This is a genomic window from Fictibacillus nanhaiensis (genome assembly GCF_019801215.1).
In the GTDB taxonomy this organism is placed as follows: Bacteria; Bacillota; Bacilli; order Bacillales; family Fictibacillaceae; genus Fictibacillus; species Fictibacillus nanhaiensis_C.
Genome location: NZ_JAHVJO010000001.1, coordinates 1,440,137 through 1,496,647, shown reverse-complemented (window position 1 = coordinate 1,496,647; position 56,511 = coordinate 1,440,137). Strand labels below are relative to the sequence as shown.

At 40.3% G+C, this 56,511-nt stretch carries 61 protein-coding genes, 1 pseudogene, 1 riboswitch and 1 other annotated feature (1 of these 64 running past the window's edge); of the genes and pseudogenes, 37 read left to right on the top strand and 25 right to left on the bottom strand.

What is annotated here, in order from left to right; genetic code table 11:
* Positions 1-297, bottom strand: the 5' portion of a protein-coding gene (locus KUV80_RS07740; protein ID WP_222462068.1) for an HAD-IIIA family hydrolase. The gene continues 228 nt to the left of window position 1, outside the view; 297 of the gene's 525 nt are visible here — the first part of the coding sequence; the start codon lies at positions 295-297; its stop codon lies beyond the left edge, outside the window.
* Positions 298-455: 158 nt separating this feature from the next.
* On the opposite strand from KUV80_RS07740, the gene KUV80_RS07735 reads away from it, so the two are divergent.
* On the top strand, positions 456-2,135 hold the full coding sequence (locus KUV80_RS07735) for a hypothetical protein (RefSeq protein ID WP_246625047.1): 1,680 nt from the start codon (positions 456-458) through the stop codon (positions 2,133-2,135).
* Positions 2,136-2,186: 51 nt separating this feature from the next.
* Here the strand turns inward: KUV80_RS07735 and KUV80_RS07730 are convergent, their stop codons facing one another.
* Positions 2,187-3,209, bottom strand: a complete 1,023-nt coding sequence (locus KUV80_RS07730) for an NlpC/P60 family protein (RefSeq protein WP_222462067.1) — start codon at positions 3,207-3,209, stop codon at positions 2,187-2,189.
* Positions 3,210-4,105: 896 nt separating this feature from the next.
* Positions 4,106-4,649: pseudogene (locus KUV80_RS18830) on the bottom strand (site-2 protease family protein); the annotation flags it as partial.
* Between the two features lie 170 nt (positions 4,650-4,819).
* On the opposite strand from KUV80_RS18830, the gene KUV80_RS07720 reads away from it, so the two are divergent.
* Positions 4,820-5,281: a hypothetical protein gene (locus tag KUV80_RS07720; protein WP_222462065.1), complete on the top strand. Its 462-nt coding sequence runs from the start codon at positions 4,820-4,822 to the stop codon at positions 5,279-5,281.
* Between the two features lie 40 nt (positions 5,282-5,321).
* Here KUV80_RS07720 and KUV80_RS07715 read toward each other — a convergent pair whose 3' ends face one another.
* From KUV80_RS07715 to KUV80_RS07705, 3 genes are all read right to left on the bottom strand, one after another.
* Positions 5,322-5,684 (bottom strand): hypothetical protein, encoded by a 363-nt coding sequence (locus tag KUV80_RS07715; RefSeq protein WP_222462064.1) that lies wholly within the window; start codon positions 5,682-5,684, stop codon positions 5,322-5,324.
* Positions 5,685-5,907: 223 nt separating this feature from the next.
* Entirely contained in the window at positions 5,908-6,465 is a 558-nt protein-coding gene (locus tag KUV80_RS07710) for a GNAT family N-acetyltransferase (protein ID WP_222462063.1), read from the bottom strand.
* A 13-nt stretch (positions 6,466-6,478) separates the two neighbouring features.
* The gene (locus KUV80_RS07705) at positions 6,479-7,975 is read right to left on the bottom strand and encodes an HD domain-containing phosphohydrolase (RefSeq protein WP_222462062.1); all 1,497 of its coding nucleotides are present in this window, start codon (positions 7,973-7,975) and stop codon (positions 6,479-6,481) included.
* Positions 7,976-8,286: 311 nt separating this feature from the next.
* On the opposite strand from KUV80_RS07705, the gene KUV80_RS07700 reads away from it, so the two are divergent.
* Positions 8,287-9,015, top strand: coding sequence for a TraR/DksA C4-type zinc finger protein (locus tag KUV80_RS07700; RefSeq protein WP_222462061.1), 729 nt, complete (start codon positions 8,287-8,289; stop codon positions 9,013-9,015).
* Between the two features lie 189 nt (positions 9,016-9,204).
* On the opposite strand, the gene KUV80_RS07695 is transcribed toward KUV80_RS07700, so the two are convergent.
* Positions 9,205-9,852 carry a LysE family transporter gene (locus tag KUV80_RS07695; protein ID WP_222462060.1) on the bottom strand — a complete coding sequence of 216 codons (648 nt, stop codon included), beginning with the start codon at positions 9,850-9,852 and terminating at the stop codon, positions 9,205-9,207.
* A gap of 144 nt (positions 9,853-9,996) precedes the next feature.
* Between KUV80_RS07695 and KUV80_RS07690 the strand changes: the two genes are divergently transcribed.
* The gene (locus KUV80_RS07690) at positions 9,997-10,572 is read left to right on the top strand and encodes a cysteine hydrolase family protein (protein WP_222462059.1); all 576 of its coding nucleotides are present in this window, start codon (positions 9,997-9,999) and stop codon (positions 10,570-10,572) included.
* A gap of 116 nt (positions 10,573-10,688) precedes the next feature.
* Positions 10,689-10,922 (top strand): hypothetical protein, encoded by a 234-nt coding sequence (locus KUV80_RS07685; RefSeq protein WP_222462058.1) that lies wholly within the window; start codon positions 10,689-10,691, stop codon positions 10,920-10,922.
* Positions 10,923-10,954: 32 nt separating this feature from the next.
* Here KUV80_RS07685 and KUV80_RS07680 read toward each other — a convergent pair whose 3' ends face one another.
* Positions 10,955-11,515 carry a DUF402 domain-containing protein gene (locus KUV80_RS07680; RefSeq protein ID WP_222462057.1) on the bottom strand — a complete coding sequence of 187 codons (561 nt, stop codon included), beginning with the start codon at positions 11,513-11,515 and terminating at the stop codon, positions 10,955-10,957.
* A gap of 109 nt (positions 11,516-11,624) precedes the next feature.
* Between KUV80_RS07680 and KUV80_RS07675 the strand changes: the two genes are divergently transcribed.
* Entirely contained in the window at positions 11,625-12,023 is a 399-nt protein-coding gene (locus KUV80_RS07675; RefSeq protein WP_222462056.1) for a hypothetical protein, read from the top strand.
* Entirely contained in the window at positions 12,020-12,895 is an 876-nt protein-coding gene (locus KUV80_RS07670; protein ID WP_222462055.1) for an alpha/beta fold hydrolase, read from the top strand. Before KUV80_RS07675 ends, KUV80_RS07670 begins: the two co-directional genes overlap by 4 nt.
* A gap of 34 nt (positions 12,896-12,929) precedes the next feature.
* Here the strand turns inward: KUV80_RS07670 and KUV80_RS07665 are convergent, their stop codons facing one another.
* A complete protein-coding gene (locus KUV80_RS07665) occupies positions 12,930-14,225 on the bottom strand; it encodes a purine/pyrimidine permease (RefSeq protein ID WP_222462054.1) in 1,296 nt (431 codons plus the stop codon).
* 238 nt (positions 14,226-14,463) lie between these two features.
* Here KUV80_RS07665 and KUV80_RS07660 point away from each other — a divergent pair, with 238 nt between their 5' ends.
* Positions 14,464-14,721 carry a hypothetical protein gene (locus KUV80_RS07660; protein ID WP_222462053.1) on the top strand — a complete coding sequence of 86 codons (258 nt, stop codon included), beginning with the start codon at positions 14,464-14,466 and terminating at the stop codon, positions 14,719-14,721.
* The gene (locus tag KUV80_RS07655) at positions 14,718-14,975 is read left to right on the top strand and encodes a flagellar biosynthesis anti-sigma factor FlgM (protein WP_222462052.1); all 258 of its coding nucleotides are present in this window, start codon (positions 14,718-14,720) and stop codon (positions 14,973-14,975) included. The genes KUV80_RS07660 and KUV80_RS07655 overlap by 4 nt, the downstream gene beginning before the upstream one ends.
* Here KUV80_RS07655 and KUV80_RS07650 read toward each other — a convergent pair.
* The gene (locus tag KUV80_RS07650; RefSeq protein ID WP_338083472.1) at positions 14,972-15,385 is read right to left on the bottom strand and encodes a phage holin family protein; all 414 of its coding nucleotides are present in this window, start codon (positions 15,383-15,385) and stop codon (positions 14,972-14,974) included. The two genes, KUV80_RS07655 and KUV80_RS07650, sit on opposite strands and share 4 nt — an antisense overlap.
* A 208-nt stretch (positions 15,386-15,593) precedes the next feature.
* Here KUV80_RS07650 and KUV80_RS07645 point away from each other — a divergent pair, with 208 nt between their 5' ends.
* The 6 genes from KUV80_RS07645 to KUV80_RS07620 all read left to right on the top strand — a co-directional run bounded on the left by KUV80_RS07645 (position 15,594) and on the right by KUV80_RS07620 (position 21,533).
* Positions 15,594-15,875: a hypothetical protein gene (locus tag KUV80_RS07645; protein ID WP_222462051.1), complete on the top strand. Its 282-nt coding sequence runs from the start codon at positions 15,594-15,596 to the stop codon at positions 15,873-15,875.
* Between the two features lie 168 nt (positions 15,876-16,043).
* The gene (locus tag KUV80_RS07640; RefSeq protein WP_222462050.1) at positions 16,044-17,153 is read left to right on the top strand and encodes a GGDEF domain-containing protein; all 1,110 of its coding nucleotides are present in this window, start codon (positions 16,044-16,046) and stop codon (positions 17,151-17,153) included.
* A 111-nt stretch (positions 17,154-17,264) separates the two neighbouring features.
* Complete coding sequence (locus KUV80_RS07635) at positions 17,265-18,299, top strand: YkvI family membrane protein (protein ID WP_222462049.1); 1,035 nt, start codon at positions 17,265-17,267, stop codon at positions 18,297-18,299.
* Between the two features lie 53 nt (positions 18,300-18,352).
* Positions 18,353-18,676: a nucleoside triphosphate pyrophosphohydrolase gene (locus tag KUV80_RS07630; RefSeq protein ID WP_222462048.1), complete on the top strand. Its 324-nt coding sequence runs from the start codon at positions 18,353-18,355 to the stop codon at positions 18,674-18,676.
* Between the two features lie 257 nt (positions 18,677-18,933).
* Positions 18,934-19,722, top strand: a complete 789-nt coding sequence (locus KUV80_RS07625) for a DeoR/GlpR family DNA-binding transcription regulator (RefSeq protein WP_222462047.1) — start codon at positions 18,934-18,936, stop codon at positions 19,720-19,722.
* Between the two features lie 482 nt (positions 19,723-20,204).
* A complete protein-coding gene (locus KUV80_RS07620) occupies positions 20,205-21,533 on the top strand; it encodes an APC family permease (protein WP_222462046.1) in 1,329 nt (442 codons plus the stop codon).
* Positions 21,534-21,604: 71 nt separating this feature from the next.
* Here the strand turns inward: KUV80_RS07620 and KUV80_RS07615 are convergent, their stop codons facing one another.
* Complete coding sequence (locus tag KUV80_RS07615; protein WP_222462045.1) at positions 21,605-22,618, bottom strand: YecA family protein; 1,014 nt, start codon at positions 22,616-22,618, stop codon at positions 21,605-21,607.
* A 194-nt stretch (positions 22,619-22,812) separates the two neighbouring features.
* Between KUV80_RS07615 and KUV80_RS07610 the strand changes: the two genes are divergently transcribed.
* A complete protein-coding gene (locus KUV80_RS07610; protein ID WP_222462044.1) occupies positions 22,813-23,724 on the top strand; it encodes a DUF4349 domain-containing protein in 912 nt (303 codons plus the stop codon).
* 139 nt (positions 23,725-23,863) lie between these two features.
* Here KUV80_RS07610 and KUV80_RS07605 read toward each other — a convergent pair whose 3' ends face one another.
* Complete coding sequence (locus KUV80_RS07605; protein WP_222462043.1) at positions 23,864-24,094, bottom strand: IDEAL domain-containing protein; 231 nt, start codon at positions 24,092-24,094, stop codon at positions 23,864-23,866.
* A gap of 373 nt (positions 24,095-24,467) precedes the next feature.
* Positions 24,468-24,573: riboswitch (TPP riboswitch) on the top strand.
* 96 nt (positions 24,574-24,669) lie between these two features.
* On the opposite strand from KUV80_RS07605, the gene thiD reads away from it, so the two are divergent.
* The 7 genes from thiD to KUV80_RS07570 all read left to right on the top strand — a co-directional run bounded on the left by thiD (position 24,670) and on the right by KUV80_RS07570 (position 29,626).
* The gene (gene thiD, locus KUV80_RS07600) at positions 24,670-25,482 is read left to right on the top strand and encodes a bifunctional hydroxymethylpyrimidine kinase/phosphomethylpyrimidine kinase (protein WP_222462285.1); all 813 of its coding nucleotides are present in this window, start codon (positions 24,670-24,672) and stop codon (positions 25,480-25,482) included.
* On the top strand, positions 25,469-26,170 hold the full coding sequence (gene thiE / locus KUV80_RS07595; protein WP_222462042.1) for a thiamine phosphate synthase: 702 nt from the start codon (positions 25,469-25,471) through the stop codon (positions 26,168-26,170). Before thiD ends, thiE begins: the two co-directional genes overlap by 14 nt.
* 139 nt (positions 26,171-26,309) lie before the next feature.
* On the top strand, positions 26,310-26,549 hold the full coding sequence (locus KUV80_RS07590; RefSeq protein WP_222462041.1) for a hypothetical protein: 240 nt from the start codon (positions 26,310-26,312) through the stop codon (positions 26,547-26,549).
* Positions 26,550-26,728: 179 nt separating this feature from the next.
* On the top strand, positions 26,729-27,331 hold the full coding sequence (locus tag KUV80_RS07585; RefSeq protein ID WP_222462040.1) for a helix-turn-helix domain-containing protein: 603 nt from the start codon (positions 26,729-26,731) through the stop codon (positions 27,329-27,331).
* A complete protein-coding gene (locus KUV80_RS07580) occupies positions 27,328-27,543 on the top strand; it encodes a hypothetical protein (RefSeq protein ID WP_222462039.1) in 216 nt (71 codons plus the stop codon). The genes KUV80_RS07585 and KUV80_RS07580 overlap by 4 nt, the downstream gene beginning before the upstream one ends.
* Positions 27,544-27,558: 15 nt before the next feature.
* Positions 27,559-28,140 carry an ATP-dependent Clp endopeptidase proteolytic subunit ClpP gene (clpP, locus tag KUV80_RS07575; protein ID WP_066288379.1) on the top strand — a complete coding sequence of 194 codons (582 nt, stop codon included), beginning with the start codon at positions 27,559-27,561 and terminating at the stop codon, positions 28,138-28,140.
* 223 nt (positions 28,141-28,363) lie between these two features.
* On the top strand, positions 28,364-29,626 hold the full coding sequence (locus KUV80_RS07570) for an MFS transporter (protein WP_222462038.1): 1,263 nt from the start codon (positions 28,364-28,366) through the stop codon (positions 29,624-29,626).
* 72 nt (positions 29,627-29,698) lie between these two features.
* Here the strand turns inward: KUV80_RS07570 and KUV80_RS07565 are convergent, their stop codons facing one another.
* Both KUV80_RS07565 and KUV80_RS07560 read right to left on the bottom strand, forming a co-directional pair.
* A complete protein-coding gene (locus tag KUV80_RS07565; RefSeq protein ID WP_338083471.1) occupies positions 29,699-30,574 on the bottom strand; it encodes a DUF1206 domain-containing protein in 876 nt (291 codons plus the stop codon).
* On the bottom strand, positions 30,571-31,659 hold the full coding sequence (locus KUV80_RS07560) for an AI-2E family transporter (protein WP_222462037.1): 1,089 nt from the start codon (positions 31,657-31,659) through the stop codon (positions 30,571-30,573). The genes KUV80_RS07565 and KUV80_RS07560 overlap by 4 nt, the downstream gene beginning before the upstream one ends.
* A 154-nt stretch (positions 31,660-31,813) precedes the next feature.
* Between KUV80_RS07560 and KUV80_RS07555 the strand changes: the two genes are divergently transcribed.
* The 5 genes from KUV80_RS07555 (at position 31,814) to KUV80_RS07535 (ending at position 36,732) form a co-directional block, all read left to right on the top strand.
* Entirely contained in the window at positions 31,814-32,827 is a 1,014-nt protein-coding gene (locus KUV80_RS07555) for a LacI family DNA-binding transcriptional regulator (protein ID WP_222462036.1), read from the top strand.
* Positions 32,828-32,915: 88 nt separating this feature from the next.
* On the top strand, positions 32,916-33,638 hold the full coding sequence (locus KUV80_RS07550; protein ID WP_222462035.1) for a ThuA domain-containing protein: 723 nt from the start codon (positions 32,916-32,918) through the stop codon (positions 33,636-33,638).
* Positions 33,639-33,674: 36 nt separating this feature from the next.
* Positions 33,675-34,709, top strand: coding sequence for a Gfo/Idh/MocA family protein (locus KUV80_RS07545; protein WP_425308397.1), 1,035 nt, complete (start codon positions 33,675-33,677; stop codon positions 34,707-34,709).
* On the top strand, positions 34,706-35,767 hold the full coding sequence (locus KUV80_RS07540; RefSeq protein ID WP_222462033.1) for a Gfo/Idh/MocA family protein: 1,062 nt from the start codon (positions 34,706-34,708) through the stop codon (positions 35,765-35,767). Before KUV80_RS07545 ends, KUV80_RS07540 begins: the two co-directional genes overlap by 4 nt.
* Positions 35,764-36,732, top strand: coding sequence for a sugar phosphate isomerase/epimerase family protein (locus KUV80_RS07535; RefSeq protein WP_222462032.1), 969 nt, complete (start codon positions 35,764-35,766; stop codon positions 36,730-36,732). The genes KUV80_RS07540 and KUV80_RS07535 overlap by 4 nt, the downstream gene beginning before the upstream one ends.
* Positions 36,733-36,881: 149 nt before the next feature.
* Here KUV80_RS07535 and KUV80_RS18595 read toward each other — a convergent pair whose 3' ends face one another.
* Both KUV80_RS18595 and KUV80_RS18590 read right to left on the bottom strand, forming a co-directional pair.
* Positions 36,882-37,523 (bottom strand): glycosyl hydrolase family 18 protein, encoded by a 642-nt coding sequence (locus tag KUV80_RS18595; RefSeq protein ID WP_246625045.1) that lies wholly within the window; start codon positions 37,521-37,523, stop codon positions 36,882-36,884.
* Positions 37,516-38,283: a LysM peptidoglycan-binding domain-containing protein gene (locus KUV80_RS18590; RefSeq protein WP_246625044.1), complete on the bottom strand. Its 768-nt coding sequence runs from the start codon at positions 38,281-38,283 to the stop codon at positions 37,516-37,518. The genes KUV80_RS18595 and KUV80_RS18590 overlap by 8 nt, the downstream gene beginning before the upstream one ends.
* A 184-nt stretch (positions 38,284-38,467) precedes the next feature.
* Positions 38,468-38,683: a binding site (T-box leader), on the top strand.
* 45 nt (positions 38,684-38,728) lie between these two features.
* Here KUV80_RS18590 and proS point away from each other — a divergent pair.
* A complete protein-coding gene (gene proS / locus KUV80_RS07525; protein WP_222462031.1) occupies positions 38,729-40,159 on the top strand; it encodes a proline--tRNA ligase in 1,431 nt (476 codons plus the stop codon).
* A 60-nt stretch (positions 40,160-40,219) separates the two neighbouring features.
* On the opposite strand, the gene KUV80_RS07520 is transcribed toward proS, so the two are convergent.
* A complete protein-coding gene (locus KUV80_RS07520) occupies positions 40,220-40,870 on the bottom strand; it encodes a YdcF family protein (RefSeq protein WP_222462030.1) in 651 nt (216 codons plus the stop codon).
* A gap of 12 nt (positions 40,871-40,882) precedes the next feature.
* Positions 40,883-42,151: an MDR family MFS transporter gene (locus KUV80_RS07515; RefSeq protein WP_222462283.1), complete on the bottom strand. Its 1,269-nt coding sequence runs from the start codon at positions 42,149-42,151 to the stop codon at positions 40,883-40,885.
* 103 nt (positions 42,152-42,254) lie between these two features.
* On the opposite strand from KUV80_RS07515, the gene KUV80_RS07510 reads away from it, so the two are divergent.
* The gene (locus tag KUV80_RS07510) at positions 42,255-44,009 is read left to right on the top strand and encodes an ABC transporter substrate-binding protein (RefSeq protein WP_222462029.1); all 1,755 of its coding nucleotides are present in this window, start codon (positions 42,255-42,257) and stop codon (positions 44,007-44,009) included.
* A 35-nt stretch (positions 44,010-44,044) separates the two neighbouring features.
* On the opposite strand, the gene KUV80_RS07505 is transcribed toward KUV80_RS07510, so the two are convergent.
* Together KUV80_RS07505 and KUV80_RS07500 are read right to left on the bottom strand one after the other, a co-directional pair.
* A complete protein-coding gene (locus tag KUV80_RS07505; protein WP_222462028.1) occupies positions 44,045-44,476 on the bottom strand; it encodes an NUDIX hydrolase in 432 nt (143 codons plus the stop codon).
* Positions 44,477-44,511: 35 nt separating this feature from the next.
* Positions 44,512-45,105 carry a TetR/AcrR family transcriptional regulator gene (locus KUV80_RS07500; protein WP_222462027.1) on the bottom strand — a complete coding sequence of 198 codons (594 nt, stop codon included), beginning with the start codon at positions 45,103-45,105 and terminating at the stop codon, positions 44,512-44,514.
* 147 nt (positions 45,106-45,252) lie between these two features.
* On the opposite strand from KUV80_RS07500, the gene KUV80_RS07495 reads away from it, so the two are divergent.
* The 3 genes from KUV80_RS07495 (at position 45,253) to KUV80_RS07485 (ending at position 49,028) form a co-directional block, all read left to right on the top strand.
* Positions 45,253-46,140, top strand: coding sequence for an ABC transporter ATP-binding protein (locus tag KUV80_RS07495; RefSeq protein WP_222462026.1), 888 nt, complete (start codon positions 45,253-45,255; stop codon positions 46,138-46,140).
* The gene (locus tag KUV80_RS07490; protein WP_222462025.1) at positions 46,137-46,943 is read left to right on the top strand and encodes an ABC transporter permease; all 807 of its coding nucleotides are present in this window, start codon (positions 46,137-46,139) and stop codon (positions 46,941-46,943) included. The genes KUV80_RS07495 and KUV80_RS07490 overlap by 4 nt, the downstream gene beginning before the upstream one ends.
* A gap of 216 nt (positions 46,944-47,159) precedes the next feature.
* Entirely contained in the window at positions 47,160-49,028 is a 1,869-nt protein-coding gene (locus KUV80_RS07485) for a heavy metal translocating P-type ATPase (protein ID WP_222462024.1), read from the top strand.
* A gap of 45 nt (positions 49,029-49,073) precedes the next feature.
* On the opposite strand, the gene KUV80_RS07480 is transcribed toward KUV80_RS07485, so the two are convergent.
* The 4 genes from KUV80_RS07480 to KUV80_RS07465 form a co-directional block, all read right to left on the bottom strand.
* Positions 49,074-49,580, bottom strand: coding sequence for a YtxH domain-containing protein (locus KUV80_RS07480; RefSeq protein ID WP_222462023.1), 507 nt, complete (start codon positions 49,578-49,580; stop codon positions 49,074-49,076).
* 160 nt (positions 49,581-49,740) lie between these two features.
* Positions 49,741-49,929, bottom strand: a complete 189-nt coding sequence (locus KUV80_RS07475; RefSeq protein ID WP_222462022.1) for a cold-shock protein — start codon at positions 49,927-49,929, stop codon at positions 49,741-49,743.
* A gap of 67 nt (positions 49,930-49,996) precedes the next feature.
* A complete protein-coding gene (locus KUV80_RS07470; RefSeq protein WP_222462021.1) occupies positions 49,997-50,950 on the bottom strand; it encodes a helix-turn-helix transcriptional regulator in 954 nt (317 codons plus the stop codon).
* Positions 50,951-51,171: 221 nt separating this feature from the next.
* Positions 51,172-51,615 (bottom strand): MarR family winged helix-turn-helix transcriptional regulator, encoded by a 444-nt coding sequence (locus tag KUV80_RS07465; RefSeq protein WP_222462020.1) that lies wholly within the window; start codon positions 51,613-51,615, stop codon positions 51,172-51,174.
* Positions 51,616-51,840: 225 nt separating this feature from the next.
* Here KUV80_RS07465 and KUV80_RS07460 point away from each other — a divergent pair, with 225 nt between their 5' ends.
* Positions 51,841-52,686, top strand: coding sequence for a DegV family protein (locus KUV80_RS07460; protein ID WP_222462019.1), 846 nt, complete (start codon positions 51,841-51,843; stop codon positions 52,684-52,686).
* 127 nt (positions 52,687-52,813) lie between these two features.
* Here KUV80_RS07460 and KUV80_RS07455 read toward each other — a convergent pair whose 3' ends face one another.
* Positions 52,814-53,668: a sulfite exporter TauE/SafE family protein gene (locus tag KUV80_RS07455; protein WP_222462018.1), complete on the bottom strand. Its 855-nt coding sequence runs from the start codon at positions 53,666-53,668 to the stop codon at positions 52,814-52,816.
* Positions 53,669-53,921: 253 nt separating this feature from the next.
* On the opposite strand from KUV80_RS07455, the gene gnd reads away from it, so the two are divergent.
* From gnd to KUV80_RS07440, 3 genes are all read left to right on the top strand, one after another.
* The gene (gene gnd / locus KUV80_RS07450; protein WP_222462017.1) at positions 53,922-54,818 is read left to right on the top strand and encodes a phosphogluconate dehydrogenase (NAD(+)-dependent, decarboxylating); all 897 of its coding nucleotides are present in this window, start codon (positions 53,922-53,924) and stop codon (positions 54,816-54,818) included.
* A gap of 106 nt (positions 54,819-54,924) precedes the next feature.
* The gene (locus tag KUV80_RS07445; RefSeq protein WP_222462016.1) at positions 54,925-55,443 is read left to right on the top strand and encodes an acyl-CoA thioesterase; all 519 of its coding nucleotides are present in this window, start codon (positions 54,925-54,927) and stop codon (positions 55,441-55,443) included.
* A 293-nt stretch (positions 55,444-55,736) separates the two neighbouring features.
* Positions 55,737-56,375, top strand: a complete 639-nt coding sequence (locus KUV80_RS07440) for an SOS response-associated peptidase (protein WP_222462015.1) — start codon at positions 55,737-55,739, stop codon at positions 56,373-56,375.
* Positions 56,376-56,511 lie beyond the last annotated feature (136 nt).

Genomic DNA, 56,511 nt, shown 5'->3' with positions numbered 1-56,511 from the left:
CATTCCTGTAGCTGGTTTGCGGCAAGAACAGCCCTCTTTATGGTGATGGGGACACAAATAAACATCGTTAAAGCCAAAAGCTTTTAGTTCCTCGACAAAATCTTCTTCTCTCGCTTCACCTCTGCTGACCCCAGGCTGGTTGGTGAAAGAGAAGACAAGAATGCCTTGCATTTTTAACGCGTGTATAAGTTCAGCAGTAAATGAAAATAGCTCGAACTCTCCAGGATATTCTATTTCATCGGAGCCGCCAATCGTTCCATTTCTGTCTAAGAAAACGGCCTGGATGTGATGATTCATATTTCTTCAGCTCCCTGATATCAACCTATTTCCATTATACGGTAAATATTTGAGATCTGCAGTACAGATTTTAACAGCATAATTTTATGGAACTTTCTCCTTATTCATCCGTACTAAACAATAGGGAAAAAGTACTGCAACTTAAAAGGGGACATATTATGAACATCTTGTTATTTTCAATTATTGTTGGGCTGGTCTCTGCACTTGTGATTGTACCGATCTCAAGCAGAATTGTGCCATCTAAAAAAGAAACGAAAACCTATTATGCTGGGGCCATTTTCGGAACCATTTTGATCACAGTACCACTTGTTTTTGTTTTCTATTATGTTACGAATCTTGACCGCAATCTATCTTCTCTTTGGCTGCTAGCAATTGTCATAACAGCAATCGGTGCCTTTTTCGCGACAGGTAAAGAGCGTTTGATCAAATCGTTTCTATTCACAGCAAGTCTCGTGATTACGGTTTTTTTGTTAACTGCCGGACTATTTAATGCAGAAGAAAAATACGAAACTTCTAAAATGAAAGAAAAAACAGAGATCGAAACGTTCGATGAAAAAGAAACACCGGCGAGTGTACCTCCGAAATTTGCCCGAAACAAGATGCGGAAGTCGTTTGGGCAAGTCCCAAACACGAGCTATTATGAGCTTGGAAACCTTCAGATTCAAAAAATCAACGGTGAGTACGTGTATATTGCACCAGTTGAATTTTCAGGTTTCTTTAAATGGTGGAACGGGGAAGTGACACCAGGATACTTCACGTTAAGCGCAACGGATTCTTCGGCTAATCCAAAGTTTACAAAATCTGAAATGGCTTATACGCCTTCTTCCTTTTTTAATAAAAACATGGAACGGCACATGCGTTCACAGTTTCCGGAATATATCTTCTATGGTGAGCCACAATTAGAAATCGATGATGAAGGTAAGCCGTTCTACATTCGTTCTTATGGAGAATTTATTTCTGCACGAAACGGGTTCAAGGTGCAAGGTATCGTGGTAGTTGATCCGAAGAGTGGGCAAACAAAGGATTATGATTTAAAAGACGTTCCTTCATTCATTGACGGTGCCGTATCGCCTGAGACGGTGAGCCTGCAAAACAGTTATTACGGAAACTATGTTCATGGCTTTTGGAACAGCAAATTCGGGAAAAAAGATGTAAAGCTGCCATCTGATGAAGGTACGGAAGCAAATGTAAGTCCGATTTTCGATGAAAATGGCGATATGTACTATTTTACTGACTTTACAAGTCCAAAAGAGGGAGTCGACTCGATGCTTGGTTACTCGTTAACAAACGCAAGAACGGGTGAGGCGACCTTTTATACAGGTAATCTGGAAGAATCGTACATGGACTCTCAAGGAGCCTTACAGATTATTCAGAAAAAGTTCATTGAAAAGAGATGGGATGGGGAGATGCCGGTTCTTTATAATTTCTATGGGGAAGCGAGCTGGCTGACGCCTGTGCTCGATTCAAACGGCTTTTTGCAGAACTATTTTATCGTGTCAGCGGCAAACCCGGAGATCTCAGCTTTTGCGAATACGCCGAACGCTGCTTTAAAACAATATAAAACCGCCTTGCAGCGAGGAGGCGGTTCAGTAGACGGAAGCTCGGACGCGGAAGAACAACAAATCAAGGGAACGATTCTTCGCGTATACAAAGAAAAATCTGGAGACTATACGACCGTGACGTTTTTGTTAGACAATCGGCAAAGCTATATGGTCTCTTCTGAAATCAGTCCACTTTCTATTTATCTAAAAGAAGGAGATAAAGTGGATGTGACCTATTTAAATACTGGAGAATCTTTCCTGCCCGTTAAAGAGATCAAGATTGAAGGATTGGAATAAATTAAAAAAGCAGTGCATTTCCTTACGTTGAAATGTCACTGCTTTTTTTTATTATTTTTGGGGCACATATCGCCTTGCGCCAGAGAATTCAATCGCATAAGCAGGTGTTGAGATTGGATCCATCCGAACGGATGATGCCGTGTTCGGTGAGTGGATCATCATTCCGTTTCCAGCATACATGGCAACATGATGAACGCGCCCTTTTCCTTCTTCATAAGAAAAGAACATTAAATCCCCAGGCTCAAGCTTATCTTTATCTACAATCAAGCCCTCTTTTGACTGTGGACCAGAATCTCTTGGAATCGTAATTCCGTTCGCTTTATGAACCGTATGTGTGAAGCCTGAGCAATCAAATCCGAAACCAGCTGCTCCTGCCCATAAATAAGGCAAGCCAAGAAACTTTTTCGCTTCTTCAACAAGCTCTTCACCAGTAGGAACCGGAATATCACTATCACTTCTATACACTTTTGCATCCTTCGCATCTAGCCAGCGCACTTTGCCTTCAGGTGTTAAAACCGCAATCGTATGGCGCAAATCCTTTAAAACAGGAAGTCTTGTATTATAGCTTAATTCCAGATCTTTTTTATATCCAAAAGGTCCTTTAGAAAGCCATGCCGTAGGGCTCGTGATGAGCGCAAAAGGCTTGCCATCAGCACGCTCAAACCGCTCAGAAGTTGTTAATTGTTCTAAAGGCATCCACCCTGGATAACCGAGCGTGTTCCTTGGTGTTGGCTGTCCATATACCGCGACCTTGACCCAATCACCTTGTTGTTCTAATACTTGAACTTTTTGTCCATAGAGAGCCTGTGTTTCTAGTTCACCGACTAGCCATAGCTTTTCTTCATATGTCATGCCTGTCGTCCAGCTCCGAAGATCAACAGGGTTCAATAGTGATGGTTCATCAATAGGGCGTGCAACATTTGGATTGCTCCATAGCGTAGCAGCCGCAACATCAACATACAGATCCTTACCGATAACGTCTGTTCCAGTTTCCTCTTTTTCGGCAGAAGCGGTGTTTGGGAATAGAGCAAGTAACATCGCAAGCGAAAAAAGGACTTTCATTAGCTTTCGCATAATAGCAGTCGCTCCTTTTTCTGTTTTTTAAACCATTCTTTTTTTCAGCGGACAATCCTTTGCAAAAGAGCAAAGATAAGCCAAAGCTCCTTTGGAATGGTTTGAACTAATCAAACGAATGGACTAAAAAGGAGCTGACACAGGTCAAAAGAAGGACAAAAAAAACACCTCGGAAATCGAGGTGCGAGGGCATTACATAATTAGATGCTGATTTACTTCCATCAATTGCATGCCGTAGACGACAAACGCGGATAAAATACCAGCAAGCAACAGGTACAAAGTAAGAACGACGATCTTCGTTTTCATGTTTGAGACGTAATAGTTTTTCTTTTGATGATAAAGCTCTTCTGTTTTTGCTTTTTCAGCGAGCAAACTTTTTTCATACGCTTCAAAATATGCAGCATGATTAAACACGGGAAGTTCGGGAATTGAAGCAATACCTTCAGGATCAGAATCACCGTAAGCTTCGATAACTTGGTCTCTGTTGCGACGGTCATTTTCATATTCATCCTGCAATGTTCTTAAGAAACGTTCACGATTGTTCAGCATCTCCATTTCAATATGTGATGTATATTTTTTTAGCTTTTTCTTGTCCTGTAGGATAGGAAATGCGAATCCAGAGGGAACATTGCGTTTCAATCTATCTTTTGCGACACGCACATCCTCTAAATACGTTCCAATAATATAGCCGAAATTCGGCATTTCACGATACTCATCCATCTCAAGCTGAATGCTTGCTAGCTTCTTCTGCTCAGCTTCAAAGAGTTCTAGAGTCTGTAACGTTTTTTTCTGTTCAAAGTCTTCGCGGACTCTTCGCCACCACGTCAAGATACCGAATAAGAAAATCAAAAAGATGATAGGATCAGGTGATATAAACAAATACGGAATGACGATCAATAGTCCGATAAACCAAATTTTCGTTGAAAGAACGCCAACAATACGTCCGCCGTCAAGAGGAGAGACTGGAAATAAATTAAACAAATTGATCATCGCTCCTAAAAAGATAACAAGTCCCCAAAACGGCTCGTTCGTTGTCTCATATAAAAAGACAGCAGGCAAAAACGATAGAAGGCCAAACAGTGGTCCTGCATAAGCGATATACGCTTCGTCCTTCGCGTTTTTGGGCATCTCCTTCATACCGATTGCAGCTCCCAAAAACGGAATGAATATGGCAGGCGATGTTTTGATGCCTTTTTTCTTGGCTGCAACCAAATGACCCATTTCATGTACAAAGATGAGATAGACGATGGCTACAGCAAACTTCCATCCGTAAAAAACGGCATATGCGCCAAGTGAGATAAACATTGATATTAAAGTGGCAAATTTGCCTAGTTTTAATAATCCAAACACCCATTTTAATTTGCTCATCAAGAACAATCCAATACCCGCTACTATTGTCCATAGACGGGATTGACTTTGTTTTTCTGCTTTTTCAGCCATATAAAATCCCCCAGATTACTTTTTTCTTAGTTTCTATCATAAATGAAATACGTTTAAAGTGAAAAGAAGTTTCTCTTTCTGGGACGAAATGGCCTTTTCTTTCGTTTTTCTTTCTAAATTTGCGGGTATACGAAAAGATGTACCCCTGTATTGATAGGGGACAGTTACGAATGATGTGTAAAGAACAAGAAGGAGGGATCGGTTTGCCTATACAAAATCACCAACTCATACAAGCAGACCCTTTTGTGTTGAGCAAATCCGAAGTTCTGCACGCAGTAAAAGATTATTTAAGGCGTGAAGGCTATGAAACAAGAAGTCTTGGAGAATTGTGTGGCATCGACCTGGCAGCTGCAAATGAATACCATACGCTTGTCATTGAGGCACAAGGCAATCATGCAGAACATCATGAAAAGGAAATCGTATTCACCGGTAGTCAGCTGGATACGCATTTCAGCCGTCAGCTTGTAAAACTGCTTAGAAACTACGAAAAAAATCCAGGCAAAACATTAGTTATGGCGAATCCAGATACCCCCAGATTGCGAAAAAAAGCAAAAAACATTAAGCAGGCTCTTGATGACCTTGGCGTTGTGCGCTTTTGGGTAAAAGATGATGGAAGTATTGAATGGGAATAAAATGAATTCAAAAAAGTAGCACCGGAGTAAGGATCCGGTGCTATTTTACTTTTTCGATTGTATCGTGACTGGTTTCATATAATTCTGGTAAAACATTCATCTCTTCAAGGTCTCGTTTTGTTTTTTCAGTTCCAAGTAAATACAAATAACGGAACACTTCATAAGTAAGTTTACTGTCCTTGCCGCGGTGATATTCGGCATTTGACTCCTCAAAATGCCGTTTAGGAGAAAAGATATCTAGCCCTTCTTGTTTGCTGTTTACATGCATTTCATAAAATAGATGCTGAAGCTGCTGTTTTTCCTCATAAGAGGCTTGTATCTCAAAATAATGGACATGATCATCTGTTGGAATCGGTTGAATATCACCTTTTGCCGTTACATAATACGTTTCTTTTTGTTCCATAATCGTAAAACCTCCTTTTTCTTTTCATTCCTCATGAAACAGTTTTCGAAACATGCAGGGTTCCTATATAAATATCGAAATGACAAAGGGGTGATCGAAGGAATAACTATTTCATAAACAAATAAAGCGCATGAAGAAGCGTATAATGTAGGAAATGGAAGGGGTTTGCGTCTTAATTTGTTATCTTCAAACATATAAAAAAGGAGCGAATTCCGCTCCCGTTTTAATACAAGTCTGCATTCTTTTTTAATAGTGCATACACATACATATCAAAATAATCCTCACCGGCTTTTTGGAACTCGTGAAGCATGGCCTCTTCTGTAAATCCAAGCTTTTTTACAAGAGCTCGTGAAGCCGTGTTTTCTGGTCTGATCGTCGCGGCAATACGGTTAAATTCCATGCCGTTAAATCCGTAATGAAGGACCGCTTTTAAAGCTTCAACCATAAAACCATTATGCCAATACCTGCGATTAAGTTCGTATCCAAGCTCTGTGCGGCGGTCAGATTTACTCCAGTTATGAAACCCGCAAGTGCCTATTAGCTTGTCCTCTTCTTTTAACGTAATTCCCCAGCGAATCGAACTGCCTGATTTAAACCCTTTTTCAAAGGCTTCTATAAGAGAAAAGGCTTCGTCCTCATTTTTTAAAGGGTTCATTCCATAATATTGTAGTGCATCACTATCAGAGAAGGTCGAAAAGATTTCAAAAACATCGGATTGCAATACAGGTCGAAGCCGCAGTCGTTCTGTTTCAATCATCGGGAAGTGATCGTATGTATTCAATAACATACCTCCTTTAAGAAATGGATTTAAGTTTCATTTCGTCGATAAAGAGCTGAGCAAAATATGGATCCCATTGCGTCCCTTTACCACCTTCTAAAATCGCTAACGCCTTTTCATGTGTCATTCCTTTTCGATATGGCCGATCAGACGTCATCGCATCATAAGCATCAGCAACGGCAATGATTCTTCCAAACACCGGGATGTCTTCACCTGCTAGTTGTTCAGGATAACCTTTCCCGTCGTATCGTTCATGATGATAACGAACTCCTGGAAGAAGGGGTTTCATCGCATCATAAGGCTGAACTTGTGCAAGGATATCAGCGCCAATGGCAGGATGTTTTTTAATCAGCTCAAATTCTTCATCTGTTAGACGTTCTTCCTTTAATAAAACCATGTCAGGAATACCGATCTTCCCAATATCATGGAGCAGTGCTGATTTTTTGAGCTGAATCAGCTGCTGAAAGGGAAGTCCAGCCATTTGTCCGATTTTCATCGCATAGTCAGCAACACGCAAGCTATGTCCAGCCGTGTATGGGTCACGAGCATCAAGTGTTGCTGCCATCGTCGCAAAGAAACTTTCAAGCAATTGTTTATTTTCTAGTTCACGTGATTGTATGGCTCGTGCCATATGGTTGAATCCTTTAATCAGTTTTGAGAATTCATCTGAATATAGATCATCCACTTTAGCATTGCTGTTTCCAGTCGTCACTTCATACATACCTTCCTGAAGCTCGACCATAGGCTGCTGAATGTCCTTAAATAATAGAAAAGCCCCATAGATCGCAAAAGAAATTCCGATAAGCAAGACAAACAATGCCCATGTCCAATAAGAATCATTAACTGGAGCGGAAATTTGGTATAAACGTACTTGATTTGCCAGAGCAAACAACAAAAGAGGAAATGTACCTATGAACAGAGTACTCCATTGAATTTTCCGCTGAATCGAAATGTGTTTTGAAGAAGAGAGTGAAAGGATTACACCATGATCTTTTAACGTATTTTCCTGGATATGCTTCAAGATAGGCTGAACGGCTTTTGTAGTTAAAAAGAATTCAATAATGGCGTGCATTCCAGCGACCAAGATCGCTCCGAGCGCAGCAAGATATATATAATAATAAGGCAATGATAAATAACCAAAATAAATACTAACTGCAGCCAGACAAGATGCAGGAATAGACAGACCGAATAAATGTGGTCCAAGTATTCGCTTTACCGTTCGAATCGGGAAATGATGAGCATGAAAATATGCTTTTTCAGCGATTTGTAAAGGTGGATGTTTTTTTGAGAAATATGTACGAAAAACGCTAGTATGCATTCTAAAGAACGTGTACTCCAATGAAAACATGATCAAACCAGAAAGAAAAAGGATTCCGCATAGTACAAATATTTCTTTGATTGAAAAACGGAGAGTCGTGAATAAAAAGACGCCACCGACACCTAAAACAGCTGCTGTTGATCCAAGGATGTAATTCTTTAATAAATGTCGTTCAAACCGATCAAATCGTTCCACACGTACACCCACCTTTCTTACTATTGCTTTATAAAAATGATACTAATAGCATACCTTACAAAAACTTGGAAAAAAAGCAATTTTTCAACACTTTTTTACATTTCATATGATAATTATTTCAATTTTTATCAAAATCGGTGAATGTTTATGCTGTCCATATGATTCCGAAAAGCGGTTTGAAGTTTCGTTCTATTCAAGAGATAGGTTTAAAGTATAGCATCAATAGGAAATGTACAAAATACACGGGATGGATATATTCAGAAGGAAACGGGTATGAAATGGTATATAGAAGTTGGAAGGGAGCTTGAAATATGTCATTAACTACACAAGAAATGGACCATTTTAGAGAAATTTTACTCTCACGAAAAGAAGAGATCAAGGCAATGAGGGAGAGAAACGACTCCTTCGGTAACGATACAGGGTTTCCTAAAGACTCTACAGGTGAATTATCAAGCTATGATAATCATCCTGGAGACTTAGGGACGGAACTTTTTGAAAAAGAAAAAGATATTGCTTTGAACGATCTGCACGAAAAGGAACTTGAAGACATCGACGCTGCACTAAACAGTATGGAAAACGGGGATTACGGAGTTTGTAAAACGTGCGGTGCAGATATTTCAAAAGAACGATTAGAGGCGGTACCAGCAACTCTTTATTGTAAAGAACATAGTCCAGGACAACATTCTTCAGATGACAGACCAATAGAGGAAGAAGTAGCAGGTCCAGATTATTCGAGACGGAGCAATGACGGAAGAGACGCCACTTTCTTTGATTCTGAAGACACATGGCAGTCGGTAGCTCGTTACGGCACAAGTGAAACACCTTCTGATTTTACAGATCCTGAAAAAAGTGACTATAACGAGATGTATGAGGACTCAGAAGACGATGATGGGTATGTGGAAGATTACGAAGGATTTGTAGCAACGGATATCACCGGAAAAGAAGTCAATGTAGTGCATAACCGAAAACATGAAGAATACGAAGACGAGTTAGATGCAGAAGAAGATCGACAATTAGACAAAGATAAGTATGATAATTAAGAAAAACACGAGCTTTTTAAAGGAAAGTCAGCGAAAATCGAGAAGAATGAGACGGATTTTCTATGAAAATAAAAGGGTGTTTCACTATTGGGTGAGACACCTTTTTTGTATGATTTAAGCTTTAAGAGCAAATAGAGGAATTTTATGAGTAATTCCGAATTAATTTCTAAGTCTGGCTCGCTTTTTGTATTACATTGATAAAACCGATCTTATCAACTTTGCTGTTAAATGGATAGCAAAACCAACAAGACCTAATCCCGCTAATCCGGTTATCCACCTTATAACATACTCGTTGATTAAGGTTCTGAAATAATGAACGGTAAAAGCGATGTTCACATTCCACAAAACAATTCCTGCTATGATAAACAAACTGAATTGAATAGCAGTTATTTCCCCATAATGGGGGGGGATTGCCTGTAGTGCTCCTCCGTATACACCGAACCAGAAGACAAAATTAAAGGGATTCATTAAAGCTAACAAAAAGCCTGTCCAGTAAGGTGCTTTACTTGTTGATTGATTCCCATCTAGATGAAGTGTTATTTTCGAGGTGATAGCTTCCTTTATTGAAGAAATACCCAGAGTTGTCAGCATGCCAATTCCTATCAATAGCATTCCTATTTGAACAACATGAATCCGTAAAAAAGGAGAAAGCCCTAGAAAGATGCTGGCCATAAAGATGAGGTCAGCACTTGCTGCGCCAAGTCCAACAAGCCACGATGGCCAAAATCCTCCGTGTACCCCTTTTTTTATCATTTCTAATTTAATAGGTCCAACAGGAGCCGCTAAACTTATTCCGAGCATTATAAAATGAAAACTCATCACCCAATAATCAATCAAGCTGACTCCTCCTGACAGAAAACGGCTTGTCTTTCCAGATTATGAAAAAGTTAAATAGATTATTACGGCAGGAAATATAAAATAAATAACGAAAAATTAGATAAATGGCGAAAGGTAACAAATATGTCAAAGGAGCAGCGTACCATGAAAAATGTTTGTTTACTTATCATTGATGTTCAAAAGGGTTTCGATGATGTGGAGTTTTGGGGAAAACGAAATAATCCAGACGCTGAAGAAAATATGCTTACATTAATAGATGCATTTAGGGATGCACACTTGCCGATTTTTCATGTTCAGCATCAGTCTGAACAGTCACATTCTCCATTTTATCCTACGAAATTAGGTTATCAGTTGAAAACAGGATTCGAGCCTCAAGAAGATGAGCCTCTTTTTATAAAGAGTGTAAATAGCGCGTTTATAGGGACAACGTTAAAAGAAGATTTGGAAAATAAAGGTATAAAACATCTTGTGATTGTTGGGCTAACGACGAATCATTGTGTTTCAACTACAGTAAGGATGGCGGCTAACTATGGCTTTGAAGTGAGTCTTATTCATGACGCAACAGCAGCGTTCAAGATGATATCATATAATGGTATGGAATTTTCTGCAGGTGAAGTACACGAGTCTGCTCTTTCCCACTTGCATCAAGAATTTGCTGAGATTTTGAGTACAGAGGAAGTATTGGCGAAAGTAATGAGATCCTCACATTTTATCCAATAGCAAAGGTAGACAATATTCCCCAGGAAATGTCGGATGCTGTTAATGGTTTAGAGGGTATATTTTAGGGTAAAAATGAATGTACAATATAATAGATAATCTAGAGGAGTCATATAATCATGGCAGATAATCAAATAGAAAAGCTAATGAATAATCCAGAACAAGAATTGGAGTTTTGGAGAGAAGAGGATAAACAACTTGAACTTGTTCGAATGCGTTACGTCCCTCAAGGAGAGAGCGGTTATTTTCAAGTTACTTATTTAGATGAAGAAGAAGGAATTATTGGTTCGCAAGTTCTTGATGAAGTAGAAGATGCAATGCGTTTTTTAGAGAAAAATCAGCCTGTAATTTAAACCAGAGGACTTGAGGTCCCCTGGTTTTTTGTTTAAACGAATCTTTTTTCGGCTTGCCATTCCGATGCATGTTTTCTGCATACATCCAGATCCTCAAACACGCCCTCTTTATACTTGGTAAGGATCTCTTTCGCCGTATCATGGGCTAATTTCATATCTTTATCCGTAATGTCCCCTTTTTTGAAGGCATCCATAAGTTCATTGTCATCCAATAAATATAATTCATGTTCTGGAAGTATGACGACATCTAAATAAAGGTCTAAATACCAAGGAATTCCGTTTTCGTTCACCCCGTGGTCCAAACACATGTCAATATACCATTGTACAACTTCACCATTTTGATTAAGGATTGTCGTAATGGCGTACTTTTTTCCTTCAGGGAAATGTTGAAGCCATGTATAACCAGAATCAGCGATACATACTTCATGATCATGGTCGTTATTTTTGTAATGTACCATTAGCGGCTCTTTTACCTTTTTGAGGTGAATGGCGGTTACTTTTCCTTTAAAACATGAGTCTTCTCTTGAAACAACTTCAAATGTACGGTCTGTTACAGATGTCCAATCGGGTCTATCTGCTGTTTTATGTTCCATAAGCACCTCCGGATTTTGTATAACCATAGCAAAATTTATCGATAAAAGAAAGGGAACGAAGATGTTAGGAAGAAATAGTAAGAGAGATTGAACGGAGGGTAATGAAATCATGAATGAAATACATAAGGTTCTAAAACAATTTCAAAAAGAAAAATGCTGGGAAATTAGTGATGAGAATGCAGTCAAAAGCACGGAGTCACTCTTGCTTAACCACATGCTATTAACAACAGAGATAGCAGAAATTGCTGAAGAACTGCGGAAACTGATGAACCGTACTTACGAAATGACGGAAGAAGGAGTGGGAAAGGAACAAGCCTTTTTTATAGCGAAACAAGAAGTATCTGAGGATATCGGAAAAGAAATAGCAGATAGTATCGCATATCTATGTAAATTTGCGACGTTTTTCGAAAGAGACATTGAAGAAGATATAAGAAATAAACTCGAAGAAATCAATAATCGGATGAAACCCAATCTGCAAAAAAGGATTAAGGAGGAAGTTGGAAAATGATCATTGTTGCTGAAAAACATCAGATAGCTTCGAATGATGGAACACTCATTACCGCTTATGATCACGGAGGACATGGTGAGACCATTCTTTTTTTACATTACTTAGGAGGATGCGCCCATCTATGGCATCCGGTCATCCCACATTTTGTGAAGAATTATCGTGTTTTGACATATGATTTGCGTGGACATGGAAAATCGGGTCAACCTGACCAAGGCTATACGTTTGAAGATACAGCGAGAGATCTTGAAGCGGTTTTGAATTTTTTTCAAATCAAACACGTACATCTTGTAGGTAGTTCATACGGATGTATGGTAGGAACGTATTTTGCTTCTACTCGTGCTGAACGTGTTCTTTCAATCGTCAATTCTGAAGGGGCGCTTGTGAATGATACGGGGGAGGATGGCATATATAATGAAACGTTTGAAGAACATATATCAAAGTTTAGAGATGAGCTAGATCCTGACTATGAATCGGTGGATGCTTATAAACAATATTATCGTGATAATTGGAAGCCTTGGAATGAGGCAAGAGCTTATTTTGTGGAGCATTATGAACCGCGTGTAAAAGAAAACGGAAAAGTAGGACCACAAACAACAGGTGCTACAATGGAAAAAATCATATTTGAAATTTTTCATACGGATTTCTTGAAATGGTATGAGAAGGTAGAATGCCCTGTTTTATTTTTACCTGCAGAACAAGAGGGAGAAATAGAAAAGAAGAAAAGATTCATTGAAAATGCGTCTAGACGTCTATCTTTCAGCAGAACCATTGTCATACCGGGGACGACACATCTCATGATGTACGATCATGAAGTAGAACTTGTTCAAGCGATCAAAGAATTCTATGCCGAAATCCCTGTTTCGACAAAATAAAATTAGGGCCCCTTGTCCGTAAAGGGGCCGTTTTTTATGACAGTTGAGAGGAGCGTGCTTGTTTACGTTTATAAAACTGTTCTAAAGCAATACACGTAAGCATTCCCATGATCAGTCCGTTACTTAACAAAGTAACGATGATACTTGGCCATTCTTTAAGAGCAGCTGCTGGGATAAAGAGACAGCCAATACCGACCATTAAGGAGGTGCTGATAATAAACAGATTATTGTCCGATTTCAGCTCTGTTTTGTATTCGCGGAAAGCGAGACCAATCATACTTGAAAATGGAAGGAAGATGGTCGCATATCCAACAGGTGCAGGAATTCCGGCAAAGAAAAACGTGAGCGGAGGAAAGAAGCTGATGCCGATAATCAGCGCGTTCCCGATTATGAACGCTAATCGACTAAACATTTTAGTTGTTAAAATAAAGCCTGCAGCTCCAGAAATTGGCACACTGGCAACAGCAGAGAACAACCCAGCGATCCACGTGTTCAAACCCATGATAATGGAAGAGCGGTTATAATTAATTGGTTCAAATGATTCATCTTCTGATTCATACGCTTTTTCCACGACATTAATGCTTGCCACCATGTTCGTTAACAGCAAAAGTCCCACGAATAGCGAAGTGAGAACAGCACCACCTGATAACTCAGGTATACCCCAGGCAAACCACTCAGGAAACGCAATGATTTCATTGGATTCCATCGGTTTCTTTGTTAAGTTTAATAGTTTAAACAGCCCCCATCCAAGTAGCAAGGAAATGAGAATTGAATAACTTCTCAGCCACCGAACAGAGGATTTTCCTAGGACGATGGATAGCACGAGAATAAACAGGGACGATACTGCCACTTTCGCATCGGCTTTTTCCTGAAGATATCCAATACCAAGCATTCCCTTTAAAAACGATCCGCTTAACTGAGAAACTAGTAAAATGAGATAAGTGCCCGTTACGAGAGGTGTAAAAAGAGCCCGAACGAAACTGATAATACGGAAAGCCCCTAGCAAGAAAAAAAGAACCCCGCTTATCAGCATGCCTGCGGTCAACTGCTGCAAGCCATCTGCGGCTGTTAGTGCGCCCGATGCCACAATACCTGCATATACCGTAAAAACACCCCACCATAACCCCGCAGGACCTTCGTTGATTGGTAGCTTATGACCGAACAAGACTTGTAGAATAGCAGAGATCCCAATGATAAAAAAGGACCGCTGCAACAAATCTGCCGTCTCTGCTTGAGTCATACCGAATGCATCACCAATTGCTATAGGCGCAACAAGGCTCCCTGCGAGAATAAAAACCATCCATTGAAGGGAAGAAAAGGTTAATTTCATGTAAACACCTACTGATATGTATTTCTTCAAGTATATTATAGACTTTAAATGTGCTGATGAGAAAGGAAAGATGTTTATTGGATAAGAGAGAATGGGTAATTTTAAGATATAGCACCACTACAACAGAGGGTTCGAATTTTCTGTAAATTATTTTTCGTCTATCCTCATAAAGCATTTAAAGGATGCGAAACTTATAGACACAGGTAATGACGAACTAAAAACAAAGGACGATCTAAAGATGCAGAAACTTACTCAAGATGATGTCATTCAATGGTTAGAGAAACATCTGTTGGACTTTGAACAGTTTACGCCTTACTTGTTCACTTCCCAATGGATCCATTCTTTTTGTAAAGACAAAGAAAATGGGAATGAATTTGAAGTGAAATGGGATACATCAGGTCAAGATTTGTTTTTTAGATTACTAGATAACGTAGATGCTGACGATCAATGGAAGTGGTTAGGGACGATCAATACAATTGGAGAGGTGAAGTCATGAGAATCGATGGACAACAACCCGTACAACGAAAATATGATGTGAATAAGCTGTATCAGCAACCCGCTGTTAAACCTCCATCCTTTGCCAAAGACGAACTTTACATATCAAACGAAGCTAAAGTGTTAAATGAAAATGCTCAGTTAAATATAAGAGAAAAGAAACTTTTGGATATTAAAAAGCGCATTGATGCTGGAGAATACCAAATCAACGCGCATGAAATTGCTCAAAAAATTTCACGGTTTTATACAACTTAATCCTTCTTTTTATCGATGCCGCTTTTCTGTCTTAGCAGAGAAACGGCATTTGTTATGAATGGCGGTATCGGAACGTTTAACCTGCCTGCATTTTCAATCATGGATAATAACTCATTTGATAGATAGAAAAAAATGGTGGCAGATTCAATGAATAATCCACCAATAAGTTGATCGAGAGAATGGGCCACTGCTACAAGCGCAAAGATAATTACCTTTTTTAAGATACCTTTAAAACCAACCTTACTGTTTAATTTTCCTTCATATGCCGCTGCAGCCATGCCTGTTATATAATCCAGAACAATGAATAAAACGAGTGTTTTAAATAGCATGCTCGGCGATCCAAAAAAGTAACTTGATAATGCACCTAATGTTACGATGGTCATGTTATAAAACATCGATATTTTTTCCACAATTTTTTTTCCTCCCTTATCTCTCAATAATTTAGTATATGCTTGTATAAATCATGATGAATTGGCGAATGACCGGGGTTGTCCTCCTATTTTTTAGAAGCTTTATTTCAAATGTGTTAAATAGTCAAAAAATTAAAAAAATAAGGAGTCAGACACGCACCTTTTCTGTTACAATGAAACAAATCCGGAAAGGGAGGAAAGAAATGCAATGAATAAAATTACGTTAGGCTTGCCTCCACATTGCCACAAAGTAACTTGTGACGGAAGAATGATTAAAATTAAAGACCCTGGAAACAACAAATGGACATTTCCGCTATCTGGAACTGAAAATGCGGTCGTGGATCATGTCAATGAGGAAACAGGACTCCTCACCATCCACGGAAAGGATAAGATACTCGCTACTCTTGAAATGCCAATTCGATTTTGTGAAGTGGGCAGAGGCTGGCTTCTTGATAAGCTCCCAAAGAAAAAACGAGTAAAAAGTAAATAATCTAATTTCGCACAGCTGGTTTATTCTAGCTGTGCTTTTTAATGTAAAAGTCGTTCTTACCCAGAAAAAAGAGCCATGTAATGGAAGAAGATTAATCTCGGAAAACGCTTGCAAGGTTAAAAATAGTGTTATAATTAACTCTGGAAATGTGTATAGGGGGTGAAAGGCTTGGAAAATACACGCCTGCCCGCACACTTAAATCACTACGCGTGGAACCGGAAAATTTTAAACGTTTTTTGGGTGATTATATTAGTGTCAGTGTGTGTTGAGGTTATCAATAGCTTTCTTAGCGAGCGACCATTAAAGGAATTTTATTTGCAATTTGTACTGTTGCCTACATTTCTGCTTTCGTTAACAGCCTTAATTGCTGAATGGAGTTTTCGACGCAAGCACAAGTACACCGATTACACCATTATTGGAGCAGCTAGTCTGTTCTCAGGTATATTAGTTGGTGTACATTCTGAAATGTTTGTGATGTATGCGAGTTTGTTTTTCCCTATGCTGATCTCTGCCATCTATTTTGATAAGAAAAAAGTTTGGGTGTCGTTTACATTCAGTCTTTCTATCTATTTGGTTTTATCATCATTTCACCCTATCATTAAAGAGCTGAATGATTTAATGGCCCAGCTTACGATGGCTTCTATCTTATTGATTTCAACGACAATCTGTATTGCTATTATGAGCAGGGGTTATGAAATAGCAGTGGATTTAAAAAAAGCACAAGCAGATCACCAGGACCTTATGGTGAAATCAACAATTATGGAAAAACAAGTGAAAACAGATGCTTTAACAGGATTGTATAATCATATGGCGTTTTACGAATATATGGATGTTTTGATCCTGCAGGCTGAAACGTATCACCATCCTCTTCATTTAGCTGTAATTGATATTGATAATTTTAAAAAAGTAAACGATACATACGGTCATGGAATTGGTGATCTTGTTCTAAAACGGATTGCCAAAGCATTAAAAGAGAATGTTTCAACGGATGATTTTGTAGCGAGGTATGGCGGTGAAGAGTTCGTCATCATCTTAAATGATGTAAAAGAAGAAATAGCGTTCAGCATTCTAGACAATATTCGAAAAGTGGTTCAACAGCTAAAACATCCTGAGATCATAGAAAAAAGTGTTACCATCAGCGTTGGGTTGCAAACGTATCGAGCCGGCATGCATAAACAAGCATTCTTTGAAGGGGCCGATAACAGTTTATATGTGGCAAAACGCCAAGGTAAGAACCGCGTAATCATACAAGAATGCAATCAAGCACTAGAAATCTAATACGATAGTGATTAAAACAGTAAGGAGAGATCCTTGCTGTTTTTCTTTTTCTTCTAAAACTCTTGTCCATGCATATGTTTGTAAAGATATATGGCCATGGAGGTGAGGGGCATGAGTGGACGACTCAAACAAATTTTACAGATTGCCGCCACATACATCGGCACTGTAGTAGGTGCTGGTTTTGCTACAGGCAGGGAAATCGTTGAATTTTTTACGATATATGGATCTGCGGGATTTGTGGGAATTTTCATCAGCGGCTTTCTTTTTATTGTTATTGGTACAAAATTAATGCTCATGGCTAGGAGAATAGGTGCTTCTTCTTTTGATGATATGAATCGCTACTTATTTGGTACAGCAGCATCAAGAGTGGTGAACATACTAATGCTCATCATGCTGTTCGGAGTAACCGGAGTTATGCTCTCGGGGTCGGGCGCATTATTCTACGAACAGCTGCAATTGCCCTTTCAAGCAGGGGTCATATCAACCCTTCTTATAACGTTTTTGGTCATGAAAAAAGGGATAAATGGCATATTATGGACAAACTCATTAATTGTACCTGTAATGATCTTGTTTTCGTTCGTTTTGTCTTTTTCGATGTTTGAATCTTCTGGGGGGAGGCAGCTGTTTGTCGAGCAAGACTTTATCGGTCATTGGAAGTGGATCGTGAGTCCCTTCACGTATGCGGCCTTTAATTTAACGCTTGCCCAAGCGGTTCTAGTACCTCTTTCGAGAGAAGCAGCTGATGAATCGATCATCAAATGGGGAGGCTTCGTTGGGGGTTTGGGATTAACGTTCATCCTCTTAAACAGTCAATATGTTCTTTATTCGGTTCCCCGTGTTTTAAGCTATGAAATTCCAATTGCTGAAATAGTAGGAGGACTCGGAATTGTCGTTCACTATATTTTTGTCTTTGTCATTTATGGGGAAATTTTCTCAACTCTGATTGGGAACTTATTTGGCCTGGCTGGTTCTTTGAACAAACAAATAAGACTATCCAATAATGCCATCCTGATCCTTTTATTAGTAGGCAGTTATATGTTGAGTCAGGTTGGTTATGCGCAATTGCTTCACTTTTTATATCCGGTTTTCGGGATGATCGCCCTCGTTTTTCTTGTTGTTATTTCTGCTAAAAAGCTTAATCGATGAATAGATTGTAAAAGAACTCCATTTTGGTGATTTTGTTGGAAAGGAAATAGACAATGGCTTATTACAATAAATTGGTCCGAGATAAAATCCCGGAACTGCTTGAGCAGGCAGGTAAAAAAGGAACGTTCCGCATTCTTGGCGACAAAGAATTTGAAAGTGAGTTAAAGAAAAAACTTGTAGAAGGTGTAAAAGAGTATCGAGAAGCGGATAGTGAGATCGATGCTGCAGAAGAGCTTGCGGGATTGTTTGAAATTATGATCGCGCTTGCTAAAGTGCATCATCTCACATTGCGTGAACTGGAGGAAATCAGGCTTGAAAAGGCTAGAAAACATGGCAGATTCCACGAACGGCTTTTTTTGATCAAGGTTGAAGACTGAGGGGGGGACAGACCCCAGACAAATACAAATCGCTTAAATTTGTATTTGTCAGGAAGACGCATTTTTAGAAATGTACTTTGCCAAAAGAAGGCTGATATATGTCGAGTCGTGGGTACATGATGTGCTTGTTTTAGCCTGTTTTGTATGATAAATATAAAAAACATGAAAATAACGGCAGATACAATTAGCAAACAAGCGTAAACACGCATATGATTACAGTACCACATGGAAATAAAAGGTAATGGAGGGAAATTTGTATGTTTTCTGAAGAAAGAAGAGAAAAGATACTAGAAGCCTTAAAAAAAGAAGGCCGTGTTCTTGCGAAAGAGTTATCAGATGCTCTTCAAGTTTCAATTGATTCCATTCGCCGTGATTTGTCCTCTCTTGAAGATAACGGACTTCTCAAGCGTACACACGGTGGGGCAATCCCTGTTACTGAAGTGAAAAAAGGACCGTCAGCAAATGCTGTTCGATTTGGTGAGGAATCCCAATATGAAGTAGCCATTGCAAAAGAGGCAGTAAAGTATATTAAAGAAAACGATACCCTTTTTATAAGTGGTGGCGGCATGCATCACCAAATTCTGAAACATCTCCCAGTTTACGAGCTTACTGTCGTGACCAATTCATTAGCCACTGCTGAAGCTCTCCGAGTACGAAAGAACATCGATTTATATGTGGTTGGCGGAAAAGTAAAGAATTCCGGAAATATGACAGATGCTTTAGCGACTCAACAGATTAGTCAGTATACTTTCGATCTATCTTTCGCAACAGGCGGAGGTATTTCTGAAAGAGGAATAAGCACAGCTTCACCTGAAGTAGCTTCTTTCATGAAGGCAGTAGGTAATGTTTCGAGAAAACGCATTGGCGTTTTTCCGCATTACAAAATTGGAGTAAATGCATTCGCACATGCGGACTCTCTTTCAAACCTTGATGTACTGATTACTGACGATGAGTCACCACGCGATCACCTTCAGTCCATTGAACAGCAAGGAGTAAAAGTAATCATTGCTGCTGTGAAAAAAACTCAAATAGAATCAAACCAATAAGTTCTTTAAAGAAGACTGCTTTATGCCAGAAATCGTTAGAAATAAGGAAATATAAGCAAAAGCCGGCTCTTACCATTAAAGTGAGCTGGTTTTTTTGTGATTTTCTTATATCAATGACCTGGTAAATCCATATTTTCTTTGAAAACACATGTAAATCGTAACCAAGGAGTAATTTTTAAAGTTCTATGAGTAAATTCGGACTTTCTATGAGCACTCACTTGAATTCTATGAGCATAAATTAGATTTCTATGAGCGCTTATCAAATTTCTATGAGCGCTCATCATATTTCTATGAGCAAATGTGTAACAAATATAAGAACACGTACCGTAACTCCTCGGTACGCACAAGTAGACGAAAACCCTTCCATAAAACTGAATAGACTGTCTATTTTGGAAAGTAGTGACAGATTAAATATGTTTGTGTTAAAGTGACACTAGTCTTTTTCAGATGGACAAACGTTTTTTTTTAAGGAGTGACACACCATGAATCAAGAAGCAGCATTAAAAAAAGATATTGGGCTTTCGGTAGCCATGTCCATTGTTATTGGAACGGTCATTGGTTCAGGAATTTTTATGAAGCCTGGAAGTGTTTTAGAATATACGGGTAATTCGTCTCTCGCTCTGTTGGCTTGGACATTGGGTGGGTTGATTACATTAGCAGGAGGCTTGACGATTGCTGAAGTAGCCACGCAAATTCCAAAAACAGGCGGACTTTATGTTTATATGGAAGAAGTTTACGGTAAACTGTGGGGTTATTTGAGCGGATGGGTGCAGACGGTCATTTACGGTCCAGCGGTCATCGGTGCGCTCGGCTTATATTTTGGATCACTGATCGTGAATCTTTTTTCTTGGGAAAAAGCATTCGGTCTATGGGTAGGAATTGGTACAGTTCTTTTTCTTACGATCGTTAATAACTTTGGTACAAAGTATGGGGGATTTGTTCAAAATCTCTTTACGATAGGAAAATTGGTGCCAATCGCCCTTATCATTGTGTTCGGTATCTCTCAAGGAAACGAACAAATTATGGATGCTTCAAGTGGAGCTTTTACAGAGATCAGCATGGGTGCTGCCATTTTAGCCACTTTGTTTGCTTATGATGGCTGGCTGATGGTTGGTTTTGTTGCCGGAGAGATGAAAAATCCGGGGAAAACCTTGCCTCGAGCAATCGTTGGTGGAATTTTGATTGTTATGGCAGCTTATTTACTTGTAAACATTGCGCTATTGCATGTTTTGCCAGCATCTGAAATTGTGAGGCTGGGCGAAAACTCAGCGGCAACCGCAGCCACCATTTTGTTTGGTCCAATCGGAGGAAAACTAATTGCCGTCGGGATTGCGGTATCCATTTTTGGCTGTTTGAACGGTAAAATTCTAACGATTCCCCGTGTGCCCTTTGCGATGGCAGAACGAAATCAGCTGCCGATGGCGAAGGTGTTTAGCAAAGTTAATGAAAAGTACGGAACACCGATTGCGGCTACTTATTTACAAGTTGTCATTGCGATCATTATGATGCTTCTTACGGATCCTGATTATCTTTCAGAAATGGCGATCTTCGCTGTCTATTTCTTTTATATCTTTGCGTTCTATGCCGTATTTAAATTGAGAAAACGAAATGCTGGTTTAAAGCAAAAGCGTGTATACAGTGTTCCGCTTTATCCGATTATTCCAGTGTTTGCTATCATTGGCTCTGTTTATATCGTAGGGTCCACGATTTTAAACGATCCTGCTGATAGTTTAACTGCAATACTCATAACACTTGCGGGACTTCCTGTTTATTATGGGCTGCAGCGTCGTTCCAAACAAGATTCCTTATAAAGGGATCTTGTTTTTTTTGCAAAATAAAACCCGCCAGGTAACCTAGCGGGAGAATTCGATAAGATAATTGCTTATACGCTTAAATGCTCTTTCATTTCACGATATCGTGAGGAAAGACTTGCAGGTGATACGCCATATTTCCTAGCGGTTTCTGCTTGTGTTGAAGCAATGCCTCTTATGTCTTTGGAGACTAAATAATCAAGAGCAGCGGCATAGATTTCTTCTTTTCGAATAGCTGGCTTTGATTCTGTGATGTACTCACTCCAAAGTTTTTCAGCTTCTTCCACCACTTCAGTTTCCGCATTAGCTTTAACGAGTTCGGTTACGGCTGTGTATTTTTCATCTTTTTCCACAGATTCAGCAGCTGATTTTTCCATCGTAGCAGATGATGGATCAGCCTCTGTTTCTGGAATGCCTTCTGAAATATCAATTAAAGAAAGCTGCAGGACAGCAGGGAAATGAATTTTGAAAATCTCTTTTGCTTCAAGCGACGGATACAACTTCTCGATCGCTTCTTTTAATGGCGGTAATTCCGAAAGTGGCATTTCTACATATCCTACATAAAACTCGTATGTGCTGCCGTTTGATACGAGTGTTCCGAGTAATGCACTGTTTGTTTTCGGTTTCTCAGCAGCATTAATTGTAACGTCATATAGTTTCTCTGTCCAAATATCCTGCACAGTAAAGATAAAGCCCGTTTTTTGTTCAACGACCTTATAAAGAGAAGGTACAGTCGTTGTCCATCCTGATAAAATGTCAGCCACTTCTGGTTTAACTGTGTTTTTTACTTTTTCTACATAAAGTTCAACAGGTGTTTGGCTGTCACGGATCTCAGAACAGAACACTTCCCAACAAACCGCAATGTTCGCGTACGTTTGTTCTTGGTCTTTTCCGACAGGGTACTTTTTTACATAGCTAGACGTGCGAGCTGCCAAGTCTTGCTGGTAGTTCTCGAGAGCAAATTTGATGAGACCTTCTTGATGAAAGGAAACTTCTCGCGTTTGCTCTTCTTTATGTATGCAACATTTTTTATATTTTTTTCCGCTGCCACAATAGCACGGATCATTTCTTCCTATCATTGACATGCTATTCCTCCAGTAAAACACTTACTTATCCTGTACATACTAGCATAAAACGGATTTTTTTCAAACAACTAATCAACAGACATTATTTTATCATAAAAAAGAAATAGAAAAAATCATTCAATAGGTTGGTTTTTCTTAAGCTGAAACCTTTATTTGGTAAAAAACGTCTAAGAAAAAAAAGGGGGCTTTACGCTATGTGGAAAAAATGGAAGGTATGGGCACTGATTTTTGTGCTTTTATTAGGAGCATGCAGCAACAATAGTCATAAAGCAGAGGACAAACGTTCACAAGAAATGGCTGGAGGAAAAAGTCCAAACACAAAAATGGACAATTCTTCTGAGGCAGCTGATAAGGATACAGGAACATCTGAAGAAAAGGAGAAAAAACAGTCAATTCAAGATCAACGAAAAGTGATTTATCATGCAGATGTAAAGATAACGGTAGAAAAGCTTCAGAATACAATGGAGTCTGTCCGTATGATGGTAGAAGAAAAAGGTGGATATCTTGTTGAGTCAAACACGAATATTGGCGAAAAAGGATATGAGGACGGTATGATGGTTGCTCGTGTTCCGATGAATGGATTTCGGCCTTTTTTAAAACAAGTGAAGGACTTAAGTGAAGGAACACCACAAGAAAGCGTTAGAGGAGAAGATGTGACAGAAGAATATGTAGACCTGTCATCACGGTTAAAAGCGAAAGAAAAGGTGAGAGATCGGCTGGAGTCTTTTATGGCGGATGCACAAAAAACAGAAGACTTGTTAAAGATTTCATCTGATCTTGCTAGCGTTCAAGAAGAGATCGAGCAAATCGAAGGACGTCTTGCTTTTTTAAAAAACCAAAGTGATTATTCCACAGTAACGATTCAGTTTGAAGTGAAGAATTTGAAGGCAGAGAAGTTACAAACAGAAGATCTGAACACGTGGAAGAAGACGAAGATTTTATTTATGAAATCGGTGAATTTTATTTTTTCAGCGATATCCTTTATCGTTGTAGCATTATTCGGGCTAGCCCCATTGTGGCTGTTAGTAATACCTGTATGGTTCTGGTTATGGAGAAGAAAGAAAGGACAAAAGAAAAAGCCGGAATCACCGACATCAATCTCGTAATTTCTTGTTTGACTATTAGTCAGAATACAGGTACGTCAGAAACACCCTCTCTAGCACGGATTAGTATGGTCCGAAAGCTGAAAGGGTGTTTTTGGCTTTACGGCATCTCTTTATGAAAGGAGTGCCGTTAACAAAAGCCTTAACCGAGGAACGCTTTGTATTCTTCCGTCAGTTTCATAAAACGTTCTTTATCTTTTTGATCAAGGGCGTTGTTGATTTCTCTTTCATAATACTCTCTGTAATAACTGTGCAGGGCCTCATCCAATACCATTTGGGCAATAAGGCTGAAGGCAAATGGGTCTCTTTTTTGTTGCTTGTACTGCACCATTTCATTTTGGTTTTTGTTAAAAGAAGTGTTTTTGTCTTTCATCCTGTTTTCCCTCCTTAAATTATCTCCCTATCCAATTAACCTTTTATGTTTCTAGGTTTCTACTAGTATACTGAGCAAGGTGCTCGATGACAACCATTTTATTTGAAAATTCTGAAAAAATTTTAGACATTCCTTCTAAAGTACTGATTATTCACCACCTTTTGGAAAAAATGTTAATGGTTTGTCATGATTGTTGCCGAGTTCTTACCATTTAATTACAAGTGTTTTATTCTCGTTTCTTTTGTGTATGTTGTTTATGTTATTTACTATTTCCCCGTATTTCGTGAGGCTTAAACACTAGAAAACACGTATTTGAAAAAAACGTTGACAATTTTGATGACGTGTGAGTAGGATTGTGGTAACTCAATATTGTCATTTCCGCTAGGGGTGCTTTTGTAAAAGCTGAGAGAAGGTAGTACCTTCGACCCTTTGAACCTGATCCAGTTTGTACTGGCGTAGGGAAGCGGTGTGGATGATTACATTTATCACGTGGATAAAATGGTAATAGCCACCCGCTTTCTTTTTAGCGGGTGGCTTTTTGTGTATAAAGGAGGGTGATTGTTATGGGACAGCTGATTAAAGTTTCAAAAGCGTTGACGATCGCAGGATCAGACAGTGGAGGAGGTGCTGGCATTCAAGCGGACTTAAAGACGTTTCAAGAGTTTGGTGTATACGGAATGTCAGTCTTAACAGCCGTTACTGCTCAAAACACAACAGGTGTGCAAGGCGTGTATCCTGTTGAACTAGATGGATTAGAAAAGCAGCTAACGTCAATCGGCAACGATCTGACGCCTGATAGTGTAAAGACAGGCATGCTTTATTCAGGTGAGTATATTGAAAGAGTTGCTTATTTTGTAAAAAAATTTGGCTGGAAAAACCTTGTTGTAGATCCGGTTATGGTTGCAAAAGGGGGGGCAACCCTTTTAGGCCGGGAAGCATTAGATGCAATGGAAAAATATATGCTGCCGATTGCTAAGGTCGTTACCCCAAATATTCCTGAAGCAGAAGCACTGACAGGTATAACGATTAACAATGATGAAGCTAAAAAAGAAGCTGCACTACTTTTATTTGATAAAGGTGCACGCTATATCGTGATTAAAGGAGGGCATCTGGAGAACGGACCACATGTAACAGATCTCTTTTTTAATGGTGAAGAGATGTGTGAGTTTGTTGATATACGAGTGAATACGAAAAATACACATGGCACGGGTTGTACATTCTCAGCCGCTATCACGGCTGAACTCAGTATTGGGAAAACGGTGGAGAGTGCGATTTCTAACTCTAAAAAATTCATACAATCTGCCATACAGCATGGAATAGATGTAGGTTCTGGGCATGGACCGGTCAATCATTTTGCCTATCGGAGGATCCTTCATGAACATTGCTAGTGAGGAAAGTCTTGTGAATGCTCGCTCGCGAACCTGTTTAGCTCAAACGCTATCACTCTATTATGTGGCCGGTACGACAAATTGCGAATCACCTGAGTCTTTTATGGAAATTCTGATACAAGCTTGTAAGGGCGGAATCACAACCTTTCAATTTAGGGAAAAAGGAACAAACTGCTTAAATTCCAGACAACGTATTCAAATCGCAGAGGCAGCTAAAAACGTATGCCGACAATATGGTGTCCTCTTTATCGTAAACGACGATTTAGCATTAATGAAAGAGCTGGATGCCGACGGATTGCATGTTGGACAAACAGATGGAAGTCTCGACGTTTTCAGAAGAGAAACAAAAGGTAAGATCCTTGGTGTTTCTACACATACCCTACTTGAGGCTGAGGACGCAGTTACACGAGGTGCGGACTACGTCGGAGTGGGTCCAATCTTTCAAACCTATACGAAGCCTGATGCTAAAGAGCCTGTTGGGACTGGGATCTTTTCACTTTTTCGTGAAAATAACATAATGGTTCCGATGGTAGGAATAGGAGGGATTACGAAAGATAATGCTGCATCGGTCGTTAAAGGTGGTGCAGACGGGGTGGCTTTAATTTCTGCGATCAGTGAGGCGGAACATCCTCTCGAGACGTCTCGAGAGCTGCTGAGGACCATTTTACAAGCCAAAAAGAAATTGTAGTTGAAAGTGCATCTGTTGATGAGTATATAGCCAAAAGTGCTCATTATGATTTTTATTCAAGGTAAGGATATGCACCGAAAAGGTCTTCACACCGTAAACTGTGTACTATCAACCGGTGTAAAAGGGGGCCGAATATCAGATGAAGAAACGACCAAAACGCTGGGTATATGCAGAAATGGTGCTTATGTTTATGGGATTACTGCTTGCGATCTACAACGGGAAGTTTTGGGAAAGCCCGACCGTCTTCTTTTCTATCCTTTTTGTAATCTTTTCATTTCGTGCGGTGGAACGAAAACTTTTTAAACAAAAAACAGAATTTTGGTTTAACGTTGGCATGGCCGGAATCTTTTTATTGCTTGGCGTAATACCGCTCTTATAAAGATAAAGGAAAGCAGACTGTCGTCGCAAAATAAAGTACAGTCTGTTTTTTTATGTACATAGGCTAACGTATATTTTGAGTAAATTTTTGACATAATGAAGGTGTTCGTAATAAAATAACTTTACGTAAAGTATAATTTTTATGTAAGAACAAATACTTCTTGCTGTGAGGTGATAAGAGTGAAAAGAAATCAGGCAGTACCAGAAACGTATATCGTCTCAGAACCGGAGCAGGCGGCAGCATTATTACATCCTGTCAGGTCAGAAATCATCAGCTTGTTAAAGGAACCCCGATCTGCAACAGAGCTATCGAAAAGGATGAATGATTCGGCACAAAAGGTAAATTATCATCTAAAAGCACTTGAAAAAGTTGGGCTGGTTACACGCTCAGGTACAAGGAATGTAAGAAACCTTGTAGAAGTTCTTTATGTAAGTGTAGGGAAAACGTTTCTGTTATCTGATTCACTTGGTCTCTCTCAAGAAACCGTCCAGAAGCTGCAAGATCAAACAGCACTCGCTCACGTCTTATCACTTACCGAAAAAGTGAAGCGAGACGCCGTTCTACTCATGGAACAGGTTGATGAGGAAGTGATTCCGAGTGCGGTCATGGAGATGGAACTTTCACTTTCAGGCGTGGAGGAACGACAAGCGTTCTTACAAGAATATGCTGACATGCTTTCACAATTGATTCAAAAACATCATGATCCAAAGCAAGCGCAGTCAAGAACGTATCATGTTTCAATGGCGATGTACCCTAAACCTGAAGGAGGCGGCACAACGTGAAAAAGGAACAGAATCGCACAATCACACCGATTAAAGGAAACAAGGAACCACAAGAGCAGCATAACGAAATCCCGATGAAAAAAGAAGTACAGGTGGAGGAGGCAGGTCAAGGTCATCCACAGCAACCTGCAAAAATTATATTTATTACATCAGGATTTGGTCAAATACATGTACGAAACACGAGCACAAGCCCAATGGCTGTTGCCGCATAAAGAGGAGGAAAAAAGATGAACTTAATTCCAATGGTCGTTGAATCTACAAACCGCGGTGAGCGTTCGTACGACATTTATTCCAGACTGTTAAAGGACCGTATTATTATGTTAGGAAGCGCAATTGATGACAATGTTGCTAATTCGATCGTTGCACAGCTTCTTTTCCTTGCGGCTGAAGATCCTGACAAAGACATTTCCATCTACATTAATTCACCTGGAGGGTCCGTGACCGCAGGACTAGCGATCTATGATACGATCCAGTTCATCAAACCGGATGTATCCACGATCTGTATCGGCATGGCGGCTTCTATGGGTGCAGTTCTATTAGTAGCAGGTGCAAAAGGGAAGCGTTATGCGTTACCGAACGCAGAAGTGATGATCCATCAGCCTCTAGGAGGCACTCAAGGGCAGGCTTCAGACATGGCCATCCACGCGAAGCGTATCCTGCAAACTAGAGAGCTCTTGAATAAAATCATTTCAGACCGCTCCGGGCAGCCTATTGAAAAGGTGGAAAAAGACACGGATCGCGATTATTTCATGTCAGCAGAGGAAGCGGTAAAATACGGCATCATCGATAAAGTAATTGAAAAAATTTAAACTTGTTTTCAAAGAAGCCAGCCCTGACGTCAGAGCTGGCTTCTTTTTGTGTGGGAAATGGGGACTGACCCCTAACAATTTATTTCCCATGGCGTTTTTACGGATATTACACTGTACGTTTCCTTCATTTCTAATGTCGAAAGCCTTCATTTTAGAAAATGGCGTGCGGGATGTGGTAATCTTATGGAAGTTACATAGTTTGAGAGGAAAGAAGGAATAAAGTATGGCAGCACCGACTGAAAAGACGCCAAGCATAGCGTCTGCCCAGCAAAAAACGATCTATTCGATCCTTTTTGCCATTAGTTTTGTGCATTTGTTAAATGATTCGATGCAGGCCGTTATCCCTGCCATTTTTCCAATATTAGAAGAGTCGATGGGGCTTACGTTTACTCAGCTGGGGTGGATCGCATTTACACTCAACATCACGTCATCCGTTATGCAACCTGTTGTTGGGTGGTATACAGACCGGACAACATCTCCTTATTTGCTGCCGTTCGGCATGATGGCTAGTTTAGTAGGAATGCTCGGAATCGCATTTGCTGATTCGTTTTCCATGATTATTTTATCGGTGATTGGTATAGGACTCGGTTCTGCTGTATTTCACCCGGAAGGATCACGGGTTGCGTATATGGCGGCTGGGAATCGTCGTGGTCTTGCACAGTCGATTTACCAGGTCGGAGGGAACTCTGGAACATCACTTGCTCCTGTAATGACGGCACTCGTTTTTGTGCCGCTTGGTCAGTTTGGAGCAGTGTGGTTTACTTCGTTAGCTGCAGTAGCGATTTTCGTGCTATTTTATGTTTCAGGATGGTACGCCAAACAGCTTATCCATTTTCCACGAGTGAAAAAGCAAACAGGTGAAAAGAAAACAATGAATAACAAGCGGAAAAATAAAGTCATCATCGCAATGGCGCTCTTGGTGTTTTTAGTGTTCGCACGTTCATGGTACTTTTCAGGAATCGGCAACTATTATCAGTTTTATCTGATTGATGATTACGGATTAAGTATTCGTCAGGCGCAAATCTACCTTTTCGTATTCTTGGCTGCCGGTGTACTGGGGACATTTTTTGGCGGACCGATCGCAGATAGATTAGGAAAGCGAAACATGATCTTCTTTTCTATGGTCGGAACTGCACCATTGGCACTCCTTTTGCCGCATGTGGGATTGTGGGCCGTGTTTCCGCTTTTTTTTCTGATTGGCTTTATTTTAAACACAAGTTTTTCTGTAACGGTGGTCTATGCACAGGAACTCGTACCAGGACGGATCGGAATGGTTTCGGGGTTAATTGTTGGACTTGCGTTTGGAATGGGAGCACTGGGATCTGTCGTGCTTGGAAAGGTAGCAGACATAACCAGTATTGCATACACGATGCTCTTGATCAGTTTCTTGCCGTTGTTAGGACTCTTAACCGTCATGCTGCCAACGGACAAAATGTTGGAGAAATGGTCACAGGGGGACAGACCCCCGACAAATACAAATCCTTAATTTGTATTTGTCAGGAAGACACGTCATATAACAAAAAATCCTTGTCTGCACAGAGACAAGGATTTTTTCTGTTTAGCTATTTAACCGACGGTATTTAGCACTTGCGAACATGTAGACGCCGTATGAGACGAATCCGAGAGAGACGACGGCAAGGAGAACGGGACCAAACGGTTGTGCTGCCAGCTCTCCGAGAGCCCCGTCAAGACCTTTCGTTTCTTCGGGATCAGCAAGTATTGCCGTTCGTATAAGAAAGAAGCCGATAATCATAAATACAAAGCCTCGTGCTGTCATGCCAAATGTTCCAATATAGCCGCTCCAACGCCATTCTTTTTTGTTCATTTCATTTTTTTTCAAGTTCTTTTTAAACTTCCGTGATAGAGCTCTAAACAGAAAGACGATTCCGATAATTCCGACCACTAGTCCTGCGACTGCGATAAAAAGCTGTCCAAAAGGCTGGGAGAGCATTTGAGCGGATAAGGTTTGATATGCCTTATCAGAAGATTCTCCTCTTGCACGAAAGAGAATGCGCAGAGCACTAATGCACATTGCGATATACACACCAGCGACGAACAAGTATCCGAACCGGCTGAACCATCTTTTCCAGTGATGGTTTACACATTCCGGATCAAAAACGGCCTTCATCAGCTGCCAAAACGCATAGGCACTTAAGCCGATCGCAAGGACAATTAATAATGCAGGTCCGAACGGCTGCTGTGCAATCGTATATAAAGCCCCTTTAGAGCTCGCTTCGTTCGCCTTAAAGCCTGTTGACGTTAGCAGTGCAAGAATTCCAATTACGATATATACGATGCCCTTTGAAAAGTATCCGATTCTCGCAAAGCGATGAACCCACGGCCGAAATGAATGAAATAGGTTGTTCATTTTATCTTTATATGTCACTTTTTTGACAAAAGGCTGGTTTTTCACGGTTTCATCGGTTCCTTTCACAGCAAGTCACTTCTTGTTTCTGGAGGATTGTACAATAAATAAATGCGATACAAGTTGCTAATGATGGTTTTCATTACTGCATATGCTGGGATAGCAAGAAGTAATCCGATAAAGCCGAATGCCGCACCAGCCATCAATACGATCAAAATAATCGTCAAAGGGTGAATGTGAAGTTTTTTGCCCATAATCTGCGGAGAAAGGATGTTGCCTTCCACTTGTTGAACGATTAAAGTCACTATCGCCACTTTTACCGCCATTAATGGATCTTGAATCAGCCCCACTAACAAAGCGGGAAACACTCCGATGAACGGCCCGAGAAAGGGAATGACGTTCGTTAATACGGCAAAAAGGGCAAGGACAAGGGCAAATTTAAGCCCGATCAGCAAATAGCCTGCATACATGAAAACACCGACGAATACTGCGACTAACACTTGCCCTTTTATATAGGAAGACAGTGTTGAATCAATGTCTCTAAGAATCGCGTCCACATCGTGTTCCATATGACGAGGAACGAGTTTTAAAAAATAGTGGAAAAACTTTTTATCATCCAATAATAGATAAAAGAGGATGAAAGGCACCACCAGTAAAACGAGGGCGATATTCGTTAACGTTGTAACAAGTGCAATCACATCTTTGGAGATGGAATTTGTAAACTTTTGGAGACGTTGAGTCGCTAATTTAGACACTTGTGTGCTGTCAATAAATGAGGTGCTTTTTCCGGTAATCATCGTTCCCGTTTTTTCAGTTGCTTCCCCAATCTTTTTCGGGAAATCATCGGTGATGTTTGAGAGCTGATCGGCAATGACAGGAAAGGCAAGAGCAGCAATGCTGGAGCCTGCAAAGATTAATCCGAATAAAACAGCACTTATGGCAAGGATTTTTGGGACTCTTTTTTTAATCAGATACCGAATGAACGGTCTTAAGAGGTAATACAACAACCCAGAGATAAAAACCGGGAAAAACACGCTAGATATGACAAGATATAGGAAGTCGATGAGATAGTCGATTTTTCCGAACAAAAATAGGATCGTAAGTACAAGTACGGCCGCTGCCGCATACTTGAAAAATGAGTGCTGATACCACATAGAAAAGTGACCTCCGTTTCTTAATACTAGTCTTTTCCCTTTTTCAAAAACTGTAACCTTTTTTATCAATTATTTAATTGACTTTTTTATAGAGCGCTGATAGATTGAAAGTGTAAATGTAAACGTTTACGTAAATAGAAAGCAGGTAGATGTTTTGAATCCGACAATTAAAGATGTAGCCAGACATGCAAACGTTTCCATTGCAACCGTTTCTCGCATTATTAACGGTTTGCCAGGCTATTCGGAGGACACGAAGAAAAAGGTGGAAGAAGCCATTGAAGCATTAGGCTATCAGCCAAACGCTATTGCGAGGGGACTCATCAATAAGCGTACCCAAACAATTGGTGTCTTATTTCCTGAAGTGTCAGGAATGCTTTCATCTGAAGTATTAGAAGGTGTCGAGAACGCTGCTCATGATGGAGGATTCAGCGTCATCGTCTGCAATACGGCATCAAGCGGGAAACGTACCGTCAAATATTTACGTTTGTTACAGGAAAAAAGGGTCGACGGCATCATTTTTGCTTCAGAAGATGTAACAGAGGAGTATTACAAAATTTTTCAGGAAATGAAGGTGCCTGTAGTCTTGGTCTCAACCGCTTCCCATTATGAGCTGCCTTTCGTCCGGGTAAACGATTTCGAAGGAGCATTTCAAGCCACAGAGTATTTAATAAATAAAGGGCATAAAAAGATCGGCATGATCGGCGGAAGCGTTAACGATCCGATCGCAGGAGTTCCAAGAATGAAAGGGTTTGAAGAAGCCCTTTTAGCACATGAACTTCCCTTTTCAGCGAATCATATAACCACAAACGAAGGCTATCGTTTTCAAAATGGAAAAGAGTCTTTGCCGATCCTTCTAGAACATTTGCCAGAGATGACAGCCCTATTCGCTGCAAGTGATGAGATGGCGATTGGTGCCATGTCAGCGGCGCATCAGCTTGGCATTAAAGTACCAGAAGAACTGTCGATCATTGGATATGACAACTTGAAAATTGCGGAAATGTGCTATCCTGCATTAACAACGGTGTCACAGCCCTTAAAAGATATGGGACAAACAGCAGGCGATATTTTAGTTAAATTGATTAAAGGCAAAGAAAAAGAAGCAGAAAGCCGTTATATGCCATTTTCTATTGTGGAAAGGCAATCAGTCAGTGAATCACGTGACAAGTAAAAAACGGATGTCCAATACGCTTCATTTTTATTTAATAAAAACGTAAACGTTTACGTAAAACGCTTACAACTCTCTAGGAGGCTATTACATGATAAAAGTAACTGTATGGAACGAGAACCGCCACGAACAAAAAAATCCTACCGTCAAGGAAATCTATCCAAAGGGCATTCACGGAGCAATCGCAGAATTCTTGGAAAGTGCAGGACATGATGTGAAAACAGCAACACTTGATGAGCCGCAGCACGGATTAACTGAAGAAGTTTTAAACGAAACCGATGTACTTGTCTGGTGGGGGCACCTTGCACATGATGAAGTGGATGATGAGATCGTGAACAAAGTCTATCAACGCGTTCTTGATGGGATGGGCCTGCTCGTTCTTCACTCTGGTCATTTTTCTAAAATCTTTAAAAAGCTGATGGGTACATCTTGTGACCTGAAGTGGAGAGAAGCAGATGAAAAAGAACGCATTTGGATCTTGAATCCTAGTCATCCTGTAGCAAACGGTCTTGGTGAGTACATTGAACTTGAAAAAGAAGAGATGTATGGCGAACACTTCGACATCCCTGCTCCAGATGACCTAGTGTTTGTCAGCTGGTTTGAAGGCGGAGAAGTTTTCCGATCAGGATGTGCATACAACCGCGGAAAAGGAAAGGTCTTCTACTTCCGTCCTGGACATGAAACATATCCGACTTATTATAACAAAGACGTTCAAACCGTAATCAAGAATGCTGTTTCATATTTAGCACCATCAGGCAGTCAAATGCCTGTTTACGGAAATGCTAAACCGCTTGAAGCAATTGCAGTTAAATAAATAAACGATATAACCAATCATGAGGAGGAAATGAATATGACAGTAAAAGTAGGAATTATCGGATGTGGAAGCATCGCCAATTACCGCCATCTGCCAGAGTATGCAGCTAATCAAGATGTAGAAATCGTTGCGGTATGTGATGTTGTTAAAAAACGCGCAGAAGCGGCCAATGCCATATACGGAGGAAAAATCTTTACCGATTATAAAGAACTGCTTGCTCTTGATGAAGTAGAAGCGGTAAGCGTTTGTACACCAAACTACCTTCACGCTCCCATTTCTGTTGCGGCATTAAAAGCAGGTAAACATGTGTTATGCGAAAAGCCAATGGCGACCTCATTGGCAGAGGCAGAAGAGATGATTGAAGCGGCTGAAAAAAGCGGCAAAACTCTCATGATTGCTCATAATCAACGTTTTGTTCCAGCTCATCAAAAGGCGCGTGAGATCATCGCGAACGGAGAGCTTGGAAAAGTGTACAGCTTCCGTACAGCTTTTGGCCACCCTGGACCTGAAGGCTGGAGTGTTGATGGTGCGAACAGCTGGTTCTTTAAAAAAGAAGAAGCGTTTATTGGTGCTATGGGTGACCTTGGCGTTCATAAAACAGACCTGATCCGCTATATCCTTGGTGAAGAAATCGCAGAGGTCGGCGCGTTCGTTGAAACGAGTGCAAAAGATTTTGCATCTGTCGATGACACAGCAGTATGTGTGTTGAAAACGGAGAGCGGAATTATCGGAACGCTTGCGGCAAGCTGGTCTTACACGGCAAAGGAAGACAATTCAACAATTATCTATGGAGAAAAAGGTATTCTGCGATTAGAAGATGATCCTAATTACTCACTTGTCGCACAATATACAGATGGATCTATCGTACGCTATGAGCTTGGCGGTATTCAGACAAACGATAATCAGTCCAACTCCCATGTTGTTGATCATTTCATTAAAGCGGTCGAGTCTGGAAGCACACCACTCATAACAGGTGAAGAAGGTAAGCGATCTTTAGCTGTTATCATGGCAGCTCTAGAATCCAATGAAAAGAAAACGATTGAAAAAGTAAAAACAGGAGTTCATGCATGATGTTAAGAGTGGGAATCATCGGGGCAGGAGGCATCGCACAAGGCCGTCATATCCCTGCTTTTCAACAGCTTGGAGACAAAGCAAAAGTTACTGCGATCAGTGATGTGAACGTGGAAGTAGCGAAAACAGCTGCTCTGAAATTTCACGTACCGAACTATTTTACAAGTTACGTAGAAATGTGGCCACATGTTGATGCTGTAGTCATCTGCACACCAAACAAGTTTCATAGAGAGATCACAATTGCGGCTTTAAATGCTGGGAAACATGTACTCTGTGAAAAACCGATGGCGATGACAGTTGAAGAATGCAGCGAGATGGTCGAAGCGGAAAAACGCTCTGGAAAAGTGCTTTCGATCGCTTATCATTACCGTCATATGAAAGAATCCCAAGCGGCTAAGCGTGTTATCGAGGCGGGCGAAGTGGGAAATCCTTTAGTGATTCGCGTGCAGGCTCTAAGAAGACGAAAGGTCCCAGGCTGGGGGGTTTTTACAAATAAAGAGCTGCAGGGCGGCGGAAGTTTAATAGATTATGGCTGTCATTTGTTGGATTTAACACTGTGGCTTCTAGGTAATCCAGCAGTTCGTGAAGTTTCTGGGCAAACGTATAATACCCTGAGCCGGGAAGCCGAACAAGTAAACCAGTGGGGTTCTTTTGAAGCAGAAACGTTTGAGGTAGATGATCATGTTACAGCGTATATGCGCCTGGAGAATGGTGCAACGGTTTTGTTTGAAACCTCATGGGCAGCAAATATACCTGATGATGCGGAAATGTTAAGGATCTCAGGGGACCGAGGCGGACTTGATGTGTTTCCTTTTATGGTCAATAAGGCAGAGAACGGCATGATGACTACAACAAAAGCAGATTGGATATCAGGTGAAGATGATCCAGGGCTGCCACAAGCGAGAAATTTTGTGGATAGTTGTCTTGGTATCGCTGAGCCACTTGTTACAGCGGAAGAAGCGATGAACACTTCACGTGTCATTGAAGCGATTTACGCTAGCAGTCTGATGGGTAAAGCAATCTTACTACAGAATGAAGAAGGAGTGAAGAAAGTATGAAACTAGGTGTATTTACAGTTCTTTTTTCGCAAAAATCATTTACGGAGATGCTCGATTATGTAAAAGAAGCAGGCGTCCAAGCGGTTGAGATCGGAACGGGTAACTATCCTGGCAACGCCCATTGTCCGCTTGACGAATTGTTGGAAAGTGAAGAAAAACGAGCTGGATACCTTCACGAAGTGGAAAAGCGCGGATTGACGATTTCAGCTTTTAGCTGCCATGGTAATCCACTTTCTCCTGATGAGGCATTTGCGAAAGAATCACATGATACTTTTGTAAAAACGGTTGAACTCGCAGGATTAATGAATGTCCCTGTTGTAAACTGTTTCTCAGGAGTGCCAGGGGATTCAGAGAGCGCAAAATACCCGAACTGGCCAGTTTCACCATGGCCGAACGAGTATAGTGATGTGTTGAAGTGGCAATGGGAAGAAAAGCTTATTCCATACTGGCGCACGTGGGGACAATTTGCAAAAGAGCATGGGGTTAAAATTGGTTTAGAACTGCATGGCGGATTCTTAGTTCATACACCGTATACATTGCTAAAATTACGCGAAGAAACGTGTGACGCGATCGGTGCGAACCTCGATCCTTCCCATTTATGGTGGCAAGGCATCGACCCAGTTGCTGCGATTAAGATTCTAGGAAAAGCTGGAGCGATTCATCATTTTCATGCGAAAGACACATACTTAGATCAAGACAACATCAACATGCATGGCTTAACGGACATGCAGCCATACGGGGCTGTTCAAAACCGTGCATGGAGCTTCCGTTCCGTCGGCTGCGGTCACTCGGTTCAAGATTGGTCAGATATGATGAGCGCGCTTCGTACGTATGGCTATGATTACGTTGTGAGCATCGAGCATGAAGATCCGATTATGTCTATCGAGGAAGGATTCACGCGTGCGGTGAAGAACCTGCAAACCATCCTTATCTCAGAGCAACCCGCTGAAATGTGGTGGGCGTAGTAAAAAAGTAGGGGTCTGACCCCATACAAATACAAATCCACTGGATTTGTATTTGTGGGGTGCACACCCCTTTCATTAAGAAAGCCTGAAATCTGACACCAGATTTCAGGCTTTTTCTACTCATTCAGCACATGTGAGAAGCAATCTCGCTAAATCTTTCGCACCCGCATTTCATCCCGAACGACGTACCAGTTTTGCGGGAATGAGATGCCGAGCACCCAGAAGCTTACTCCACGAAGACCATATTCAATCGCAGTCTCATATTTTGCCTTCATACTCCTCGCATCCTCAAACCACACTTCATGCTCCTTGCCTTGTGCATCTGTATATTTGTACCACGGAGAGGCGTCGCCTTCGTCAAACTGAATGGACACGTTCTGCTGTGCAGCAAGGTTAACAGCTGCGACGGGACTCAACGTTTTGGCGAACGTTCCTTGAACGAACGGCAGTGTCCAATCTCGTCCATAGGTTGGCACACCCATCATGACTTTTTCGCGAGGAATGACTGTTACGGTGTAATCCAATACTTTTCTTACTTCATCTAAAGGAGCAATCGCCATGGCCCTGCCTCCAGACCAGCCCCATTCATAGGTCATCACAACAACGAAATCGAGGATCTCGCCATGTGCTTTATAATCGTGCGCTTCATACAATAACCCTGGCTGCTCTTCTTTATATTTTGGTGCAACGGCAGACGAGATCGAATATCCCAATGGTTTATATTTTTCTACAGCGCGCCTCAAAAAATTGTTATAGTCTTCTTTATTCTCAGGATATACGTATTCAATCAAAGTTCACTCCCCGAAAACCTTTCGTTTGCATTGTTTTTAATATGTTGTTTAACACGGTCTCTTGTAAGCTCTCACTATCTAAAATAGTTTTTATTAAATCCGAATTGAACGCCCCATCTTCTATATTGGCAATACCCATAAGAGGAGCAACCCTATTTATTTTGGCTGCGGCAAGAACGCCCTCATCTTGAAGAGAAGTTAATCCGCCAGTTCTGGTAACAGAATAACTGAACGGGGTGATATACGTTAGGTAGGAGCCTACATTTCTAACTTCAGTCTGACTTGCTGTTCCCATATTAGTCACATATGCATTCACTTCTTTAATAGGTCTTTTATAGGGAATGGATAGTGTAGTGCCTGCATAGATCAAGTTAGGATTAGATATATTATTTTCCTTTTGTATACTAGCCACAGTCGTGCCATAACGACTAGCAATCGTATATAAAGATTCTCCTTGTTTTACAATATGAACAGGAATCTGGATCACTTGACCTACGTATATAACAGAAGCAAGCGGTATGTTATTCCACCCGATTAAACTCTCCACAGTTGTTCCATATCGTGAAGCAGTTTCAAAGAGTGTATCTCCAGATTGTATAGTGTAGGTTGGAAAATCATTTGGGATGACAAGTGCCTGGCCGATGACTAGGACATTTTGATTCTGAATCCCGTTAGCATTTACAATAGAAGCTAACGGGACACCATAACGACGTGAAATCTGCCAAAGAGAATCCCCCCTTTGAACAACGTGAATATACATGTATAACGCCTCCTTTTGCTCTGTAATTAATGTATTAAAACAATAAGAATTTTATGAAGGGGGACAGACCCGGGTCTGTCCCCCTTGTCGCACTGACGCTGTACAGGGTTAGTGCGGGTTGAAAAATAGTCAAAATCAATAATTGACAGTTCATTCCAAACTCTATATAATTTTCAAAAATAACCTAAAAACGTGGATGAGGAAAAGTACATTGTGAATTTGTCTTTCATAGAGAGGGAGCCGACTGGTGAAAGGTTCCTACTGACAGCCAATCGAACCTGCCTCTGAGTTCTGTATCTGATCAGTAGTGAAAGTTACAGCGGTTCAAGACCGTTATCATGAAAGAGTGTAAAGCTATGCTTTGAATTAGGGTGGTACCGCCAAGCCTTTGGTCCCTAATGATGAGCATGGCTTTTTTTATTCTAAAAACAGTGAGGTGCTATGAATGGCAAAAGAATTTGTAAAAGACGTAACAAGTATGGTGGATGATTTTGCACAATGGTACACAGATGTTGTAACAAAAGCTGAGCTGATCGATTATTCAAGCGTTCGAGGCTCTATGATCCTGAGACCTTATGGATATGCCATATGGGAGAACATCCAAAAGCAGCTGGACAATCAAATCAAACAAACAGGTCATGAGAATGTGTATATGCCACTTTTCATTCCTGAAAGCCTTCTTCAAAAAGAAAAAGACCATATTGAAGGTTTTGCGCCAGAAGTGGCATGGGTAACTCATGGCGGGGAAGAGAAACTGACTGAACGCCTTTGTGTTCGTCCGACTTCAGAAGTACTTTTTGCAGAACATTTCAAAAACATTATCCATTCCTATCGTGACTTGCCGAAGCTATACAACCAGTGGTCAAACGTTGTGAGATGGGAAAAAACAACACGGCCTTTCCTTCGCACTCTCGAGTTTCTTTGGCAAGAAGGACATACCTGTCATGAAACAGATGAAGAGGCACATGAGGAAACGGTTCGGATGCTTAACGTCTACGCAGATCTTTGCGAAACATATTTAGCTATTCCAGTCATAAAAGGGCAAAAAACAGAAAAAGAAAAGTTTGCCGGAGCGAAGTATACGTTTACAATTGAAAGCTTGATGCATGACGGAAAAGCCTTGCAATCTGGGACCTCTCACCATTTAGGTGATGGATTTGCAAAAGCATTCAGCATTGAATTCACCAACCGTGAGGGCAAGCTTCAAACGGTGCAGCAAACGTCATGGGGATTCACCACCCGCATTATCGGCGCAATGATCATGGTTCATGGCGATGACAGAGGACTTGTCGTACCGCCAAAAATTGCGCCAACACAGCTCATGATCGTACCGATTGCTCAGCATAAAGAAGGTGTATTGGATTTTGCTTATGATCTTAAAGATAAGCTTTCAAAAACAATCCGCACAGGAATTGATGCAAGTGATAAAAAACCAGGCTGGAAATTTAACGAATATGAAATGAAGGGGATTCCACTTCGACTTGAAGTTGGACCACGTGACATCGAGCAGGAGCAAGTCGTTTTAGTTCGGCGTGACACAGGAGAAAAGCAGATCGTCTCCTTACAAGACTTAGAATCTCGAATCCAAGGAACCTTACAAGACATCCAAGATCATCTCTTTAATAAGGCGAAAAAGCACAGAGAAGAGAAAACTTCGATCGCCACCACGCTTGAAGAATTTAAAGAAAGGCTTAACAATAAAACGGGCTTTATAAAAGCGATGTGGTGCGGAGATGAGGCGTGTGAAAATTACATCAAAGACGAAACGGGAGCTACTTCCCGATGCATGCCATTTCAACAAGAAAAGCTATCAGATAAATGTGTGTGCTGCGAAGAAGAAGGAAAGCACCTCGTTTATTGGGCAAAAGCTTACTAAATAGAATAGTAAAAAAGTAGGGGACAGACCCGGGTCTGTCCCCTGTGTAATTTTACACTCTCAAATCATTCTCTCTTCAACGGGAATCCCCTGTAAATGGCCTGCATCACCGTATGTACAGATACGCAAATATTCTCCCCATACTCGTACACGCCCTTTTTCTGAATGATGCCAATTGTCTCGACAGATTTCAACACCGTTATAAACAGCTGGAAAAGCATAAGGTACCATCTTGATTCCATCCGGAACATACTTTTGCAATGTTCGAATCTGCCTTCCCGCACCATGAGCTTTACAAACGACTAGGAGAGACTTCACTTTTGAAAAATCAAATACCTTCATGGCATGAGTCACGTTTTCAACGGTATTTCTCGACGTATCTTCATAGAAAATGTTTTCTTCAACAATCCCTGCTTCTATCAGCTTCTGTTTAATAAAGGTCGATTCTGGTATGTTCGCGTTTTCCCACGCACGATGCTTCACGCCTGTTGGACTTATTCCACCTGTTACGATAAACGAGTTGGCGAGCCCTTTTTCATAAATTTCGACCGCTTTTTCCCAATGACCTGGATGGGTACCGCCAAAAACAAAAACAGCATCACATACCACAGCGTTTTCTTCTTCTCCAAAAATAACATCGGTTAACCAAGTTAGCTGTTTTTCATTCATTTGTGGTACATTCACTGGTTCTTTTTCAATCCCTGGTTTCATGATCTTATCCTCCTATGCCGTTGTTTTTAAAACTGTTTCCTTTTTATAAAAACGGGCAAATGCTTGATAAAACAAGACCATTCCCAGTAAGCCAGTCATCAAATACAAACTTCCCATCGTCCATGAGGGAAGAAACGCACCAATTGTAAGTCCGAGTGATCCTGCAATCTTCGCCACTTGAAAGACGAGGCCGTTCATCGCCATATAGGAACTTCGCTTATCATCATCTGCTATATCTGCTAAAAATGATTGCCGAATTGGCACGTAAAGCAGTTCGCCAATGGTGTATATCAGAACAGCACCCATTAAAATGGACATAGAATTTGATATCCCTACGATGGCATAACCGACTGTATAAAACATTAACCCCACAAAAAAGACTTTCATGTCGTTAAACCGCTTCATCTGTTTCGTGAGCCATATCGTTAAAAGGACAACGAGCACCGTGTTTTCTGTAGATAACCAGCTCAGCATTCTGATTCCTGTCATCTCAAACGAAAAGCCATTCCAGAAGGTAAGGGTTCGCACATCAAACTCCTGATCTAAACGTACTCCGATATAATTGTGCATTTGAAACTCTAAGGATAGGATACAAATACTTGCCAAGACATAGAGCATAAATGTTTTATCATGCATAACCGACGAATAGTTTTCGATTACATCGCGTAGGACATTTCGTTTTTCAGAAGTGATTACTGCTCGCTTTGATTCAAATGATTCTGTCATCCAATACGTGACAAGCACCCATGTGAAAATAGATACCGCAGTCAAAACTAAGAACAACTCAAAACGATGTGACTTGAACAACAGTCCGCCTATAATGGCACCAAGAGCAATGGATAAATTAATCGACCAGTAATTTAAGCTGTACATGAACTTTCGGTTTTCAGGCGTACTTACGTCGATCAACATCGCTTCAGCTGCAGGATTCATCAGTCCAGAGCTTACACTCGAAACGAGCATCATCAGAAAAGTCAGCCATGCAGAATCCAAAAATGGTGAGTTCGCAATCGCCATGACCGCAATAGCGGCAACTTGTATGCCTTGAGCGGTTACCATAATTTTTTTGCGGCCGATGCGGTCAGCGATATACCCGCCGTAGAAACCTATAAATAGTGAAATTAACACGTTTACAATTAACAGTATCCCTGCAAGCACTTGGCCAAATTTCAACGAAAAGTAGATCGCCATAAACGGAAAGATCATCGTTCCTACTATTCTTGTTAAAAAAGATGTAATAATCCGGATCTTAATATTCCGGTGCAATTCCTTAAACCCCATCATTGTCACGCTCCTTATTTCCAATTTTATCTAGAAAAAGGAGAAGAAAAAGGGTAAACTTTTTATTATAATTTCCCCTTTTAATCGTTGTGGAGGTCTTCCTATGAAACTAGTAAATTATTTTGTGAATCTCAGGTTGTATCAAAAAGAAAACAATCTGCCTGACAGCTTCCATATAACCATTCACGAGCTCGGAGAAATTCTCTGCTGCTCGGAACGCAATATTAAACTTTTGTTAAAACGAATGAGTGGTGAAAACTGGCTCAAGTGGCAACCAGGAAGAGGGAGGGGCCATAAATCTGCCCTCACATTTACAAAAGACATCAGGATGAGTCTTGTAGAGGTCTTTCAAATCATGCTTGAAAAAGAAGAACTGACGGAAGCGATAGAGCTCTTAAAGGAAAACCTGCCTGAAGAGATAAAAGAAGAGATGCATCATCTGCTCAATTCCCATTTTGGCTACCAAGATAAAGAGTCCGGAACTACAAGAGATGTCCTCAAAATACCGATGACTCGAAAACTTTCAACGCTTGATCCAGCCTTTGTATCGGTATCCTCAGAATCTCATTTTGCGCGCCAGATTTATGATACGCTCTTGCAGTATGATGAAGTGGAAAAACGGTTTCAGCCTCACCTTGCACATTCGTATGATGTTGCAGAGGACGGTAAAGTCATTACCTTTTATTTAAGAAAGGGAATCATGTTTCATAACAGTAAACCGATGACAGCAAAGGACGTTTTATATACGTTTCAGAGGTTAACCAATCAGGAAATCAACTCTCCTTGTCAGTGGCAGACTGCTCTCGTGTTAGAGGTGAAGTGTCTTGACTCCTACACGATACAATTTTTCCTGAAAAGAAGAACGAGAATGTTTCTGCATTTTATCAGTTCGATCAGCATGGCGATCGTGCCAGATGACGGAACGAAATGGATCGGAACAGGGCCATTTTCAGTGGGGACCTTTACAGACGACGTCCTCATTTTGGAAACGTTTCTTGACTATTTCAAGGAAAGAGCATGGCTTGACCAAATCGAGATCTGGAGAATTCCAGCGAACTCGAAAGTTGACTTACATTATGAGCTTCCAGAAGGAAAAGATAACACAAGGGACGGAGCGGTAGACTTTTTACAAGTGGGATCCAATTACATCACGTTTAATCTGAATAAAAAGAGCATTGTACACGACTGGGAGTTTCGAAATGCGGTATACCATTTGTTCGATATTGAAAAAATGATTCGTGAGTTAGGGAAAGATAGACTGCTTGCAGCTACAAGTCTTTTTCCTGAAAAAAGTCTTAAACATCCTCCTGCCCAAAAGTCACTCCAACAAGCATTCGCCTCTCTAGAGTCTTCTGGATATAGGGGAGAGACCATTAAGATTAGCTTTTTTGATATGAAATTTAGCCATGAGGATGCCAGCTGGCTGCAGGAAAGAGCAGAGAAAATTGGACTGAAGCTCGAACTGCACCCTTTTCCACTTAATGATTATTACAAAGAGCATGTAACCGCCGATTCAGACATGATTATTATGGGAGAAATGTTTGAAAACAATGTTGTATTAGCTTTTATCAATTTTTTTAAGCATAAAGCAAGTTTTGTGAATCGCTTTTTAGCAGGGGAAGAGGAGGCGTATGTCCAGCAGTTGGTAGACTGCTTAATGGATGAAGAAGATGAAAGAATCCAATATGAAATCATGGATGAGATCGAACAGTATCTCTATGAGAAGAGGCTTTTGTTAAATAGCTATCATATATACCGGAAAAAGAGCTTCCCACTAAGTCTCAAAAATGTTTCCATGAACTCGTTCGGTTGGGCAGATTTTAGAAAGCTGTGGGTGAAGCCTGATCTGAAACGGTAAAAGAAGCCGAGTTTCACTGGCTTCTTTTTAGATCATTAGACGTATTGCTTTATAATAAGATCGGCACGCCTTATGCTTTCTCTTACTATTTCATTAGTTTCTGGGTGAGACATAATCTCTTCTGTTGTGAGCCAAAATACGTTCTCCACCTCATTTTCACTTTTAGGGTAAGCTTCTCCGCTATCGTATTCTACTAAAAAAACAATATCCACTACCTTTTTTCCAGAGTTCGAAATAAAAGAAGTGCTATGCACATATTGAGGAGTTCCTTTTACTTTAACGCCAACTTCTTCAAATACTTCTCGTATCGCAGTACGTTCCAAAATATCTGAAGAGTTTCCCTCATCCTCAACTTGACCACCAACAAGTGACAGCTCACCGGCAGCGTGTTCTTCCTTCAAACTTCGCTGGATAATGAGCCAGCAATCTCTCTGATAAACAGCTGCTTCAACGTTAACAACAAACATCATATGCCTCCTAAACTCAATGGTAGTAAGGTTCCTTATTCTAATTCCTGTGGCTTCGTTAAACCGTATAAAAACATGTGAAAAATATCGGCAGCAAGCTTCTTTCCGTTAGGAGCAGTAATTTGTGAGATCAGCATATCGTTATTAAAAAGTTGAATATAGATTACGATTGCTTGCTCGGAAAGATCAGGGTTAATTTCTCCCTTTTGCTGTGCCTCTTTAATCCCCTTTAAAATCATCGGAGCGGAGTACTTTTTCTGAAAGTCAGCAAAGTATTCCCTTAGTTCCAAATCATTGAGCAGCATTTCTTTTAATGCTTCCGGATGAATGCTTGCCACTTGTTTCGTCTTGTGGAGAATCATCGCTTTCATTTTTTCTTGAAAAGGCAAATCACTTTCCATCAACTCTTTATGAAATTCATATTGTTCTCTGGTATAGTCCTTGACCACTTCACGGAACAACGCTTCTTTACTGCCGAAGTGATTGTAGATGGTCACTTGAGAAACACCAGCCTCTTTAGCTAGGTCCTCAATTTTTATATCTTTAAAACCCTGTTTTTGAAAAAGGGTAAATGCTGCTTTTTTAATATCTGTTTGCTTTTGGATTTTCCGACGTTCATATCCGTTCAAGACCTTTCACCTCAATAATAGAATAAAACATATTTTGAAAAATAACAAACTCCATATTTCAAAAAGTTCTTGCCAAAAGAGTTTGTTCATACTATGATATTTTTGAAATATATACATATAAATATTTCAAAAAGAGGGTGAATCAAAATGATTAAAGTAGAACAGCTTACAAAACGGTTTACACCTGAAAAAGGGTTGTTTGATCTGAATTTCGATGTAAAAAAAGGCGAAGTATTCGGTTATATTGGCCCGAATGGAGCAGGAAAATCAACGACAATTCGTCATCTTATGGGTTTTATGAAGCCAGATACCGGAGAGTCTTCCATTAATGGGCTAAACTGCTGGAATAAGTCTTCTGACGTTCAGAAACTGGTTGGTTATCTCCCGGGAGAGATCGTCTTTTTAGAAGGGATGACAGGTTTAAGGTTTTTAACTCTTTTGCAAAACATGAGAAAACAAACAGATACGAAAAAAAGAGATGAACTCATTGAACGGTTTCAACTTGATGTGAAAACTCCAATTCGAAAAATGTCAAAAGGAATGAAGCAAAAGGTAGGCATTATTGCGGCATTCATGCATGAACCGGAAGTTCTTATTCTGGACGAACCGACTTCAGGTCTCGATCCACTCATGCAGCGTGTGTTTATAGATTTAATTCTAGAAGAAAAACAAAAAAATAAAACCATATTGATGTCTTCTCATAGTTTTCAGGAAATTGAGCGCACATGTGATTCTGCCGGAATGATTAAGGATGGCAGACTTGTAGCTTTAGAAGACATGCATTCACTAAGATCTGTACAGCGGAGAGTATTTGACGTAAAGGTCAAAAATGAAATAGACGTAGATATCATCCTTCAATCATCACTTCAAGCGGAAGTGACAGGAAAGAATAGCATTCACGTGACCGTTCAAGGAAACGACCAAGATTTTGTCCAATTGCTGAGCCAGTGTGAAGTGGAGCACCTCGATACCCGGCCGCAAGATCTAGAAGATATCTTTATGCATTACTATGATAGAAGGGATGTGGCAAGATGAGCGGCCATCTATACGTTGCGATGTTAAAAAGCCATGCAAAGATGCTAGGAGGCTTCATTTATGGGGCTGCTGCTTATCTCATATTAATTGTTTGGGTCTATCCATCAATCGCAGACATGAAGGGCTTTAACGACATGATTCAGGCTTTGCCGGAGGGTATGCGTAAATTAGTCGGCATGGAGAATGGTATTCATTCACTGGCAGATTATGTAGCAGGAGAATTTTATGGATTACTTTTTTTGATTATCCTGATGATATATGTCATATTAACTGCCACCCGTTTGATGGCACGCCTTGTTGATCAAGGGTCAATGGCCTACTTGCTCGCAACACCTTTTTCACGAGAAAAAATAGCGGCTACACAGGCAGCTGTTTTACTAACAGGGCTCGCCCTCATTGTCACTTTTACGACTCTTAGCGGGATTGCGGCAAGTGAGTGGCTGATCTCAGGTTATGAGTTAGATATTCCTTCTTTTATAAAACTGAATGTACTAACTTTTCTTGTCTTTTCTGTCATTGCAGCTTATTGCTTCCTCATTTCTGCTGCAAGTAATGACGAAAAGAAGGCACTGGGGCTCTCAGCTGGTATAACACTCGGATTTTACATGTTAAACTTAGCCGGGAAGTTAAGTGATAAAACGGAATGGATGGGAAACTTCACCATTTTTAAAGCATATGATCCGATTAAAATGATCAACAATGAAACGAATGCTCTTTTGACGGGATCTGCGCTCGGGATTACAACACTATTGCTAATCACAACAAGCGTGATCGTGTTTAAGAAAAGGAATTTGCCACTTTAGAAAATTGAGGGTTATTGTTCCTTTCTTTTCAAGAAAAGCGTATAATGGAAAAAATTACGTAATTCTTTGACACAATATAAAAAAACAAACATAAACTAGTAGGGCTAGGAACCGAATATTGGATAGTTTTCAGGCTGCTGTCATCATGACGGCAGCATTTCTGCTTTTATAAGGGCATTGAGGATGATTGTTATTATCAAATAGGAGGGAAGTCCATTGGAGCTTTCTGCACGAATGCAGCTCATTCTTGCTACGAGTGCCGGTATCTTTATTCTGTCTGCTTGGCTAATGGAAGAATACTCTCAATCTCCATTTTATGTGCTTTTTTATATACTAGCTTTTGTGGTCGGCGGATTCGCAAAAGCGGTGGAGGGTGTACTAAAAAGCTGGGAAGAGAAGCAATTCAATGTTGAGCTTTTAATGATGATTGCAGCAATTGGTTCAGCAGCTATCGGATATTGGGGAGAAGGAGCTGTACTGATCTTAATTTTTGCTTATTCAGGCGCACTTGAAATGTACACGTTACAAAAAAGCGATAGAGAAATTAAGTCGCTCATCTCACTGCAGCCAGAGGAAGCTTGGCTCATTTCAGAGGATAAAGAATTTAGGGTAAATGCATCCACCTTAGAGCCTGGTAACCTTATAAAAGTAAAGCCTGGAGAACGAATACCAGCAGACGGCATTGTGAAAAAAGGGAGATCCTTTGTAAACGAATCTGCCTTAACCGGGGAGTCTGTTCCAAAGGAAATACAGCCTTCGTCAGACGTACTTGCCGGCACGCTTAATCAGTCAGGACTGCTGGAGATCTCAGTTACCAAACATATGCAAGACTCTGTGTTTCAAAGAATGATAGACCTTGTAAACAAGGCACAAAGTGAAGCTCCCCCTGTCCAAAGGAAAATAGAAGAATTTGAAGCGAAATACGTCCTTTTTGTTCTATTAGCAGCTGCACTGACCATTTTAGTGCCAGGATCAACCGGATTCTGGAGTTATTCAGAATCACTGTACCGAGCTTGCGTTCTGCTCGTTGTAGCATCACCGTGTGCGCTAGTCGCTTCTACAATGCCTGCTCTGCTTGCTTCCCTCTCAAACGCGGCAAAGCAGGGAATCCTTTTTAAAAGTGGGGTCTTCTTAGAAAAATTAAGCTCAGTAAACGTTATTGCCTTTGATAAAACAGGTACGTTAACGGAAGGAAATCCCGTCGTAACCAACGCTATATTTCTTCATGATTCCATAACCGAAAACGAGATGATGCCAATTGTATATGCAATTGAAAAGAACAGTACTCACCCCTTGGCAAAGGCAATATTGGCGAAAATAAAACCATTACTCCAATCGAGCGAAACAGAATTAACAGATTATGAGGATATTCCAGGTTTAGGCGTTAAAGCAACGGTTGAGGGAATCCAATGGAAAATCGGAAGCAGGGAGTTAACAGGAATCAGTGAAAAACAAGAGATAAAGCTAATTTCAGATAGCATAAAAGAAGAAGAGGATACGGGTCAAACGGTCGTATATGTAACAGCAGATGATCAACTTGCGTCCTATTTTCTAATAGGAGATACCGTCCGAAGCGAAACGGTGGAAGCGATAGAGGCACTTCAGGATAAACAAATATTAACGCTTATGTTAACAGGTGATTCTAAGCGAGGCGCTGAAATAATTGGGAAACTCGCGAAAGTAGATGAAGTCGGTTACTCCTGTATGCCTGAAGATAAAGTGAATACAGTCCAAAAATGGAAAGACCGTCAAGCTGTTGTTGCGATGATTGGAGACGGGGTGAACGATGCACCAGCATTAGCCGTAGCTGATGTCGGCGTTGCGATGGGCATGGGCAGTGATGCGGCAATCGAAACCGCAGACGTTATCCTTGTAAAAAATGATTTAAGTAAACTGCTTTATGCGATGAATTTATCTGAGCGGTTATCAAAAATTGTGAAACAAAACATTGTATTTTCTATAAGTGTTATCCTATTTTTGTTGTTTGCGAATTACTTTCAATTCTTGACGCTCCCATTCGGTGTGATCGGGCATGAAGGAAGCACGATACTTGTCATCCTAAACGGACTTCGCTTATTAAGATAAAACAAGACAAAAGCCGGGACAATTGAGCCCGGCTTTTGTAGTGGATTAATAGGTTTTTGTGTTCACGTCACTCTGTTTCTTCGCGTAAGAAGAATCCGTTCCTGTTTTTTGCTGTGCACTTACAGATGAAGTTGCCGATGACTGAGTGACATACCCATCTTTTTCAGCTTCTTTTTTCCCTTCATTTGCTGTATTTTTTGCTTCTTGGAGCTTTTGACGTGCAGATATGGTCATGTTGCTTGTTTTTTCTTTCAAGGAATCCATACCGTCTTTAGCATCCATTTTGCCAAGCTGTGCTTTTAACATCGTTTCATCTTTCAATTGCATCGTACGTTCTTTAAGTCTGATAGAAGAGTCACGCAAATCTTCTCTTAGCTCATTGCCTTTTTTCGGAGCATACAGAAAAGCTGCAGCTGCACCCACTAACCCTCCGAGTACAAGTCCTGTTTTAAAACCAGACCCAGACCCTTTCTTATCATCATATGTGTCACGTGTTTGAAAATCAGCTTGAGTAAAAACAGGTTCGGCAGTTGTTGTTGTTTCGTTTTGCATTTTATCAATTCCTCCTTTTTTACTTGTATACAAACCGTACCCCTATCAGTTTAATACTAAACACTTGAAGGGGCGCACAGATTGAAAATAAGGAGGTTGACCTATATGTCCAATAGAAAAAGCCGGGCTTTTACACCCGGCCGGTTTTCTATTTATTTCATTAGCTTTTGAGTTCAGGAAGCATGCGAATTTCCTCAGTCATTGCGGATTTGCAAATGGGGCATTGAGGTTCTTTTTGCAGTGAATAATCAGCACGCATCCAGCATGAGCACCCTTCACTCGTACATGCCCAAACCTTCGTTTCCACGTCTGGAATCGGCTCTGCAGGTTGTTTTGAAAAAAAAGCCATAGATATCCCCCTTTTCTGTTCTACTTATAGTATACGCCTAAAAGAGGAAAAATATGTATCAATTTGATTACATATTTAAAATTGGTTCATTTTTTTTGCTGATTTCCTGTGCCCACGAATGATGAATGGAACGAATTTCATAGGGAGAGTGGAGTGTGATATTCGCATTTAACGGCCATAAATATTCTGCTGTTTTTTCTAATGCCGTCAAAAGAATTCTGCCCTTCATTATTGCGGTACCATCTTCCTGTTTGAATAAAAACTGCTTTAAATAATGATGAGACATGCAGTATGGTATGCCTTCAGGTGCTATATCTGCTTCAAGTTCTACATAAGACCGAGGTGTAATTTGAGATGCCCAATTATGAATGGTTATATTTGAAAAATCTTTCACATCCATCGGTTCATAGTTAATAACTGCCTGAGTAATATCTGAAAGATTAAAAATATGATAATCCATAAGAGAGTAACAAAACGCAGGGCAGTACCACTCATCTTTTTCATTGTATATCCCAATTGGCTGCATGTTGCAATATGTAGCAGAATTATCAAACTTATAGAGTATGGTAGCAATTTTCTGTTTTATGGCTGCTTCAAACAAGACATTTGAAAGTGCGCTTTTTTGTGGAAGCGGAGATTGCACATATAAACGTTTTTGAACGTTTTCCCAATTTTCCTTCGCATCATCTGGCAAATATTGAAGAAGTTTATGAGATATAGATCTTGATTGTATCTGGAATGGGAAGCTGTCTTGTTCATATGGCTGCAGACTAAACAAAATAGCGGAAGCTTCCAGCTCAGTGAAACCGATTGGGGGGAGAATCCTGTCGTTCTCCATTCGATATCCGCCATGTGGGCCAAATTCAGAAACGATAGGCAATCCCATATCAATAAGGCGAATAAGATCTCGTTGTATCGTGCGTGTTGAAACTTGAAATTCTATTGCTAATTCTTTTAATGTAAAATGTTTTTTTGAATTAATGGAAAGTAATAGTTTTTCCAGTCTTTTTATTTTTGACATATCTGACCCCTATTTTTTATTAAAACTTTGAAACTTATCAGTGTGTTATATATCGTACAAATTCACTGAATTGTTAGTGTTTCGGCAAATAAAGTCAAAATAATTAGCAAGTAAAAACACAAATAAAAAACACGTCATTCATATGAATAACGTGTAAAAGTAGTATGGTAGGTAGTAAGACTAAGCTGCGAAAATTAATTTTTTCAAGGTGTCACCACGAATCAAGTTTTGACGATTGCAGAAAGATGTTCAATAGAATGAACCATGTCAGACAATTGCTTTTCAGTAAGCTGTGACATGTATTTTATCAGGACACCATTTCTTTTTTCCTGAATCAAACCGAAAGTATGTAAACCTAATGCATTCAGCTGAACATATACGATTCGGCGGTCCAATTCAGAACGATAGCGATCAACCAATCCGCGCTTAACAAGTCGGTCGATGATGACGGTAGTAGCACTCGCACGTACTTTCATAGCATCAGCAATTTCAGATACCGTCCACTTCTCACGGCTTGAAAGTGTTTTCAAAATTTGAAACTGAGTTGAGGTAATCTCCTCTTCCTCCCAAATTTCAGGCTTTAACACGTCCATAATCTCTAAAAATGCCTTTTCAATACGTTCTACTTCCAATAAGATATTTTTACTATCTGCTACCACTTTCACAGTACTGCCTCCTTAGCTTACATTACTCCTATTTTAATATAAATTTCCGATAAGTTCCATATATATGTAGTATAAAGTATCTAGTTCCCAATGTGTATCTCTGTGCTAGTATTTAAACTATTGAAATATAGATTTAATGTAGTTATAAAATTATTTTCTCCTTATAAAAGAGGAATTTCTTTTGTGAACATCTAATAGAAAAAGAGAGAAAAAGGGGGAAGTAAAATGGCACGTATCGCATGGATAACAGACAGTACAAGCTGTATTACACAGGAAGAAGCGAAACAGCTTGGCATTCATATCGTACCGGTTTCAGTCATTATGGAAGATGCTGTGTACAAAGATGGTGTTGATATCACACCGGATGAATTTTATGCAAAATTAGAGAACATTGCTGAGCTCCCAAAAACGAGTCAGCCTACAGTTGGTGAATTTTCTGAGTTTTATGAAAAGCTAAAACAAAATTATGACTGCGGTATAGCCGTCCATGTTTCAGAAAAGTTTAGTGGTACAATCAATGGTTCAAGATTAGGTGCGGATATGACAGATTTTCCTGTCCACATCGTAGATTCAAAAATTACATCAGAAGCGATGAAACAACTCGTTTTAAAAGGAATGAGGCTTGAGAAAGAAGGGCTCGATCCAGAAGAAATCGCTGTTGTACTGAGAAATGCCGCGGACCATGTAAAAGGTTTTGTCTGTATTGGAAGTCTGGAACAATTAAGACGCGGGGGGAGATTGTCTGGAGCAAGTTTTTTAGTAGGAAACCTTTTGCAGATTAAGCCCATTTTAACATTTGACGATGGCTCTCTTGTTCCGTTTGAAAAAATCAGGACGTTAAAGAAAGCAGAGTCTCGTGTACTTGCTCTTTTTGAAGAAGCGGCCCAACGGTCAAATGTGAACGGTGTAAGCGTCATTTACAGCGGCTCTTCTGAAAAAGCGGAATCGTGGCTTCACATGCTAAAAGAGAAATACCCTGAAGTAACAATTAATTTGGGACAGTTAAGCCCAGCTATCGGTGTGCATGTAGGTGCGGGCACCCTCGGCATCCTGTGGTTTGAAGAGAAATAGCAGTAGGGGACAGACCCGGGTCTGTCCCCAAACAAATACAAAAACTTCAATTTTGTGTATGTGGAAAGGACACAACAGTGGTAAACCATAGAAAAGAGCCCTCCTTTAGGGCTTTTTCTATTGTTTATCACTTTCGAATCGCTGCACCTATTAAAATAATCCATAGTAAAAGAAGCGGAAGAAGGTATTGCGGCTTTGAAAACAGTTCGATCGAATAAAACTCTTTTCCGATCGTGCGCAGGTTCGTCAAAATGATTAATCCGCCTGCCAACACCCCGAGAAGTGCTGGTTTCAAATGTTTAACGAGCCAAGCCGCAAAAGGAGCCGCAATCACCCCGCCTAGCATCATCGCTAACACGATCTGCCAATACAACGTATCCCAACCGATAAATAAAAAGAATCCAAGGGAAGCTGATGAGGAGACTGCAAATTCACTAAAGTTTACTGAGCCAATCGCTTTACTAGGGGTGAGGTTTTGTTGAGTAAGCAATAAAGGAGTTGTCATTGGACCCCAACCGCCTCCACCCGTAGCATCCATAAATCCTGCGATAAACCCTACAGGTCTGTATAAAGCCTGCCTCTTGTGATCATTTTTTCTTTCAGCCTCAACTTTTACTTTTAAAAACAGAAAACGAAACAGTACGTATACACCTAGTCCCAATAAAAATAATGAGATATATGGCTTTATAAAACTCGCAGGGATATAACTTAGAAAAGCCGCTCCTAAAAATGCTCCCACGGCACCCGGCAAGACTAATCTTTTAACGATTTTCAAATCAACATTTCCAAATTTAAGATGGGAATAGCCTGAAACAGCTGATGTTACTACTTCCGAAAGATGAACGGAGGCAGAAGCAACAGCTGGAGAGAGTCCTACCATTAATAAAAGGGTAGTAGATGTTACTCCATATGCCATACCAAGAGAGCCGTCAATAAGCTGTGCTGCTAGTCCGATAAAGGCTAATATGATTATTTTTTTCACGATTGTCCTCCAATAAGAAGATATCTTATAAGTTATGTGGACAACGGTATTCTGGTTCAGGCCAAATGTTCAGTATTGTCCTTGTCTTTTGTAAAATAGAGAAAACGCCTATTCTGCCTTGATTTAAATCATTGTTTTTTTGTTCATTTTTCGATAAGGTAATAGACAGTGTTGCACATAGAGGTTAAGAGCCTTTATTTTGTGGAATAATACAAAAAAAGAACGAAATACATAAAATGGAGTGATTAGATCAATGGAAATCGGATTAATCGGCCTGGGGAAAATGGGCTTTAATATGGCTTTGAACATGAATGATAAAGGATATACAGTCTTTGCAACGGACGTTAATAAAGACACAGTTAAAGAAATTTCTTCACAAGGAGTTAAAGGGGTAGACTCTATTGAAGAACTGGCAAACTCTTTTACCGATCGAAAAGCTATTATTTTACTTGTTCCTGCTGGTGAAATCGTTGACCAAGTGATCAGCGAACTAAAGCCACACCTATCTGAAGGTGATATTATAGTAGATGCCGGAAACTCCATGTACAAGCACACTCTTCGCCGTTATGAAGAGCTAAAAACGGAAGGTATTCATTTTGTTGATGTTGGTACGAGTGGTGGAACAGATGGTGCTCGTTATGGACTTTGTGCAATGATGGGTGGAGACAAAGAGGCGGTCGATTACCTCGCTCCACTATATCAAAAGATATCTGTTGAAAATGGATTCATGATCACAGGACGTGCTGGATCTGGCCACTTTTTAAAGATGGTTCATAACGGAATTGAGTACGGAATGATGCAAGCAATCGGTGAAGGTTTTGAAATTCTGGACAAGAGTGACTTTGACTATGACTACGAAGCCGTTTCGAAAGTTTGGAATAACGGATCAGTTATCCGAAGCTGGCTGATGGAGTTAATGGAAAATGCCTTCAGTAAGCAGCCTAATCTCGAAGACATCCGCGGTGTTATGAACTCTTCTGGTGAAGGAATCTGGACAATTGAAGCAGCTCTAGACTATCAAGCTTCAGCACCCGTTATTGCACTTTCACAATTTATGCGTTTCCGTTCACAAGAAGATGACACGTTCCACGGTAAAGTGGTTGCGGCACTTCGTAATGAATTCGGCGGACATGCCGTTGTAAAAAAATAAAGCGTTGAATAAGGACCTCTGTGCTTGCTAAAACAGAGGTCTTTAAATTATTCATAAAAAATTGGCATATACTAATTGTGACCCGAAAAGAATAGGAGTTTTAGACATGGAACAAAAATATGTTAGGGAATCCATTACCGTAAAATCTTCAGTCGTACTGCCTCCTGATACGAATAATCATGGCACACTTTTTGGCGGTAAGCTGATGGCGTATATTGATGATGTTGCTGCTATTTCTGCAATTCGTCATGCGCGAAAGCATGTCGTAACGGCTTCAACTGATTCAGTGGATTTTTTGCATCCGATAAAAGAAGGGCACTCGGTTTGTCTAGAGTCGTTCGTGACGTGGACAAAAACAACGTCAATGGAGGTTTTTGTGAAAGTCATATCCGAAAATCTTCTATCAGGGGAACGTATGGTATGTGCGGTATCCTTTTTAACATTCGTAGCAATGGATGAGGACGGCAAACCAACACCTGTGCCAAAAGTTATACCTGAAACGGAAGAAGAGAAGTGGCTTCATGCACATGCCCCTGAACGGGCGGTCGCCAGAAAAAAACGCCGTGAAGCAAGTAAAAGACTTGCAAAAGAATTTGGTGTAAAAAAGCCTTGGGAAACAATTTGAGTACAAAGATATATTTTTGAAATTTACACTTGATAAGATTCGCAAATTGAAAATTAGATGCTATAATAAAATTAACCTTTTTCCAGCCAGGGATACAGAACCCTGGCATTAAACTGTTAATTTACTGTAAGTCCCTATTTCGTGTTTACAACGAGTTAGGGACTTTTTGTGTTCTATCAAAACACCCTTATTGCTTAAGTTGTTTTACCTAATTCAATGATTGTTGTATGCTTTAGAAGAATGTATCTGTATACAAAATCTTTCTATTTCATGACGAAAAGGAGTGAAGATTTATGTGTGGCCGTTACTTCCTTTATTATGATAAAGATATCATTATCGATGCCTTTCATTTAATAAATGAGTTTAATTATGAAGAAAAGTTCAATGTAGCCCCAAGTCACAATATCCTTACGATCATTAGAGGAAGTGAAGGCAATAGAGCGGGATATATGAAATGGGGACTTATCCCAAAGTGGGCGAATGATCCTAAAATTGGAAACAAATTAATTAACGCCAGAAGTGAAACGGTCCATGAGAAACCTAGTTTTAAAGAATCCTTTTATCAAAAACGGTGTTTGATCCCATCAAGCGGATTTTATGAATGGGTAAAAGAGGGCAGCCGGAAACAGCCGTATCAATTTTCGTTAAAAGAGAAAGTACCTTTTGCGTTTGCAGGAATCTGGTCAAGATGGAAAAGAGAATCGGAAGGCAAATTTGAAGAAAAAATCACATGTTCAATTCTTACAAAAGAATCCAATTCCTTTATGAGAAATTATCATGATAGAATGCCTATTATGCTTCAGCCAGAAGAAGGAGAAATGTGGTTGAATCGTCTCTCTGAAAAAAAAGAACTTCTGAAACTTGTAGCTCAAAATAACCCAGAACTCGTCGCTGAACGAGTAACAATAGATCTTAATACACATAATAACTGATTCCATCTGACCAAACGTCAGAAGGATTTTTTTTTTAGGTAAACAGAGTCACCTGCTACTTATCATACATGGTAGAAGAGAACTAGAATGTAAATTTATTGTAAGTCTTTTTTACTGTTTTGACATAAAACTAACA

What these genes read in the sequence shown, in the direction of transcription:
- KUV80_RS07735 (WP_246625047.1), top strand. Translation starts at nt 456, where the DNA reads ATGAACATCTTGTTATTTTCAATTATTGTTGGGCTGGTCTCTGCACTT.
- KUV80_RS07730 (WP_222462067.1), bottom strand. Translation starts at nt 3,209, where the DNA reads ATGCGAAAGCTAATGAAAGTCCTTTTTTCGCTTGCGATGTTACTTGCT.
- KUV80_RS07720 (WP_222462065.1), top strand. Translation starts at nt 4,820, where the DNA reads ATGATGTGTAAAGAACAAGAAGGAGGGATCGGTTTGCCTATACAAAAT.
- KUV80_RS07715 (WP_222462064.1), bottom strand. Translation starts at nt 5,684, where the DNA reads ATGGAACAAAAAGAAACGTATTATGTAACGGCAAAAGGTGATATTCAA.
- KUV80_RS07700 (WP_222462061.1), top strand. Translation starts at nt 8,287, where the DNA reads ATGTCATTAACTACACAAGAAATGGACCATTTTAGAGAAATTTTACTC.
- KUV80_RS07690 (WP_222462059.1), top strand. Translation starts at nt 9,997, where the DNA reads ATGAAAAATGTTTGTTTACTTATCATTGATGTTCAAAAGGGTTTCGAT.
- KUV80_RS07685 (WP_222462058.1), top strand. Translation starts at nt 10,689, where the DNA reads ATGGCAGATAATCAAATAGAAAAGCTAATGAATAATCCAGAACAAGAA.
- KUV80_RS07680 (WP_222462057.1), bottom strand. Translation starts at nt 11,515, where the DNA reads ATGGAACATAAAACAGCAGATAGACCCGATTGGACATCTGTAACAGAC.
- KUV80_RS07675 (WP_222462056.1), top strand. Translation starts at nt 11,625, where the DNA reads ATGAATGAAATACATAAGGTTCTAAAACAATTTCAAAAAGAAAAATGC.
- KUV80_RS07670 (WP_222462055.1), top strand. Translation starts at nt 12,020, where the DNA reads ATGATCATTGTTGCTGAAAAACATCAGATAGCTTCGAATGATGGAACA.
- KUV80_RS07665 (WP_222462054.1), bottom strand. Translation starts at nt 14,225, where the DNA reads ATGAAATTAACCTTTTCTTCCCTTCAATGGATGGTTTTTATTCTCGCA.
- KUV80_RS07660 (WP_222462053.1), top strand. Translation starts at nt 14,464, where the DNA reads ATGCAGAAACTTACTCAAGATGATGTCATTCAATGGTTAGAGAAACAT.
- KUV80_RS07655 (WP_222462052.1), top strand. Translation starts at nt 14,718, where the DNA reads ATGAGAATCGATGGACAACAACCCGTACAACGAAAATATGATGTGAAT.
- KUV80_RS07645 (WP_222462051.1), top strand. Translation starts at nt 15,594, where the DNA reads ATGAATAAAATTACGTTAGGCTTGCCTCCACATTGCCACAAAGTAACT.
- KUV80_RS07635 (WP_222462049.1), top strand. Translation starts at nt 17,265, where the DNA reads ATGAGTGGACGACTCAAACAAATTTTACAGATTGCCGCCACATACATC.
- KUV80_RS07630 (WP_222462048.1), top strand. Translation starts at nt 18,353, where the DNA reads ATGGCTTATTACAATAAATTGGTCCGAGATAAAATCCCGGAACTGCTT.
- KUV80_RS07625 (WP_222462047.1), top strand. Translation starts at nt 18,934, where the DNA reads ATGTTTTCTGAAGAAAGAAGAGAAAAGATACTAGAAGCCTTAAAAAAA.
- KUV80_RS07620 (WP_222462046.1), top strand. Translation starts at nt 20,205, where the DNA reads ATGAATCAAGAAGCAGCATTAAAAAAAGATATTGGGCTTTCGGTAGCC.
- KUV80_RS07615 (WP_222462045.1), bottom strand. Translation starts at nt 22,618, where the DNA reads ATGTCAATGATAGGAAGAAATGATCCGTGCTATTGTGGCAGCGGAAAA.
- KUV80_RS07610 (WP_222462044.1), top strand. Translation starts at nt 22,813, where the DNA reads ATGTGGAAAAAATGGAAGGTATGGGCACTGATTTTTGTGCTTTTATTA.
- KUV80_RS07605 (WP_222462043.1), bottom strand. Translation starts at nt 24,094, where the DNA reads ATGAAAGACAAAAACACTTCTTTTAACAAAAACCAAAATGAAATGGTG.
- thiE (WP_222462042.1), top strand. Translation starts at nt 25,469, where the DNA reads ATGAACATTGCTAGTGAGGAAAGTCTTGTGAATGCTCGCTCGCGAACC.
- KUV80_RS07590 (WP_222462041.1), top strand. Translation starts at nt 26,310, where the DNA reads ATGAAGAAACGACCAAAACGCTGGGTATATGCAGAAATGGTGCTTATG.
- clpP (WP_066288379.1), top strand. Translation starts at nt 27,559, where the DNA reads ATGAACTTAATTCCAATGGTCGTTGAATCTACAAACCGCGGTGAGCGT.
- KUV80_RS07570 (WP_222462038.1), top strand. Translation starts at nt 28,364, where the DNA reads ATGGCAGCACCGACTGAAAAGACGCCAAGCATAGCGTCTGCCCAGCAA.
- KUV80_RS07560 (WP_222462037.1), bottom strand. Translation starts at nt 31,659, where the DNA reads ATGTGGTATCAGCACTCATTTTTCAAGTATGCGGCAGCGGCCGTACTT.
- KUV80_RS07550 (WP_222462035.1), top strand. Translation starts at nt 32,916, where the DNA reads ATGATAAAAGTAACTGTATGGAACGAGAACCGCCACGAACAAAAAAAT.
- KUV80_RS07545 (WP_425308397.1), top strand. Translation starts at nt 33,675, where the DNA reads ATGACAGTAAAAGTAGGAATTATCGGATGTGGAAGCATCGCCAATTAC.
- KUV80_RS07540 (WP_222462033.1), top strand. Translation starts at nt 34,706, where the DNA reads ATGATGTTAAGAGTGGGAATCATCGGGGCAGGAGGCATCGCACAAGGC.
- KUV80_RS07535 (WP_222462032.1), top strand. Translation starts at nt 35,764, where the DNA reads ATGAAACTAGGTGTATTTACAGTTCTTTTTTCGCAAAAATCATTTACG.
- KUV80_RS18590 (WP_246625044.1), bottom strand. Translation starts at nt 38,283, where the DNA reads ATGTATATTCACGTTGTTCAAAGGGGGGATTCTCTTTGGCAGATTTCA.
- proS (WP_222462031.1), top strand. Translation starts at nt 38,729, where the DNA reads ATGGCAAAAGAATTTGTAAAAGACGTAACAAGTATGGTGGATGATTTT.
- KUV80_RS07520 (WP_222462030.1), bottom strand. Translation starts at nt 40,870, where the DNA reads ATGAAACCAGGGATTGAAAAAGAACCAGTGAATGTACCACAAATGAAT.
- KUV80_RS07515 (WP_222462283.1), bottom strand. Translation starts at nt 42,151, where the DNA reads ATGGGGTTTAAGGAATTGCACCGGAATATTAAGATCCGGATTATTACA.
- KUV80_RS07510 (WP_222462029.1), top strand. Translation starts at nt 42,255, where the DNA reads ATGAAACTAGTAAATTATTTTGTGAATCTCAGGTTGTATCAAAAAGAA.
- KUV80_RS07505 (WP_222462028.1), bottom strand. Translation starts at nt 44,476, where the DNA reads ATGTTTGTTGTTAACGTTGAAGCAGCTGTTTATCAGAGAGATTGCTGG.
- KUV80_RS07495 (WP_222462026.1), top strand. Translation starts at nt 45,253, where the DNA reads ATGATTAAAGTAGAACAGCTTACAAAACGGTTTACACCTGAAAAAGGG.
- KUV80_RS07490 (WP_222462025.1), top strand. Translation starts at nt 46,137, where the DNA reads ATGAGCGGCCATCTATACGTTGCGATGTTAAAAAGCCATGCAAAGATG.
- KUV80_RS07480 (WP_222462023.1), bottom strand. Translation starts at nt 49,580, where the DNA reads ATGCAAAACGAAACAACAACAACTGCCGAACCTGTTTTTACTCAAGCT.
- KUV80_RS07475 (WP_222462022.1), bottom strand. Translation starts at nt 49,929, where the DNA reads ATGGCTTTTTTTTCAAAACAACCTGCAGAGCCGATTCCAGACGTGGAA.
- KUV80_RS07470 (WP_222462021.1), bottom strand. Translation starts at nt 50,950, where the DNA reads ATGTCAAAAATAAAAAGACTGGAAAAACTATTACTTTCCATTAATTCA.
- KUV80_RS07460 (WP_222462019.1), top strand. Translation starts at nt 51,841, where the DNA reads ATGGCACGTATCGCATGGATAACAGACAGTACAAGCTGTATTACACAG.
- gnd (WP_222462017.1), top strand. Translation starts at nt 53,922, where the DNA reads ATGGAAATCGGATTAATCGGCCTGGGGAAAATGGGCTTTAATATGGCT.
- KUV80_RS07445 (WP_222462016.1), top strand. Translation starts at nt 54,925, where the DNA reads ATGGAACAAAAATATGTTAGGGAATCCATTACCGTAAAATCTTCAGTC.
- KUV80_RS07440 (WP_222462015.1), top strand. Translation starts at nt 55,737, where the DNA reads ATGTGTGGCCGTTACTTCCTTTATTATGATAAAGATATCATTATCGAT.